The sequence below is a fragment of the Aquimarina rhabdastrellae genome, from assembly GCA_947387485.1.
GTDB lineage: Bacteria > Bacteroidota > Bacteroidia > Flavobacteriales > Flavobacteriaceae > Aquimarina.
Map to the genome: position 1 here is coordinate 692,059 of CANDNT010000001.1, position 57,671 is coordinate 749,729.

At 32.3% G+C, this 57,671-nt stretch carries 37 protein-coding genes (2 of these 37 only partly in view); 22 read left to right on the forward strand and 15 right to left on the reverse strand.

The window, feature by feature from the left end:
- The 3 genes from ACYEKI_RS03050 to ACYEKI_RS03060 form a co-directional block, all read right to left on the reverse strand.
- A protein-coding gene (locus ACYEKI_RS03050; RefSeq protein ID WP_459209685.1) for an amino acid adenylation domain-containing protein crosses the window boundary here: on the reverse strand, window positions 1–2,691 show its beginning. 8,385 nt of this gene lie to the left of the window's left edge; 2,691 of the gene's 11,076 nt are visible here — the first part of the coding sequence; the start codon lies at window positions 2,689–2,691; its stop codon lies off the left edge, out of view.
- 55 nt (window positions 2,692–2,746) lie between these two features.
- Complete coding sequence (locus ACYEKI_RS03055) at window positions 2,747–24,280, reverse strand: non-ribosomal peptide synthase/polyketide synthase (protein WP_459209686.1); 21,534 nt, start codon at window positions 24,278–24,280, stop codon at window positions 2,747–2,749.
- 673 nt (window positions 24,281–24,953) lie between these two features.
- Window positions 24,954–26,483, reverse strand: a complete 1,530-nt coding sequence (locus tag ACYEKI_RS03060) for a DEAD/DEAH box helicase (RefSeq protein WP_459209687.1) — start codon at window positions 26,481–26,483, stop codon at window positions 24,954–24,956.
- Between the two features lie 134 nt (window positions 26,484–26,617).
- Here ACYEKI_RS03060 and ACYEKI_RS03065 point away from each other — a divergent pair, with 134 nt between their 5' ends.
- The 19 genes from ACYEKI_RS03065 (at window position 26,618) to ACYEKI_RS03155 (ending at window position 40,813) form a co-directional block, all read left to right on the forward strand.
- Window positions 26,618–27,487 (forward strand): alpha/beta hydrolase, encoded by an 870-nt coding sequence (locus tag ACYEKI_RS03065; RefSeq protein WP_459209688.1) that lies wholly within the window; start codon window positions 26,618–26,620, stop codon window positions 27,485–27,487.
- Between the two features lie 95 nt (window positions 27,488–27,582).
- A complete protein-coding gene (gene msrB / locus ACYEKI_RS03070; RefSeq protein ID WP_459209689.1) occupies window positions 27,583–28,062 on the forward strand; it encodes a peptide-methionine (R)-S-oxide reductase MsrB in 480 nt (159 codons plus the stop codon).
- 8 nt (window positions 28,063–28,070) lie between these two features.
- Window positions 28,071–28,463: a peptide-methionine (R)-S-oxide reductase MsrB gene (gene msrB / locus ACYEKI_RS03075; RefSeq protein WP_459209690.1), complete on the forward strand. Its 393-nt coding sequence runs from the start codon at window positions 28,071–28,073 to the stop codon at window positions 28,461–28,463.
- A gap of 26 nt (window positions 28,464–28,489) precedes the next feature.
- The gene (locus ACYEKI_RS03080) at window positions 28,490–29,035 is read left to right on the forward strand and encodes a collagen-like protein (RefSeq protein WP_459209691.1); all 546 of its coding nucleotides are present in this window, start codon (window positions 28,490–28,492) and stop codon (window positions 29,033–29,035) included.
- A 192-nt stretch (window positions 29,036–29,227) separates the two neighbouring features.
- Window positions 29,228–30,619: a dihydrolipoyl dehydrogenase gene (gene lpdA / locus ACYEKI_RS03085; RefSeq protein WP_459209692.1), complete on the forward strand. Its 1,392-nt coding sequence runs from the start codon at window positions 29,228–29,230 to the stop codon at window positions 30,617–30,619.
- 251 nt (window positions 30,620–30,870) lie between these two features.
- The gene (locus tag ACYEKI_RS03090) at window positions 30,871–31,353 is read left to right on the forward strand and encodes a MarR family winged helix-turn-helix transcriptional regulator (RefSeq protein WP_459209693.1); all 483 of its coding nucleotides are present in this window, start codon (window positions 30,871–30,873) and stop codon (window positions 31,351–31,353) included.
- Window positions 31,354–31,408: 55 nt separating this feature from the next.
- Window positions 31,409–31,855 carry a GNAT family N-acetyltransferase gene (locus ACYEKI_RS03095; protein WP_459209694.1) on the forward strand — a complete coding sequence of 149 codons (447 nt, stop codon included), beginning with the start codon at window positions 31,409–31,411 and terminating at the stop codon, window positions 31,853–31,855.
- Window positions 31,852–32,229 carry a cupin domain-containing protein gene (locus ACYEKI_RS03100; RefSeq protein ID WP_459209695.1) on the forward strand — a complete coding sequence of 126 codons (378 nt, stop codon included), beginning with the start codon at window positions 31,852–31,854 and terminating at the stop codon, window positions 32,227–32,229. The genes ACYEKI_RS03095 and ACYEKI_RS03100 overlap by 4 nt, the downstream gene beginning before the upstream one ends.
- Window positions 32,230–32,666: 437 nt before the next feature.
- Complete coding sequence (locus ACYEKI_RS03105; protein WP_459209696.1) at window positions 32,667–34,250, forward strand: leucine-rich repeat domain-containing protein; 1,584 nt, start codon at window positions 32,667–32,669, stop codon at window positions 34,248–34,250.
- 20 nt (window positions 34,251–34,270) lie between these two features.
- Window positions 34,271–34,735 (forward strand): hypothetical protein, encoded by a 465-nt coding sequence (locus ACYEKI_RS03110; RefSeq protein WP_459209697.1) that lies wholly within the window; start codon window positions 34,271–34,273, stop codon window positions 34,733–34,735.
- Window positions 34,736–34,821: 86 nt separating this feature from the next.
- Window positions 34,822–35,637, forward strand: a complete 816-nt coding sequence (locus ACYEKI_RS03115) for an alpha/beta hydrolase (protein ID WP_459209698.1) — start codon at window positions 34,822–34,824, stop codon at window positions 35,635–35,637.
- 73 nt (window positions 35,638–35,710) lie between these two features.
- Window positions 35,711–36,169 (forward strand): hypothetical protein, encoded by a 459-nt coding sequence (locus ACYEKI_RS03120; protein ID WP_459209699.1) that lies wholly within the window; start codon window positions 35,711–35,713, stop codon window positions 36,167–36,169.
- A 71-nt stretch (window positions 36,170–36,240) separates the two neighbouring features.
- A complete protein-coding gene (locus ACYEKI_RS03125) occupies window positions 36,241–36,792 on the forward strand; it encodes a DUF1572 family protein (RefSeq protein WP_459209700.1) in 552 nt (183 codons plus the stop codon).
- 82 nt (window positions 36,793–36,874) lie between these two features.
- On the forward strand, window positions 36,875–37,447 hold the full coding sequence (locus ACYEKI_RS03130; protein ID WP_459209701.1) for an RDD family protein: 573 nt from the start codon (window positions 36,875–36,877) through the stop codon (window positions 37,445–37,447).
- A gap of 298 nt (window positions 37,448–37,745) precedes the next feature.
- The gene (locus ACYEKI_RS03135) at window positions 37,746–38,480 is read left to right on the forward strand and encodes a YqjF family protein (protein ID WP_459209702.1); all 735 of its coding nucleotides are present in this window, start codon (window positions 37,746–37,748) and stop codon (window positions 38,478–38,480) included.
- A gap of 72 nt (window positions 38,481–38,552) precedes the next feature.
- The gene (locus ACYEKI_RS03140; protein WP_459209703.1) at window positions 38,553–39,101 is read left to right on the forward strand and encodes a hypothetical protein; all 549 of its coding nucleotides are present in this window, start codon (window positions 38,553–38,555) and stop codon (window positions 39,099–39,101) included.
- 29 nt (window positions 39,102–39,130) lie between these two features.
- Complete coding sequence (locus tag ACYEKI_RS03145; protein ID WP_459209704.1) at window positions 39,131–39,712, forward strand: hypothetical protein; 582 nt, start codon at window positions 39,131–39,133, stop codon at window positions 39,710–39,712.
- A gap of 120 nt (window positions 39,713–39,832) precedes the next feature.
- Window positions 39,833–40,444, forward strand: coding sequence for a hypothetical protein (locus ACYEKI_RS03150; protein WP_459209705.1), 612 nt, complete (start codon window positions 39,833–39,835; stop codon window positions 40,442–40,444).
- 60 nt (window positions 40,445–40,504) lie between these two features.
- Window positions 40,505–40,813: a hypothetical protein gene (locus tag ACYEKI_RS03155; protein WP_459209706.1), complete on the forward strand. Its 309-nt coding sequence runs from the start codon at window positions 40,505–40,507 to the stop codon at window positions 40,811–40,813.
- A gap of 57 nt (window positions 40,814–40,870) precedes the next feature.
- On the opposite strand, the gene ACYEKI_RS03160 is transcribed toward ACYEKI_RS03155, so the two are convergent.
- The 3 genes from ACYEKI_RS03160 to aroQ are packed head-to-tail and all read right to left on the reverse strand — an operon-like array spanning window position 40,871 to window position 43,543.
- Window positions 40,871–42,658 carry a hypothetical protein gene (locus ACYEKI_RS03160; RefSeq protein ID WP_459209707.1) on the reverse strand — a complete coding sequence of 596 codons (1,788 nt, stop codon included), beginning with the start codon at window positions 42,656–42,658 and terminating at the stop codon, window positions 40,871–40,873.
- Window positions 42,659–42,669: 11 nt separating this feature from the next.
- Complete coding sequence (locus tag ACYEKI_RS03165) at window positions 42,670–43,089, reverse strand: hypothetical protein (RefSeq protein WP_459209708.1); 420 nt, start codon at window positions 43,087–43,089, stop codon at window positions 42,670–42,672.
- 40 nt (window positions 43,090–43,129) lie between these two features.
- Window positions 43,130–43,543, reverse strand: coding sequence for a type II 3-dehydroquinate dehydratase (aroQ, locus tag ACYEKI_RS03170; protein ID WP_459209709.1), 414 nt, complete (start codon window positions 43,541–43,543; stop codon window positions 43,130–43,132).
- 177 nt (window positions 43,544–43,720) lie between these two features.
- On the opposite strand from aroQ, the gene xerD reads away from it, so the two are divergent.
- From xerD to ACYEKI_RS03185, 3 genes are read left to right on the forward strand one after another with little or no spacing between them, the layout of a single operon-like run.
- Window positions 43,721–44,620, forward strand: a complete 900-nt coding sequence (gene xerD / locus ACYEKI_RS03175; RefSeq protein WP_459209710.1) for a site-specific tyrosine recombinase XerD — start codon at window positions 43,721–43,723, stop codon at window positions 44,618–44,620.
- A gap of 6 nt (window positions 44,621–44,626) precedes the next feature.
- Complete coding sequence (locus ACYEKI_RS03180) at window positions 44,627–45,577, forward strand: hypothetical protein (protein WP_459209711.1); 951 nt, start codon at window positions 44,627–44,629, stop codon at window positions 45,575–45,577.
- Window positions 45,570–46,511, forward strand: coding sequence for a leucine-rich repeat domain-containing protein (locus tag ACYEKI_RS03185; RefSeq protein WP_459209712.1), 942 nt, complete (start codon window positions 45,570–45,572; stop codon window positions 46,509–46,511). The genes ACYEKI_RS03180 and ACYEKI_RS03185 overlap by 8 nt, the downstream gene beginning before the upstream one ends.
- Window positions 46,512–46,803: 292 nt before the next feature.
- Here ACYEKI_RS03185 and ACYEKI_RS03190 read toward each other — a convergent pair whose 3' ends face one another.
- From ACYEKI_RS03190 to ACYEKI_RS03230, 9 genes are all read right to left on the reverse strand, one after another.
- Window positions 46,804–47,532, reverse strand: a complete 729-nt coding sequence (locus tag ACYEKI_RS03190; protein WP_459209713.1) for an ion transporter — start codon at window positions 47,530–47,532, stop codon at window positions 46,804–46,806.
- A gap of 153 nt (window positions 47,533–47,685) precedes the next feature.
- Window positions 47,686–49,494 carry a GmrSD restriction endonuclease domain-containing protein gene (locus ACYEKI_RS03195; protein WP_459209714.1) on the reverse strand — a complete coding sequence of 603 codons (1,809 nt, stop codon included), beginning with the start codon at window positions 49,492–49,494 and terminating at the stop codon, window positions 47,686–47,688.
- Window positions 49,495–49,680: 186 nt separating this feature from the next.
- On the reverse strand, window positions 49,681–50,421 hold the full coding sequence (locus ACYEKI_RS03200; protein ID WP_459209715.1) for an acyl-[acyl-carrier-protein] thioesterase: 741 nt from the start codon (window positions 50,419–50,421) through the stop codon (window positions 49,681–49,683).
- 275 nt (window positions 50,422–50,696) lie between these two features.
- Window positions 50,697–51,239 carry an AAA family ATPase gene (locus ACYEKI_RS03205; RefSeq protein WP_459209716.1) on the reverse strand — a complete coding sequence of 181 codons (543 nt, stop codon included), beginning with the start codon at window positions 51,237–51,239 and terminating at the stop codon, window positions 50,697–50,699.
- Window positions 51,240–51,283: 44 nt separating this feature from the next.
- Window positions 51,284–51,838 carry a hypothetical protein gene (locus ACYEKI_RS03210; protein ID WP_459209717.1) on the reverse strand — a complete coding sequence of 185 codons (555 nt, stop codon included), beginning with the start codon at window positions 51,836–51,838 and terminating at the stop codon, window positions 51,284–51,286.
- A 17-nt stretch (window positions 51,839–51,855) separates the two neighbouring features.
- On the reverse strand, window positions 51,856–52,239 hold the full coding sequence (locus tag ACYEKI_RS03215) for a DUF4345 domain-containing protein (protein WP_459209718.1): 384 nt from the start codon (window positions 52,237–52,239) through the stop codon (window positions 51,856–51,858).
- A 146-nt stretch (window positions 52,240–52,385) separates the two neighbouring features.
- Entirely contained in the window at window positions 52,386–54,917 is a 2,532-nt protein-coding gene (locus ACYEKI_RS03220; RefSeq protein ID WP_459209719.1) for a T9SS type A sorting domain-containing protein, read from the reverse strand.
- Window positions 54,918–55,052: 135 nt separating this feature from the next.
- Complete coding sequence (locus ACYEKI_RS03225) at window positions 55,053–55,952, reverse strand: aldo/keto reductase (RefSeq protein WP_459209720.1); 900 nt, start codon at window positions 55,950–55,952, stop codon at window positions 55,053–55,055.
- Window positions 55,952–57,671 carry the 3' portion of a glycoside hydrolase family 3 N-terminal domain-containing protein gene (locus ACYEKI_RS03230; RefSeq protein ID WP_459209721.1) on the reverse strand. It continues 1,163 nt past the right edge of the window, so the window shows 1,720 of its 2,883 coding nt (coding positions 1,164–2,883); its start codon lies beyond the right edge, outside the window; its stop codon occupies window positions 55,952–55,954. Before ACYEKI_RS03230 ends, ACYEKI_RS03225 begins: the two co-directional genes overlap by 1 nt.

Here is a 57,671-nt window from a genome sequence, read left to right on the forward strand (position 1 = left end):
AAAAGGATCTTCAAGAAATTTCTCTTTTGTTAAATCCTCTCTATTTAGATACCCTCGCGCTACTTGGATTCCACCTATGCATAATTCTCCTGCTACGCCTATGGGTTGTGGTTCTAATGCATCATTCAAAATATGGATCTGTGTATTGGCTACTGGATACCCTATACTTACTTGATTTTCTATCTCGGCCGTTGTTAAATCTATAGCAGTAACATCGATCGCTGCTTCGGTTGGCCCATATAAATTGTGTATTTGAATCGTTGGTAATTGTGTTTTAAAGCTCTTTACCATACTACTGGTTAATGCTTCTCCACTACACACTACATGTCGTAAACTTGTACATAATTTTGAATCTACATCTTCTAAGAATATTGATAACATGGATGGTACAAAGTGCATGATCGTTCCTTGCTCTTTTGCTATCAATTCTTGTAAATACAATGGATCTTTATGTCCTTCTGGTTTTGCAAATACTAACTTACATCCGGTTACCAATGGCATCGTTAGTTCCCATACCGAAACATCAAACGTATAGGTCGTTTTTTGTATGATGATATCCTCTGTTGTAATTGATAAATCATCTTGCATCCACTTGAGTCGGTTACGCAATCCTTGGTGTTCACATAAAACTCCTTTGGGTCTTCCTGTAGTTCCTGATGTATATATTACATACGCCAACTGCTCTGGAGCAATGGTTGCTGCTTCAAATTCTTTGGATTCTTCCTCTAGAGTTAACGTATCCAAAGCTATTGCTTGTATTTCTTTATCTTCAAATTGAGTAACAAATCGCTCTTGTGTCAATACTATTTTTGCGGCGGTATCTTCCAAAATATACCCAATACGATCTGCCGGAAACATAGGATCTATCGGTACATACGCACCTCCTGCTTTTAGGATTCCTAGTATTCCGATAAGCATCTCAAACGAACGCTCTACATTGATCGGTACTAAGGTTTCTTTGGTTACTCCTTGCTTTCTTAAATAATTCGCAAGTTGATTCGTCTTTTGATCTAAGGCTTCAAAACTTAAACTTTCCCCTTCAAATACCACTGCTGTAGCTTCTGGTCTTGATGCTACTTGTTTTGCAAATTCTTCTAATAGATTTCCTACTTCAGGATATGCTATAGGTGTAGCATTAAATCCTGCTATTTGTGCCTTTTCTGCTTCACTTAAAATCTTTAATTGATCTATTTTTTCTTTTGGGTTGTTCAGTATCGCTGCTACTAAATATTGGAAATGCGCTCCCAATCGCTCTATACTCTCTGGCTTGAAAAGATCTGTATTGTATTCTACCGATATAAAGATTTCTCCTTTTGCCTCAGTAATATTTAAACTGATATCGAATTTGGCCGAACTAGATGGAATATCAATCATCTCGATAGTACTCTCGCCTAAAGTCACCTGATTGACCTGCTCGTTGTTTTGATACGTCAACATCGTCTGAAAAACAGGTGTTCTGCTTTGATCTCTCGTTTGCACTACGCGATCTACTACTTTTTCGAACGGTACATCTTGATATTTATAGGCTTCTAGAGTAGTTTCTTTCACTTGTTTTAATAAGGATTCGAAACTTTGAGTACCCTCTACTTGACTGCGAATTGCAATCATATTGACAAAAAAGCCTATTAATGGTGCGATTTCTAACTGTTCTCTATTGGCTACAGGGCTTCCTACACAGATATCTTGGTTACCAGAATAGCGGTACAACAAGACTTTATACATACTCAACAAACACATAAACAAGGTTGTTTCGTACTGTTGTGTCAACTGTTTTAGACCTTCGGTTTGTTGTTTATCTAAACTAAAAAGATAACTCGTTCCGTTTGAGGTTTGAACTGCTGATCGCTGATAATCTGTAGGCAATTCTAAAGGTTCAACACCTTGTAATTGTTGTTGCCAAAACTTGAGTTTTTCTTCTAAAACGTCTCCTTGTAATGTTTCTTTTTGCCAGATACTATAATCGATATATTGCACTGGTAAATCGGGTAATGCTAATTCTTTTTGCTGAATTTTAGCATTGTATAGCTGTTCTAATTCTTTGACCAAAATTGGCAATGACCATCCATCTGAAGCAATGTGATGTGCTACCAAAATAAATACATGCGCATTGGGTGCTACTGTAATCAAATCGGCACGTAACATATAATCTGAAGCTAAATCAAATGGTGCGGTCATCAAATCTTTCAGTAACGTATTCATTACCGTATCATACGCAGCTTCTTGATAGCTGATCTGAAACGATTGACTTGGAATCACTTTCTGATATACCTTACCGTCGATTTCTTCAAAAACGGTACGCAACGCTTCGTGTCGTTCGATGATATATTGCAAGCTTTCACTTAAAGCCTGTGTATCGATTGCTCCCGTTATTTTTAAAACTCCTGGAATATGATATTGCAAACTGCCTTGTAATCTATCGATGAACCAAAGTCTCTCTTGTGCAAATGATGGAGTGATCTGTTCGGGTCTATGGATGCTCTTCGTTATAGGCGAAATGGTTGGTTTTGCCTTGATTTGATTTTCGAAAAAATGTATTAATTCTTGCTCATTCTCCTTGATTTGTTTCAAAAGTGCAGCAGGAATTGTATCTGTTTTTTTCTTCTTCATTCCCAATCTTCCACCTTTGGCAAATAGCTGTATTTTATGTTGCTGTGCCTCTTGAACTATGTTCAGAATAAGTTGAGTTTTCATTGTGTTAGTAAGCCTAAGTTTATTTGTGTTTTGATTTTTTTGTTATCGATTTGTTTTAAAAGAAGAATACTTCTTCTTCCTCTTCATCATCTATTTCTTCTATATTTTGCTGTTGCACATTCATTACTTCTATGAATTGTGCAAGTGTTTGTATGGTTGTATAGTTGAATAATTGTTTGATGTCTAAATCCAATTCAAATTCTTCTCTAATCGCAGCTATCAATCTTACTGCTAATAAGGAATGTCCTCCTAATTCGAAAAAATTATCATTGATTCCTATAGGGGTTATCTTCAATAATTCTTCCCACAACGCGACCAAACGTTTTTCAGTTTCGGTTTCTGCAGCTTTATATTCGCTAGTTTTTAGTGTATTAATTTCTGGTTCAGGTAACTGTTTACGGTCGATTTTTCCGTTATGTGTTAGTTTGAACGTTTCCATTGCTACATAGATTCTAGGAATCATATATACTGGCAATTCTTCTTGTAGTGCAGTTTCTATTTGCGCTTGATCTATTTCTTGAGTTCCTATGACATACGCAACCAAACGCTTTTCTCCTGTTGCATCTATTTTCACATCTACTACAGCTTGCTGAATCGTTGGTAATTGCTCTATGGCATTTTCGATTTCGCCTAATTCAATACGATATCCACGAAGTTTAATTTGGTTGTCTTTTCGCCCTAAATATTCAAAAGTTCCGTTGTCTAACCATCGTACCAAATCACCTGTTCTGTATAATCGTTCTTCTGGCTTGTATGGATTTTGAACAAACTTTTCGGCAGTTAATTCAGGTCTGTTGAGATACCCTCTAGCTACTTGTACTCCTCCTACGCATAATTCACCTACTACTCCTTTGGCTACTAATTGTAAGTTATCATCCATTACATATGCATTGACATTGTGCAATGGACTACCAATCGTTGCTGTAGTTTCGCTATAAATAGGTTCTGTTGCCATTGTACAACAGATCGTACTTTCTGTAGGTCCGTAGGCATTTACGACTCTGAGTCCACTTGCTTGTAATTCTTTGGTTAATCCTATTTGTAAAGCTTCTCCTCCCGAAATCACCGTTTCTAGTACTTTCATTTCTTCTTTGAGTAACACTTGGTATGATGGCGGAATCAATGCATGTGTTACTTTCTCTTCTTTGAGAACTTGACTGATTTTATCAATGGCTTTGATTTTCTCTTCGGTCGTGATTACTAACTTTCCTCCTGAGCTTAATGCTGGATATAATTCTAATCCGAAAGCATCAAACGCTACTGTAGCAAATTGTAATGTAGCACTTTCGGCTGTCAAGCCTACTTTTTCGATATGGTTGTATACATAATTTACCATTCCTCCATGTTCACAGAGTACTCCTTTTGGTTTTCCTGTAGTTCCAGAAGTATAAATCACATATATCAACTGTTTTGCTTCGATTTGAGAGCATGTTACCTCACTATCAAATTGCGCTAAAACATCTGATACTTCATCTATAACAATCTGTTGTGCGTTTGTTGCCTCAAAATGATTTGTTAAACTAGTTTGTGTCAACACATATCTTGCTGATGTATCTTGCAGGATAAATTCGATACGATCTTTAGGATAACTAGGATCTAATGGAACGTACGCACCTCCTGCCTTGATAATTCCTAATACTGCAATCACCATTTCTAAAGAGCGTTCTACACATACTGGAATCAACTCTTCTTTGGTAACTCCTTGTTGGATTAGGTATTGCGCTAATTGATTCGAACGTTGGTCTAATTCTTTATAGGTTAATTGCTTTCCTTCAAAAGTCAATGCTATTGCATCTGGTTGGCGTTCGACTTGCTTTTGGAATAATTCTATTACGGAAGCTTCTTTATAGTCTAAAGCTGTTGTTGTAACCAGTTCTTCTAATATATATTCTTGTTCTGTGGCAGACATATATTTTAAAGCACCTACATTTTTAACCTGCGTTAATGTTTCTAAAGTTGTTAAGAAATGTTCTTTAATCATAGCTACTGTTTCTGGTGCTATGACCTCATCATTGTATAAAAATTTGATTTTTAATTGTCCTTCGGTTAAGAAGAATGCTGCTGTAAGTACATAGTTGGTTTGCTCATCATTGGTGATATTTTCTATTTCAATAATGGCTTGTTCATTCAATGTTTCCTCGTCTACAGGATAGTTTTCGAATACCAATAAGGTATCAAATAACGAATCGCTGAATCCGGCATTGCGTTGAATTTTACCTAACGGGATATGACTGTATTCTTCTCTTCCTGTGGTATGTCCTTCTTGTAGTTCTTGTAACCAATTTTCGATAGTGGCTTCTGCTCTTATTTCGGTGCAAACCGGAATTGTATTGATATATAAACCTACACGTTCTTCGATACCTTGAATAGCATTATCTCGACCGGATATTGTAGCTCCAAAACTCACTGCATCTTGCTGTGTATATTGTGCCATGATATAACTCCACGCTGCTTGTAACATTGTATTGACTGTTACTTTGTATTCTTGTGCTTTGGCTATCACAGCTTCAGATATATTTGAAGCAATGTATTCATCTTCAATTGTATTACCAATTACTTTATTTCTTAATGCGGTATCTTTTATAAATGGTATATACGTTGGTTCTTCTATTTTCTCTGTATAGGTTTTCCAGAAAGCTTCTCCTTTGTGATTTCCTTTTTTAAGAATCTGACGTACATGATCGCCATATTGATCTACCACGATTTCTGGCCAAGCATTTCCTTCTATTTTTGACGTATACAATTGCATGAACGAGCTAAGAATACTTGAGAACGACCATCCGTCTAATATGATATGATGATTGGTAATCACCATTCGAGTTCGATGCTCTCCTAAATTAAGCAACGTAATGCGTATCAACGGAGCTTGATCTATTGCGATTCCTCTTGTATGGTCAGCTTCGATAAACTCATTTACTTTCTCTGTTAAAGTATCTCCTGTAAAAGCACTAAAATCTTTTTCTTCGATAGGAATTTCGATCTGATCGTATACACATTGTACAGGTTGTCCTAAAGCATTTGGATATAATTTTGTTCTAAGAATGCTATGCTTTTTTACTAAATATGCCCATGAATCTACAAATAATTGTCTATCAATTGTACCTATCAAATCACATGCAAATTGCACTAAATAAGCGCTAGATGTTGTATCATACATACTGTGGAACAAGATTCCTTCTTGCAACGGACTCAATGGATATATATCTTGAAGTGTTGCTTGGTGATTTTCTTGTTGTTTAAAAGCTTCTAATTTGCCTTGAGACACAGCTTTTAATCCATAGTCACTAGCCGTAGCTATTGTCGTTTCTATAGCCGTACAATGTATGATAAGCTGTTCTAATGCTTCTTCGAATTTTGCAGCTAATTGTGTGATTGTACTTTCTTCAAATCGCAACGCATCGTAATTCCAATGTATTTGTAGTTCTCCTTTAACCACCATACTGTTGATCGTTAAACGATGTGGATTCTGATTGTCTCTAGCTATTTCGTGTCCTACATTTTCCGTTGCTGCTCCCAATTTACTTTCGGCAGCTAAGGTTGTATCAAAACTCCCTAAATAATTGAAGACAATACGTTCAAAATCTGCATTTAACGTTGCTTTTAAAACCTCATCATTTGTCAAATACCTCAATACTCCATAACCAATTCCTTTATTCGGAATCGCACGTAACATCTCTTTTGTATTGGCGATTATATGTTTTAATTCATCTTCTCCTTCATGCTTTTTCAATTGCACTGGATATAAATTAGTAAACCATCCTAGTGTTCTACTAATATCTACATCATCAAAAAGATCTTCTCTACCATGTCCTTCTAATGCAATGACTACTTCGTTTTGTTGCATCCACTCTGTAAGTGTCATTGTCAATGCACTCAATAAAATATCATTGATTTCTGTACTATATGCCTGATGAACCTCTTGTAATAAACGTTGTGTTAATGCAGTATTTAGTGTTGTTGAAACTCCAAGCGTATCTCGGTATGTAGTGACTCCATGGTATGCGATATCTTGTGGTAAAGTAACTGTATTGGCTACAATTCCTTTCCAATATTCTACTTCAGCTAATACATTTGCTTCTGTAGCATACATTGTTAGCTTTTGTTGCCACTGACGATATGAGGTTTGTTTATTTGGTAACGCTAATTCTTGTTGGTTTTCAAATTGCGTTATTAAAGTTTGAATGTCTTCTATAAGAATTCTCCATGAAACTCCATCAATTGCCAAGTGATGTATAACAATAAACAATCTATTGGCATCCGAAGTATCTGGGGTTTGCATCCATACAAACTTGGCTAGACTTCCTGTCTCATAAGAGAGTTTTTCTTGATACGATTCGCAAATTGTAGCGATCTCATGCTCCTCTTGTACTGTTAATACTTCTAATTCTAACTCGGTATTTCCATATGTTTGCGTAACCTTTTGATCAAGATGCTCGTATTGCAATCGCAATGCATCATGATACGTATTTAGGTATGCTACAACAGCTTTTAACTGTGCTGCTGTAATCGTCTTATCTACCGTTAGTAATGTAGATTGATTGTATTGATTTGCTTGCTTGTATTCTCGCTCAAAGAACCATTGTTGAATCGGCATTAAACCTACTTCTCCTTCTAGTACTCCTGCTTCATTTAGGACACTTGCACTTGTGCGTAAGTGTTTTACTAATTCTTGAATGGTTTGGTACTGGAAAATATCTTTTACTTTAAAAATAATTCCTTCATTTTTAGCTCTACTTACCAATTGAATAGCTTTGATAGAGTCTCCTCCAAGTTCAAAGAAATTGTGTGTGATTCCTATAGGTTTCACACCTAAAAGTTCTTCCCAAATCTTACTCAAAATCACTTCTTTGTCATTTGAAGGAGCTATATATGTTTCTGTCTTCAGGTCGCTTTCTTGCGGTTCTGGAAGGTGTTTACGATCTATTTTTCCGTTTGACGTTAATGGGAATAGCTCCAATACCACATACGTTTTAGGCACCATATAGCTTGGTAATTCTTGTGCCAAAATTGTTTCTATTTCTGTATGTGTTATTTCGGATTTCTTAGTAATATAAGCTACTAATCGTTTGTTTTGATGTTGGTCTTCTTTAACCAAAACTACTGCTTGTTCTATCGCAGCTATACGTTCTATAGCTGTTTCTATCTCTCCTAATTCTATACGATATCCTCTTAATTTTACCTGATGATCGATACGTCCGATATAAGCAATACTTCCGTCTGGATACCATTTGGCCAAATCTCCTGTGCGATATAAACGTTCTCCTGAAATAAAAGGGTTATTGATAAACTTCTCTTCAGACAACTCGGGTCTGTTGAGATATCCTCTTGTCGTTTGGATTCCTCCTAAACACAATTCACCAACAACGCCAACAGGTACTGGTTGTCTATTTGCGTCCAAAATATATGTTGGTACATTGTCCAAAGGTTTCCCTATTGTAATAGCACCGTCTGCTGCAATTGGATCGTCTGACATAGAACTACAGATCGTACTTTCTGTAGGTCCGTAGGCATTGATCATTCTAATCCCTTGTTGTTGTAAATATCGAGCTGTATCTACCTGTAAAGCTTCTCCACCTGATACAATCGTTTCTAAGGTACTTAAGTGGTCTTTTAAGGCTGTTTGATATGATGGTGGTAAGAAGGTATTAGTTACCTTGTGTTCTTTTAGTAAGGTAGATAAACCTTCGATTGACTTGATCGTTTCTTCGGTTGTTACTACTAATTTCCCTCCTGAAGCTATTACTGGATATATTTCGAATCCAAAAGCATCAAATGCTACCGATGCAAATTGCAAAGTTGTACTGGTCTCGTTTATGTTTACAGCTTCTATATGGTTGAGTGCTAAATTTACCATACTTTGATGCTCGCATAACACTCCTTTTGGTTTTCCTGTTGTACCTGATGTGTAAATTACATATAGTAACTGTGTTCCTTCTATTTGCGGTAATGCTGTTGCTGACTGAGTCTCTGGAATTGATTCTACTGTAATTGTTGTTACACTATTATTTTCGAAACGTTGCTGCAATTCATTTTGTGTAATCACAAAGTTTGCTGATGTATCTTCCAAAATAAAATTTATACGATCTTGTGGATATGTTACATCAATAGGCACATATGCTCCTCCTGCTTTGATGATCGCTAGTACCGCTATACACATTTCTAAAGAACGTTCGATAAAGACCGGTACTAACTCTTCTTTTTGTAATCCTTGTTCGAGTAGATATGAAGCCCATATTGCGGTCTTTTCGTCTAGCTCTTTATACGTTAACTGCTGATTCTCGAATACCAACGCAATTGCATCAGGACGTGCTATTACTTGTTCTTTAAATAGTTCTAAAACTGATTGCTGCGTTGCTATTGGTTTACTGAATGTATTGAATCCATATAGAATTTCTTGTTGTTCAGCTTTGCTTAAATAGTTTATAGTTTCAAATGTTGAATTCTCCCTAATAAAACTTTGTAACGTATTGATCAAATGGTTACCAATCGTTGCAACTGTCTCTTTATCCAATACTTTATCATTGTATAGCATCTTAATTTGTAATCCTGTAGTTGCTATGCTAAAGGCTATGGATAACGTATAATTAGTTTGTTCGTGGTATTGTAGATTTTCTACGGCTAAAGCATTTCCTGTGTTGAATGATTTTTCATCAATTGGATAATTCTCAAATACCATCAGCGTGTCAAACAATGCTTCCTGAATTGCTGTTGTTTGTTGTATTGTTTGTAATGGAAGGTGACTGTATTCTTCTCTTCCTATGGTATGTTCTTTTTGTAAGGTCTGTAACCAATCTGCTATAGTTGCTTTGTTATCTACTGTAATACAAACTGGAATCGTATTGATGTATAAACCAACTTTTTCGTCTATGCCCTCTATCGCAGCATCTCTACCCGAAATCGTTGCTCCAAAACTAATTGTTTCTTGTCTTGTATATTGCGACAATAGATATCCCCAAGCTCCTTGAATCAAGGTATTAACGGTAAGATGATTTTGCTGTGCAAAGTCTTCTAATTGGGTGCTTAATTCTATTCCTAAATCCCAATGTTCTTCTTGATTTCCTATTTCGTGATTACGCAAAGTTGTATCCTTGATAAATGGTACATACGTAGGTTCTTCTAGGTCTTGTAAATAGTTTTTCCAGAATGTTTTTCCTTCGTAAATATCTTTATCTAAAGTGTAACGTACTTGTTGTCCATAATGATCTACTTCGAATGCAGGAATCGATTTTCCTAATTGCAACGTTTCATAGGTATTGATAAAACCACTCATGATACGCGAGAATGACCATCCATCCCATAAAATATGGTGATTGGTTACGATCATAGTTGTTTTTTGAGCTGGCTGACGAACTAAAGTGATACGAATTAGAGGTACTGCTGTGATGTCAAATCCTTTTTTACGGTCAGTTTCAATAAAGGCTTGTGTTTGTATTTTTGAAGTTGCTATAGACATCTCAGTTTGGTCTACAATCTCTATTGGTATGGCTACTTCTTTGTATACACATTGTATAGCGCTTTGGAAGGTATCTGGGAAAATTTGTGTACGTAATACACTGTGTTTTTCAAAAATATGCTTCCAGCTTTCTCTAAAATTCGCCTCATCTATAATTCCATCAAAATCACAACTAAATTGTGTTACATATGCTTTAGTATTGTTTTCGTATAAACTATGGAATAGTAATCCTTCTTGTAATGGATTTAGCGGATATATATCTTCTATCTGATGGGCTGAAATGCTTTGTTTGAACTGTTGTAATACATCATGCGAAATCACTGGTAATCCATAATCAGCACTAGTTTCAACAGTATTTTCTATGGCTGTACAATGTGCTATGATAGTTTTTAAATTCCCTACATAATTTGCTACTAATTCCTGAACGGTAGCTTCATCGTATCGTAAACTATCGTAATTCCAGCTAAGGTGTAATTGCTCTTCTGAGATGATACTGTTAATGACAAAAGCACTTGCATATTGATTCTTAAGGCTAATATCATTTCCTTTATTCATTTTTGAGATTGCAAATACATCTTCATTTACCAAACCATCAAAATCTCCTAAGTAATTGAATACAATTTCTTCAATGTTCTTATTCCATAAGGAATTTTCTTTAGTTCCTTCATTTAGGTATTTTAAGATTCCATATCCGATACCTTTATTTGGGATTGCTCTTAAGGCATCTTTGGTATTGGCAATAATCGCTTCAACAGTTGCTTCCTTCGTACTTAACGCTACTGGATATAAACTTGTAAACCATCCAACGGTTCTACTGATATCTACAGTTTCTGATAATTCTTCACGACCATGTCCTTCCATCGCTACAACCCATTCATTTCGATGTTGCCATTGTGATAAAGTCATCGCCAAAGCACTTAACAATATATCATTGATATCTGTAGTATAGGCTTTATGAATTTCTTGCTGCAAACTTCTCGTTAGAATTGTATCCAACGTAAGCTCAACAGTTTTTACTTCTTGATATGTTGCCTGCTGCTTGTGTTCAACCTCAGCAGCTATATTTATCTCTTTTTCTAGAACTGTTTCCCAATATCTTTGCTCAGCTACTAATCTTTCGCTAGAAGCGAATACTTGCAACTGTTCTTGCCACTGTCGATACGAAGTTTGTTTAGGGTCTAACGTTTTACCATTTAAGCTATTTTGTAAATCTTCTAAAAGAATTCTCCATGAAACCCCATCCACCGCTAAGTGATGAATCACAAGATACAGCAACTGCTTTTCTGGTGCCTGAATATGTACAGATCTAAAGAGTTCGCCTTTAGAAATATCTAAGCTTTCTTGATAACGTTCACAAAGTTTCTCAACTTCGTCTAGAGAAGTAATAGTTTCTGTTACTATGGTTACTTCTTTCTCTTTTTGATATGTCTGAATGATTGTCTCGTCTGATATTTCATATCGGAAACGCAACGCATCATGTTGTGCTATTAATTGTTGTAAAGCAGTATCAATTTCTCGTATTGTTACCTCTTTTTTAAGCTCAAGAAGTACCGATTGATTAAAGTGATTTTGCTTTGCGTATTGTTTTTCAAAAAACCACGATTGAATTGGTAACAATCCTGAAACTCCTTCTACAATGCCTTCTTCTGTTAGAATACTTGCCGAAGTTCTTAGATTTTGTGCTAATTCAGCTATTGTTTGATGCGTAAATACATCTTTAACCTTGAAGAGTATATCTTGCTTTTTGGCTTTACTCACTAATTGAATTGCTTTGATCGAATCTCCACCTAACTCAAAGAAATTTGCAGTAATTCCTATCTTATCAATTCGAAGTAATTCTTGCCAAATCGCAACTAATTGCTTTTCTACTGCTGTATTTGGTGCTATGTATGTTTGCTGTATCGTTCCAAAATCTGGTTCTGGCAATTGTTTTCTATCAACTTTTCCGTTGACACTCAATGGCATTTTGTCCAAAGTCACATAATGCTTCGGTACCATATATTCTGGTAACGTAGCTGCTAATATCGTTTGTGCTTCTTTTTCGTCAAACTGAGCTTCGCTTACTACATATCCAATAAGTTGTTTATTTCCATTAGGATCTGCTTTTGCAATGACTACTGATTGCGATACGGTATCCAATTGATCTAATAGTGTTTCAATTTCTCCTAATTCAATACGATACCCTCTTATTTTAACCTGATTATCTTTTCTTCCTATATAGGTGATGCTTCCATCTCTTTCCCAACTTGCTAAATCTCCCGTTTTGTATAATCGTTCTCCTTTTACAAATGGATTTTCGATAAACTTATCCGCAGTTAAGTCCTCTCTATTTAAGTAACCTCTTGCTACCTGAATTCCGCCTATACACAGCTCTCCTGCAACTCCTATAGGTTGTGATTGTAGTGTTTCGTTAAGAATATATATTTGCGTATTGGCTACTGGATATCCAATGCTTACATGTTTTTCTACGTCTATAGTAGTAACATCTATGGCTGTAACATCAATGGCAGCTTCGGTTGGACCGTATAAGTTATGTAGCTTCACCCAAGGTAAATGCTCTCTAAAACTACGTACCATACTCGATGTCAACGCTTCTCCACTACAGATTACATGTTGTAACGTTTTACATTTTTCGGCATCAATATCTTCTAAAAACACCGACAACATTGAAGGTACAAAGTGCATAATTGATCCTTGTTCTTGCTGAATCAACTCTTGTAAATATTCTGGATCTTTATGACCTTCTGGCAACGCGAAAACCATTTTACATCCTACAATCAATGGCATTGTCAATTCCCAAACGGATACATCAAACGTATAGGTTGTTTTTTGAAGAATGATAGATTCTTGATTGATGTCTAAATCATCTCTCATCCACAACAGTCTATTATACAATCCTTGATGTTCGCATAATACCCCTTTTGGTTTTCCTGTCGTACCTGAAGTATATATCACATACGCCAATTGTTCTGGTGCTATGGTTGCTATCTCAAAAGTCTCTGGATAAGTTGCTAATTGTAATGCATCCAATGCCAAAATTTCTACCGCTATAGTGTCAAAAATCTTAGCAAATCGCTCTTGTGTCAATACTAAAGTGGCAGCTGTATCTTCTAACATATATGAGATACGATCCATCGGGAATGTAGGATCAATAGGAACGTATGCCCCTCCCGCTTTGAGAATGGCTACAATTCCTATAATCATTTCGAACGAACGCTCTACACAAATAGGAACTAGTGTTTCTTGTTTAACTCCTAACTCTTTTAGCTTGTGTGCTAACTGATTTGTTTTACGATCTAGCTCAGAAAAACTCAATGTTTGTCCGTCAAAAACAATAGCGGTTGCCTTAGGTTGCACTGCTACTTGCTTTTTGAACATATCCAAAATAGAAATGCCTTCTGGATATGGAATTGCTGTAGCGTTAAAGCTAGCTATTGTCTTTTCTTCTGCACTGGTTAATAACGGAATTTTTGCAATTGCTTTTGTTGGTTCTGCTAAGATTGCTGAAACAATTGTCTCAAAATGTTCAGCAAATTGTACCATAGTTGCTTCTTTGAACAATGCTGTATTGTATTCTAGATAGAATTCTAAAGCCTTGTCTTGTTCAATTGCACTCAAACTCAATTCGAACTTAGCAGTTTGAGATTTTGGTGCATTAATCGTTACTTCAGTAGCTCCTAAATTTGTAATTGTTGCCTGCTCATTGTTTTGCAACGTAAACATTGTTTGGAAAATCGGACTTCTACTTTGATCTCTTTGTATAGCAACCTTATCTACAATTTTCTCAAACGGAATTTCTTGATGTGCGTAAGCATCTAATGTTGTTGCTTTGGTCGCTTCCAGAATTTGGATAAACGTATGATTGCTTTCTATTTGCGTACGTAATGCAATAGTATTGACAAAGAATCCTATTAGATTTTCGACTTCTGCTTGTTCTCTATTGGCAATTGGACTTCCTACAGTAATATCTCCTTCATTGGTATATCTGTACAATAAAGTTTTATACGCTGTCAATAACGTCATAAACAATGTTGTCCCTTGTTTTTGACTGAATTCTTGTAATTTCTTTGTGATTTCAGAAGAAATCGTAAACTTGATTTCGTTTCCTTCGTTCCCCAAAATAGCAGGTCTGCTATAGTCTGTTGCTAAAGCTAATGGCGTTGTATTAAGCAATTGCGTTTCCCAATAAGCTAATTTTTCTGTAAAATCTATTTCCTTGCTATTATTTCGTTGCCAAACGCTATAATCTGCATATTGAATTGGCAAGTCATTTATCACAGGTTCTTGGTTATTGATTGCCGCTTCGTAGAACACTTGCAATTCTTTTACAAAAATTGGCAAAGACCATCCATCTGCGGCTATATGATGCAATACAAGAACTAGTTGATGAACAGTTTCATTTTCTTTCAATAAAACTGCGCGTAGCATATAATCCTTGCTAAGATCAAAAGGTTTGGATACGATTTCTTGTATTACCGCTTCTGATGGTTCTTGATTATCTTGTATTACTTCAAAATTTGAAGCTTCTTGCAGTTGTTGGTATCCTATTCCGTTTTCTTCTTTATAAACTGTTCTTAGACTTTCATGTCTTGTTATTAATGCTTGTATTGCATTGATTAAAGCATTCGTATCTAAGTTTCCTTTAAGTTGTAATATTGCTGGAATATGATATGCTTGACTTCCTTGTAAATTATCTATAAACCATAATCGTTCTTGTGTAAAGGATAATGGTATTTTTTGAGTACGGTCTGCTTTGGTAATGACCGTTGTAGTTTCGCTAGACCTTCCTTCTAAAAATGTTGCCTGAGTAGCAATAGTTGCATATTGAAAGATATCTTTGACATTGATGTTCTTTTCGAATTGCTTTCTTATCCTAGAAACTAGTTTTACCGCTAATAGTGAATGTCCACCTATTTCAAAGAAGTTAGCATTGCTACTTACTTTTGTGGTTCCTAAAACCTCATTCCATAATTCGGCTAACTTTTCTTCTATCGCTCCTTTTGGTGCTATATATTCTTGTAGTTCTATAGTATCTACAGCCGGATTAGGAAGTTTTTTTCGATCCACTTTACCATTGACACTTAGCGGCATTTCGTCTAAAGCTACATAGTATTTAGGCACCATGTATTCTGGTAATTGATTGGCTAATATCGTTATAGTAGCTTCTTTATTAAACGTTCCTTCAGTTACGACATACGCTACTAGTTGCTTGTTATTCTCTGTAACTTCTTTAGCCACAACTACTGCTTGCTGAATGGCTTCTTGTTCTTCTAATAAAGCTTCAATCTCACCTAATTCGATACGATATCCTCTTAGCTTTATTTGATTATCAATTCGCCCTACATATGCTATACTTCCATCGGCATTCCAACTTGCTAAATCTCCTGTTCTGTACAGTTTTCCTCCATGAACAAATGGATTATTGATAAACTTTTCTTGATTAAGCTCTTCTCTTTTAAGGTATCCTCTAGCCACTTGGATTCCGCCAATACACAATTCCCCTGCAACTCCAACTGGCTGTTCTTGCATCGCTGGATTCACAATATAAATTTGAGTATTTGCTACTGGATATCCAATACTTACCGTATTTGCAATCGCTTGGTGAGTTAGATCAATAGCCGTAACATCAATCGCTGCTTCTGTTGGTCCATATAAGTTGTGTAACTGTACGTTTGGCAATTGTGTTCTAAAACTCTTTACCATACTAGCTGTCAACGCTTCTCCACTACATACAACATGTCTAAGTGAGGTACATAAGTCAGTATTGACTTCTTCTAAAAAGATCGATAACATTGAAGGAACAAAATGCATGATTGTTCCTTGTGAAGTAGCTATCAACTCTTGTAAATATAATGGATCTTTGTGTCCTTCTGGTTTTGCAAGTACCATCTGACATCCTACAATCAAAGGCATTGTTAATTCCCATACCGATACATCAAATGTATAAGTAGTTTTTTGTAAGATGATATCGTTTTGCGTGATTTCTAAATCATCTCGCATCCACAATAATCTATTATACAAACCTTTGTGTTCGCATAAGACTCCTTTTGGTTTTCCTGTCGTACCTGAAGTATATATCACATACGCCAATTGTTCTGGCTGAATGCTTTCAACTTCGAACGTTGTATCATATATTTCGTATTCAAAATGATCTAAAACGATACTGTTTATCTCTTGTTCGAATATAGTTTCAAAACGTTTTTGTGTCAAAACAAACGTAGCTTCTATATCTCCTAGAATATATTCGATACGATCTGCTGGAAAAGTAGGATCGATAGGTACATAGGCTCCACCTGCTTTTAGAATCGCTAAGATTCCGACTATCATATCAAACGAACGTTCGACACAAATTGGTACCAATGTCTCTTTGGTAACTCCTTGATCATTTAGATAATTTGCTAGTTGATTTGTTTTTTGATCTAGTGCTTCAAAACTCAAAGTTGTTCCTTCAAAAACAATTGCTGTAGCTTTTGGTTGTGCTATTACTTGTTTTTGGAACATATCCAAAATAGAAATCCCTTCTGGATACTCTATTTTTGTTGTATTGAAGTTCTGTAATTGTAATTTTTCAGCCTCCGAAAGTAGCTCCAAGGTATTAATTGTAGCATTTGGAGTCGTTACAATCGCATCGATTGTATTTTTAAAGTGAGTTGCTAGCCTAGCTATTGTAGCTTCATTGTATAAAGCTGTACTATATTCGATAGCTACGGCCAATCCTCTTTCGTTTTCTGTAATGTCTAAACTTAGATCGTATTTTGATGTTTTTGTATCAAAAGTCATCAATTCAGCCTGACTTTCTCCTAGCTTGATATTAGAAACTGATTCATTGTTCTGTAAACTTAGGATCGTTTGGAAAATCGGTGTTTTACTTTGATCTCTTGTAGTAATCACTCGATCTACGATTTTTTCAAAAGGAACTTCCTGATGCTCGTATGCTTCTAGCGTGGTTTGCTTTACTTTGGCTAAAATACTTTCGAAAGTATCGTCTCCTTCTATTTGATCGCGAATGGCAACCATATTTACAAAGAATCCTACCAATCCTGCTATTTCAGCTTGCATTCTATTGGCAATCGGACTTCCTACTGTAATATCTCCTTCGTTGGCATAGCGATACAATACAATCTTATAGATACTCATCAAGGTCATAAACAACGTTGCTTGTTGTTCTTGACTGATTTGATGTAAAGCTTTGGTGGTTGCTGTATCTATTTCAAAATGGAATTGTGCTCCTTTTGTATTTTGTATCGCAGGTCTTATGTGGTCTGTTGGAATAGCCAAAGGTGTTGTCCCTTGAAGCTGTTGTTCCCAATAAATTAGTTTTTCTTCTAAAAAGGCTTCTGTTAAATTTTCTCTTTGCCAAAGACTGTAATCAATATATTGTACCGCTAATTTTGGTAAATCTATAGGTGTATAATGAATAGCCGCATCGTAATTAGCTTCTAATTCTTTGACAATAATAGGAATCGACCATCCATCTGAAGCAATGTGATGTGCTACGATAATTAAGGTATATTCATGAGGAGCTGTCTCAAATAAAGTTGCTCTCAACATATCATCACTACTCAAATCAAACGGTTTAGCGATATAGGCTTCAATTGCCGATGCTAATTTTTCTTCTTGAATTGAAATATGTGCTAACTCAAATGAACTCGCTTCTTTTACTTTTTGGTACGGTTGTCCTTCTATTTCTTCAAATACAGTTCGTAAACTTTCATGCCTTTGAACTACTTCTTTAAACGCTTTTTCTAGCGCTTTGCTATTGAGATCTCCTGTAAGCTTTAATCCACCTTGTACATGATATTCTGTACTTCCTTTTAAGTGATCCAAAAACCATAAACGTTCTTGTGTAAAAGATAAAGGGATCAACTCTGGACGTTCTGCTATCGAAATATCGGTAACTTTTGTTCCAGTTTCTTGTTGCGCTACATAAGCTGCTAATTGAGTAATTGTTGTATACTGAAAAAGATCTTTTACAGAAAGTGTTACCTGAAATACATCTTGTATCGCTGTTAACATTCGCACTGCTAATAGAGAATGTCCTCCTATCTCAAAGAAATTAGCTTGTGTACTTATGGCTTCTTTTTGCAATAGCGTTTGCCATATACGTACTAACTCCTCTTCTGTTTTATTTGTAGGTGTAACTATTTCGTCACTAGCTGCAAGATCCTGTGGTTCTGGTAGACGTTTACGGTCTATTTTTCCGCTAGGATTCAACGGAAATGCTTCCATTGTTATAAAATGATTCGGAATCATATATGCAGGAAGACTTTCTCTAAGCTTAGCTTCTACAAAGGCAGTATCATATTCTGCTTCAGGTGTGATATACGCTACCAAAAGTGCATCTTGCTTGACCATGACCACCGATTGTTTTATGACTTCCAATCGATCTAACGTAGCTTCTATTTCGCCAAGCTCAATTCGGTATCCTCTTAATTTAACCTGATTGTCTTTTCGACCTAAATATTCTATAATTCCGTTAGGCAACCATCTTACAACATCTCCTGTTTTGTATAAACGATCTCCTGCTTTAAACGGATTTTCGATAAACTTATCTGCTGTTAGATCTGGACGATTCCAATATCCTTTAGCTACCTGAGTACCACCAATACACAATTCTCCTTTAACGCCTATTGGCTGCGCTTCATTTTTATCATTAAGCACATATAGCGAAGTCGTTGCAAAAGGTTTTCCGATAGGAATGTTCACAGCTGTTTCTACTACCGAGGATGTATCGAAATAACTACTGTAAATCGTTGCTTCTGTAGGTCCGTATATATTTTCTAAAGAAGCTTTGAGTCCTAGTTTTCTATAGGCAATAATGAGTTCTAAAGGAAGGCGCTCTCCTGCCAACATCACATATTTGAGATGCTCTAAATCAATTTTTTCTTGTTGTTGCAATGCTTCAATAAATACCGCAAATAAAGAAGGTACTAAATTGAAATGTGTAATTTTTTGCGAAGCTAGCGTCTGAATTAAAACAGGAAGTTCTGTTTCTCCGCCCTTAGTTAAAATACCTAAGCTTGCTCCTTGATAGATCCATCCAAAAAGCTCGTATACCGACACATCAAATGTAAAGGTTGTTTTTAATAACAAACGATCTTCTTTGGTTACTGGATATGCTTTATCCATTCCGTATAGCAATGCCATTAGAGAGCGATGTTGGATCATTACTCCTTTTGGTGTTCCGGTTGTTCCCGAGGTATATATGATATATGCTAATTGCTCTGGAGTTACTATTCTTTGAGGTTTTGTTAAGGACTGTTGCTTTACTTTTTCCTCTATAGTATCCAAAGTTACTGTGGTAACCGTTTGTTGGTTTTTGAATAAAGCTTGATATTCGGCTGTAGTTATCACTGTAGTTGCCGCTGTATCTTTAAGAATAAAATCTATTCTATTTTGTGGATATTTAGGATCAATTGGTATATACGCTGCTCCTGTTTTTAACACAGCAAAGATGGTAACAACCATTTCTAGCGAACGATCCATACATATAGGAACTAATGCTCCGTTTTCTACTCCAACTTCGATAAGATAATTAGCTAACTGATTACTTTTGGTTGCCAATTCTTGATAAGAATATGTCGTATCTTCGTGTAACAACGCTGTAGCTTCAGGTTGAGAAGTTACTTGCTTTTCAAATAGATCTAATACTGTATCGTGAGTTATTTCAATTTCTTCATGCGTATTGAATACGTTTAATAAAGTATCCTTTTCTAGTGATGGTAATAATTCTAGTGTATTGATGTTTTGATCTGCGCTTACTAAAACTGCCGCAGCCAAATTCATAAAATGCGTCGCAAAACGTGCTATGGTTTCTGGCTTGAACAAAGCTGTACTATATTCTAATACTATTTCTAGTTGCTCGTTTGCTTCGGTGATTTCCATACTTAAATCAAATTTTGAAGTCTGAGTATGGTATTTTTTGAGTAAGGTATTTTTAGTTTCCGAAAATTGTGCTGGTGCTAAAGCTTCCGTATTTTGAAGCATTAACATAGTTTGGAAAATCGGAGTTCTACTTTGATCACGTTCAGAAGCTACGCGCTCTACTATCTTTTCGAAAGGAACTTCTTGATATTGATACGCTTCTAAAGTCGTTGTTTTCGTTTGCGTTAAAACTTGAGTAAATGTTAAATCAGATTCAAGTTGAGAACGAATGGCAATGGTATTTACAAAAAATCCTATCAAGTCTGATAGTTCTGCATACGGGCGATTTGCTACTGGAGTTCCTACAGTAATATCGCTTTCTCCTGTATATCTATGCAATACAACTTTATATAGACTCATCATTGTCATGAATAAGGTCGCTTCGTTTTCCTTACTCAGTGATTTTAAGCCTTTGGTTATTTCTTTGTTTAAACTAAATCGATATTGAGCACCTGCCAAATCCTGTACTACGGGACGTTGATAATCTGTAGGTAATTGCAGTGGCGTATTATGTGTCAATTGTTGTTCCCAATACTTCAGTTGTTCGTCTAGTTCTTGTGTTGTAACTGTTTCTCTTTGCCAAATACTATAATCTGCATATTGTATCGGTAAGGTATTCGTATCTTCATTCTGAGCATATGTTTGCTGAATTTCATTAATCACTATCGGTAGTGACCATCCATCAGAAGCTATATGATGCATCACGATAACTAAATAAAACACATCTTTTTGGACCTGAAGAATTTCTGCACGAAGCATATAATCATTGGCTAAATCAAAAGGTTCTTTTATCGACTTTTGTATATAACTATCTACTTTGTTTTCTTCAATTTCGATATGATCGACTACAAAATCTAAAGGTGAGATTTTAGTTTGATATGGTAGACCTTTTTCGCTTTTATAAACGGTATGCAGTACTTCATGTTTTTGAACTACAGAGGCAATTGCTTTTTGTAACTTTTCTACATCAAGTGCTCCTTCTATATATTGAACCCCTGGAATATGATAAGCTACACTACCTTGTAATTGATCTATAAACCATAAACGTTCTTGAGTAAACGACAACGGAAGTTTTGTTGGCTTATCAGCTATCGCTTTGATTTCTTGCGTTTCTACACGTTCTGCATTTTCTATACGAGTTGCTAATTTGGCCACCGTTCGCGTCTCAAATATATCTTGAACTTTGATCTGAACTCGCATCTTTTTACGAACCATATTAACCAATCGCACTGCTATGATCGAATGACCGCCTAACTCAAAAAAGTTATCATTCATTCCTATTTGATCTACCTGCAATACTTGCTCCCAAATAGCAACCAATTGTTGTTCTATATCTGTGATAGGTTGTTTATAATCTATATTGTGTGAGTGATGAAAATCAGGCTCTGGAAGTGCTTTACGGTTAACTTTCCCACTAGGCATCAGTGGAAAATTCCCCATTTTTAAATAAATTTTTGGTACCATATATTCTGGCAAGTGTAACTCTAACTCCTGTTGAATATTAATTACCTCATCTTCAGTAATAACATAAGCGACTAATCGTTTACTTCCTTGATGATCGTCTTTTGCTAAAACTACTGCTTGTTGTACAGTTTCTATATGTTCTAGAGTAGCTTCTATTTCGCCCAATTCAATTCGGTAACCTCTTAATTTAATCTGGTTATCTTTTCGCCCTATAAATTCAATCTCTCCATTAGGCACCCATTTAGCTAAGTCTCCTGTACGATAAATACGTTCATTAAGTTTAAATGGGTTAGGAATAAACTTCTCTCCTGTTAATTCACTACGATTTAAATATCCTTCGGCTACTTGTATTCCTCCTATACACAATTCTCCTGCTACTCCTATAGGTTGTGGTTCGAGTTGTTTGTTAAGAATATAAGTTTGTGTATTTGCTATAGGTTTACCTATGTTTACTTTATTATCTTTTTGTAACTCTTGTATAGTTGCCCAAACTGTAGCTTCTGTAGGTCCATATACATTATACACTTTTCCTTGTGTAGCTGATATTAACTGTCCTTTTAGTGCTTCTGTAGTTGCTTCTCCTCCGGTCAATAAGGTAATATTCTCTTCACTTTTCCATCCGCTTTCTAATAACATTTTCCATCTTGATGGAGTTGCTTGTATATGAGTAGGATGTATTTTGTTTATGTATTGTGCTAATGCCATAGGATCCATTCCCATTTCATCATCAACTACCACTAAAGTTCCGCCATTACACAATGGTAGAAAAAATTCAAGTAAAGAAATATCAAAAGTATAGTTGGTAAAACTCAATACTTTTATTAATTCATTAACTCTTAATCCTAATTTCATTGCTTCTATAAAATTATATATAGAGCGATGTGCTATCATTACTCCTTTTGGTGTACCTGTAGTTCCTGAGGTATAAATAATATAGGCTAATTGTTCTGGAGTTATTTTGACACTTGGCCTCTCGGTAGGCTGTTTTTCTATTTCTATTGCTTTTTTATCAAGAATAACAACCCTTCTATTTTGTTGTTCAAGGAATGCTTTTTGTGATTCTTTTTCAGTGATTATATAGGTTGCATTAGTATCATCTACTATAAAATCTATACGATCTTGAGGATAATTAGGATCGATGGGTACATAAGCTCCTCCTACTTTTAATATAGCCAGTATACTCACTAGCATTTTGGGACCTCTTGAAAGACATATTGGGATAAGCTCTTTATGTTGTACTCCTAAGTTTATTAAATAATTAGCAAGCTGATTTGATTGCTGCTCTATTGCTGCATAGGTAAACGTTTCTTCTTGAAATACAATAGCTGTACCATCTGGCGAAGTTACCACGCTCTTATTAAAAGCTGTAAGTAGGGTATTATTTTTGTAATCAATCGCCCTATACGTTTGATTAAATTCTTTTACTACACTGTTCTTTTCTTCTTGTGTTATAACTTCTATCTCTTTGAGTCTCACGTCTTGTGTAGCTGTAATCTCATTGAGAATATGTAAAACACTTTTATAGATTGTTTTTACTTCGTTTTCGGTAAAATATTTTCCATCATAATCAACTTTTAATTCCAATTGTTGATTTTCACCATAATCACACCATCTCAGTGATAGCGGAGCATTAAACTCCATTGTACTAGCTAAATGTTTGGTTTCTATTTTAAGTCCTTCTATTGGTTCTGGAAACTTAAAAGGCTCATAATTAACAATGATATCAAAGAGTTGTTCTCGTTGTTGAGATAGTAATCTTAAGTCTCTATTTAAGTGTCCTAAAGGATATTTTCTATACCTGTAATCTTTGCGTTGTTCATGCTTAATATGCTGTATAAATTCCTTAATCAGCATATTCTCATTATAATTTGTTTTAAATGGTATAATACCACTGAAAACACCAAAAGTTTGTCGTTCTTTTCGATTCCCTCTTTTATGAACTGGAATTCCTATACTTATTTCTTCTAATTCATTTTCTGTTTTCCCAAAATAAATAGCTAATGCTGCTATAGTTAATTGTTGTAGATTACTTTGTGTTTGTCCAGCAAATGCTTCTAATTGTAATCTATTTTGGTTAGGTATTGTTACAGAAATTCTCCCTCCACTAGTTCGTTGATTTAACTCTTTTGGTGTAAATACAGATTTTGGAATCGTCTTGTATTTTTCATTCCAATACAGACTATCTTTTTTATAATTATCTGATTCAAAATACCCTAAAGATTCCTTTATAGTAGTAAAATAAGATCCAAAGTTATTTTCTTGAATTTCTTTTTTATGTAGTATAGCTTTATATTGATTGATTACATAATCTGAAATAATCATAAACCCATAACCATCAGTAATCAAATGATGAAAACAAGCAAATACCCAATACTCATCTTCAGTTATTTTTAATATCTCATATCTATATAATCTATCATTATATAAATCAAAGGATATATTAAATTCATTTTGAACCCATTGCTCTATTTCAGATTTATCTTTTTGAGAAAAATCTCTCTCTATAACTTCTACTTTTTGGGGACTGTCTAAAAAACATACAGGTTCATCATTTGTAAAATCATATTTGATCGTTAATGAATCAAATATATATGGCAGATTTTCAATTACTTCTTTAAATACTTCTTTCTGAAAATCTCCTCGAAATACCATATATCCACCTACATTATACAATGAGCTTTCTGGGGAAACTAATTGATGGTAATAGATATCCTGTTGCGCAATGTGCAACTTAGTTATGTCTTTCATGTAATCTTATTATCTATTCTTCTTTCTTAATTTTAGCGTGCCAAAAAATGATCTCTAGGGGATAATTTTTCCGTCATTTTTATGATCGAAAACATCATTTTTTGACATTCTAGTCGCTTAATATAAGCTTATTAACTATGCTGCATTGTGATGCTAATCACATAGAATTCGAGATCACATTAATTTAAAGTAAAAAACATAAGTTACTGCAAAACAGTAAAAAACACCTCATACCTTTAATAATCAACCGTTAAGATTTTACATTTTTAAGAGTAGATTTTACACATAACAATTAACCAATAATACTAGTACTGTTTAACCATAAAAAACAAAAAAATATTTAACTAAAATTTAACAATATAGTTTTATAGTTAATGTACTAGCATTATCAAAGTTTACATTTAAATAGCACCGTAGATTTTTTATTTTAATAGATTTTTATAATGTGATTTATGAAGTATAATGGTTAAATCTATTACTTATGAAGAAATTTATAGTCTATTACGCTTTTTGCTTAGAAAAGAAAGACATATACAAAAAGGCACTTATCCCAAGAGTATCAAGATAAGCGCCCTTTTTATTGTAAAGTTATAACTACAATTTTATTAAAAACTCAAGCTCTAAATTGTTGTTTATACCTATTAGACGGTTCACTTGGTTTTTTGTTACAATTCTAGTTTGCTTGTTCGCTAAATTTTTGATTAATAGCCTGTCGTAACTGCCTTTTATAATCTTCTTCTAGCCAATCTCTATAGTTTTTTGTGTTTTTACTAATGCAATAAGAATAACGTTTTACTCTAGAAGCAATATCAGCACTTAATAGCTTAATCAACAATCTACCATCAAAAACATCTTCACTATTCTCAAAACACATTTGTGCATGCTGTTCAATCGATTTTTCCAAAACAATCTTAGATCGAGTACAATTTATTCTTGTTTTAGAATATTCTTCTTCTACATCAAATTCTACAATTGCTGAGTTGGCAAATTCTTGACGAATTTCTGGTGGCATTACATATTTAAAGTTACGCTCGATTTCTTCATCACTAATCAAGTTTTCATAATAAAAATCTGGTGATCTAAAAATCGTTTGCCAATCCACATCTTCATTCCATAACCCAAAACGAGCTGCGTTATTACCCAAATCTATAATATTAAAAAGAGATTTATGTGGTAAAATACGAGATCCACGACCTATCATCTGGAAGTATAATGTAATCGATTTTGTTGCTCTGTTAAGTATTACTGTTTCTACAGATGGTTCATCAAATCCAGTAGTCAAGATTCCTACAGAACTTAAAATAGCATCTGGAGTATGCTTAAACCAATGTAAAATTTCTTGACGATCTTTTTTATTATTGGTATTATCTAAATGACGTATATCATAACCAGCTCTCTTAAAAGTTTCATAAACCTCAAGAGAAGTATTAATACCATTATTAAAGATCAGTGTCTTTTTTCCTTTAGATCGTTCTTCATATGCATATAAAAGCTTATCCTGCATCAAAGTATTGCTATAGAGTTCTTCTGAAGATTTAACGGTATAATCTCCATTCATCCCTATTTTTAAAGCTCCTAACCCTACATCATAACTATATGTAGTTCCGTTTGCCAAGAAACCTCTGCCAATTAAAGAAGAAATCGTATCTCCTACGATCAATTCTCTATAATTATCTTTCATAGGAAGTTTCATGTTCGAACTCAATGGAGTTGCAGTCACTCCTAGGATAAAACATTTCTCAAAAAACTTGAATAGTTTTCTAAATGAGTTATAATGCGCCTCATCAATAATAACCATTCCTATGTCATCAAGTTCTAACTTCTCATCGTTCAAACGGTTATTTAAGGTTTCTACCATGGCCACAAAGCACATATAATTGTATTGGTCATGTAGTTCTTTTACGTTACTATTAATAACCATATTCGTCACACCAAAATCGTCTAGCATGCGAGATGTTTGACCGCATAATTCTATACGGTGAGTTAAAATAACAACTTTCTTTTGCTTTGTTTCGATATAACGACGAACTATCTCAGAAAATATAACTGTCTTACCCCCTCCTGTAGGAAGCTGGTATAATAAATTATAATTTCCTGGGTGCTCCTCTAATCTTGCAAAAATCTTGTTAATATCTTCTTGCTGATAATCGTAGAGTTTTCTATCTACTTTTTTCTCTTTTAATCCAAAGGGCTTTTGCCTCATAACTCATTATTAATATAGCTTGCAAAAATAAGCACTTTTAAAGGTTAAATGAAATGTTTATTTCTATATATTTTTCTTATTTTAAACGCCTTTTTGGAGTATTTTTACTTCAACCAATTTTGACGACCAAATAAATGACTGACATAGAAAAAGATAAAATACCGGTTCAGCAATTACTGTTACCTAAACCCATTTTATATACTGGAAAAACACTCAACTTTTTTTCTCCTTTTTTGGCATCTCGCTTTGCTGCTCGATTGTTTTTAACCCCTTTTAGGTATAAAACTCCAGAAAGAGAACGCGAAATGGAGGCTAAAAGTCAAAAAGAAACTGTTAAAGTTTCAAAAATTAACCGTGACGTTGTTGTCTATACTTATGGTACTTCTTCAAAAAAGATATTATTAGTTCATGGTTGGTCTGGAAGCGGTACTCAATTATCTAAGATAGCCGACAAATTACTTGAACTCGGCTATAGTACTGTTAGCTTTGATGCTCCAGCTCATGGAAAATCACCAGGAAAAATAAGTATGATGCCGTTTTTTATAGAAACTGTACACCATTTAGAACAAACACATGGGCCTTTTGAAGCCGCCATTGGCCATTCTTTGGGCGGTATGTCTTTATTAAGAGCTACCAAAAATAATCTAGCCATTAAAAAACTTATCATTATAGGTACAGCCAACAGTGTTAGTGATATCACCAAAAATTTTATTAAAAACCTACAGCTTTCTTCAAAAGTAGCTACCTTAATGAAACGCTATTTTGATACAAAGTTTGGTGAAGATATCGATAATTACTCTGGAGCTATCTCTGCTAAGCAAGTTCATATTCCTACATTAGTTATCCACGATCACGATGATGTAGATGTGAGTGTAGAAGATGCTTATGCCATTGATGAACAGCTTTCTCAAAGTGAATTATTCTTAACAAATAACTTAGGACATCGTAAAATATTAGGAGATTCAAAAGTGATTCAAAAAATTGCCGATTACATTTTGGAATAATTCTTGTTATACCTTAGACAGTCATACGACTATTAAAATGTGGATTAAAAATTCATTCATTTTATATTAACAAAAAAGCAAAAAAGATCGCTATTATGAAAAATCTTATTCTACTTTTTTTAGCTGTATTGACATTAAGCTGTACTACTAAAGCGCAAGAAAAAACTGAAACAAAAAAAGAATACAAAGTCACAAAAACTGATGCCCAATGGAAAGAGGTTTTAACAAGTGAACAGTATTATATTTTGAGAAAAGCAGGAACAGAACGCCCATTTAGTAGTCCGCTAAACAAAAATTATAAAGAAGGAGTTTATCATTGTGCAGGTTGCAATACACCATTGTATAAAAGTGAACACAAATTTGATAGTGGTACAGGATGGCCTAGCTTTGATCGCGCTGTAGAAGGTAGCATTGATAAAGATGTTGATTATAAGATAGGATATGCTAGATCAGAATTGTTATGTGGTACTTGTGGAGGACATTTAGGTCATGTTTTTAGTGATGGACCTAGAAATACTACAGGAAAAAGACATTGTATAAATGGTGATGCACTAATATTTGTGCCAAAAAAATAATCTAAATTATGAGTAAATATCCTTATCAAAAATCTGAATCTGATTGGAAAGAACAACTTTCTGAAGAAGAATATAGAGTTTTACGTCAAAAAGGTACCGAACGTCCTTTTACAGGAAAATATAATATTCATTTCCAAAAAGGAACCTATACCTGTAAAGGATGTAATACTCCATTATTTGAAAGCTCAAGTAAATTCGATTCTGGTTGTGGATGGCCAAGTTTTGATGAAGCTATCGAAGGTACTGTAGAATATATAAGAGATACTTCACACGGAATGATTCGCACAGAGATTCTTTGTAATCATTGTGGTGGACATCTTGGTCATGTATTTAATGACGGCCCTACAGCAACTGGACAACGCTATTGCGTAAACTCCTTGAGTATAGATTTTGAATCTTAAAGTTTAATATAATAAATACAACATCTATGAAAAAATTAATCACTTTATTGAGCTTAGTTCTTATTGCATTTACTGCTTGTGAAGGCCCAGAAGGACCTCCTGGTCGAGATGGACTTGACGGACAAGATGGAGAAACAATACTTGCAAAAGCTTTTGAAATTACTGCCGACTTTAATGCTGCCAATAATTATGCAATTAATGTAGTAGTTCCTAATACTATTGAGGTTTTTGATTCAGATGTTGCCTTAGTTTATTTAAGAGATCCTGCGGCATCTTCTACAAATGGTGCAGATGTGTGGGAGCCTTTACCTAGAACGTTTTTCTTTAACGGAGGAGGATATGCTCAATTTCAGTTTAATTTCCTTTTCGACGAAAGTCGTAGCATCTTTGATTTAGATATTTTTATCGAAAGTGATGATCCAGGTGCTCTTGATGCTTCTTTTACACAAAATCAAGATTTCAGAATCGTTATTGTTCCGGCTGATTTTGCTCAAAATAATGATGTGAGTAATCTTAATGAAGTATTAGCTACGCTAAATATTGATTCGACTCAAATTCCGTTATTAGATTAAGGATATATTCAGTATAAACACATATAAACCATTAGGTTTTTAAAAAATTAACGTAATCTCTAGAGATTACGTTTTTTGTTTTTATAACATCTAGAACTCCTTAAACGTTATAGTTTTAACAGAATATGCAAAAGCTTTTTTCATTAGATTAATTATCCGTAAATTCGTTGCGTTAAAAAAATGACATATCATATGAACGCATACGACATTATAGTATTAGGAAGTGGTCCTGGTGGTTATGTAACTGCTATTCGCGCTTCTCAATTAGGCTTCAAAACTGCTATTATTGAAAAGGAAAATTTAGGTGGTGTATGTTTGAATTGGGGATGTATCCCTACTAAAGCGTTATTAAAAAGTGCTCAAGTATTTGATTACTTAAAACACGCTTCAGATTACGGATTGACTGTAGATAATTTTGATAAAGACTTCGGTGCTGTTATAAAACGTAGCCGTGGTGTTGCTGAAGGAATGAGTAAAGGTATTCAATTCCTGATGAAGAAAAATAAAATAGACGTTATTGAAGGGTTTGGAAAACTTAAACCTGGTAGTAAAGTTGCTGTAACTGCTGCAGATGGTACAGTTACAGATTATGAAGGAAAGCATATCATCGTTGCTACAGGTGCTAGATCTCGCGAATTACCTAACTTACCTCAAGATGGTAAAAAAGTAATTGGATATCGTCAAGCAATGACACTTGAATCTCAACCTAAGAAAATGATTGTTGTAGGTTCTGGTGCTATTGGAGTTGAGTTTGCTCACTTCTATAATGCAATGGGTACAGAGGTAACTATCGTAGAATACTTACCAAACTTAGTACCTCTAGAAGACGAAGAAGTATCTAAGCAATTTGCACGTAACTTTAAGAAAGCTGGAATCAAAGTAATGACAAATTCTTCTGTAGAAAGTGTTGATACAAGTGGTGAAGGTGTTAAAGCGGTTGTTAAGACTAAAAAAGGAGAAGAAATTCTTGAAGCAGATATCGTTCTTTCTGCTGTAGGTATCAAAACAAATATTGAGAACATCGGTCTAGAAGATTTAGGTGTTGCTACAGATAGAGATAAAATCTTAGTTAACGATTGGTATCAAACTAACATTCCTGGTATTTATGCTATTGGTGATGTTGTACCTGGTCCTGCTCTTGCTCACGTAGCTTCTGCAGAAGGTATTACATGCGTAGAGAAAATTGCTGGAATGCATGTTGAGGCTATCGACTACGGTAATATTCCTGGGTGTACTTATGCTTATCCAGAAATTGCTAGTGTAGGTATGACAGAAAAACAAGCTAAAGAAGCTGGTTATGAGTTAAAAGTGGGTAAATTCCCATTCTCTGCTTCTGGTAAAGCTAGTGCTGCTGGAACTAAAGACGGTTTTGTTAAAGTAATCTTCGATGCTAAGTATGGAGAGTGGTTAGGATGCCATATGATCGGTGCTGGTGTTACAGATATGATTGCTGAAGCTGTTTTAGGACGTAAACTAGAAACTACTGGTCATGAAGTATTAAAAGCTATCCACCCTCACCCTACTATGAGTGAAGCGGTAATGGAAGCCGTTGCAGATGCTTATGACGAAGTAATTCACATCTAAGAAATTTATTTTTCTATATAAAAACAAAGGGCAATCAACTAGTTGATTGCCCTTTGTTTTTATAATTATTTTGTAATTCATTACTTTTAACAACATTAAAAAAACGAAACTAGTTTCATATTTTTTTTATATATTTGCGAAACCAGTTTCACAAAAACGAAATTTATATTAAGCGCTACATGTTTGATTTAATAGTTTTTACCTAAAAAAGATTAATATCAGGTGTGTTCAAAAGAAAATCTCAATCATATATGGAAAAAGATTTTATAAAAGGTTTAGAACTTATAGGTTATACAGCAAGAGTTAGAAGGCTTAGTGATAGCCTTAACAAAATGGGGAAAGTGGTTTATAAAAATTTGAATCTAGAAATTGAACCCAATTGGCATCTTATTTTACTAATCTTAGAAAAGGAGAAAGAATTAACTGCAACAGAAATTGCAGAACAATTATCATTCTCACATACAGCAATCATCAAGATTACAAAAAAAATGGTATCATCAAATTTTTTAATTGCTCATAAGTCAACTATCGATAATAGAAAGCAATTATACTCGCTATCTGAAAAAGCCATTAGAGAACTACCTAAACTAAAAAAAATATGGAATGATATTGCAGATGTTCATAACCAATATGTCAGTAAAACGTTTTTAAAAGAACTTAGCAAAATAGAAAATGCTCTTGCCGAAAAATCAACAATAATTAGGGTTAAAGAATTGTATGATAAACGTAAATAATGATATCGCCTTAAAATTAATCCATATAAATGATCATGATAAACTATATTCATTAATGAATGAAATTTATCCTCTAGTATATAATTATCTATGGAGTGACAATGGAACGTCTTATTTATCAAAAATCTATTCATTAGAAAACCTCACATATGAATTAAATGAATCAGATTCATTGTATTACTTCATTCATTATCAATCGGTAATTATTGGAATTTTGAAGATTAAAAAAAATATAAAAACACAAATAATTCACTTACAAAGGATTTATTTACACTCAAAATATCAAGGTAAGGGCATTGGTAAAATACTTTTTAATTGGATTGAAAATACATTTAAATCAAACTTCAAAAAATTAAGTTTAGAAGTTATGGCATCTGAAACCAAGGCCATACACTTTTATGAAAAAATGGGAATGAAAAACGTTGGCAATTCTTCATTAAACTTTAAACATATAAAACCTGAATTAAAACAAATATTAATTTATCAAAAAAAAATAAAATGAGTAATAAATATGATTACAATCAACAGATGAATGTTTTATACAATCATCATGAATTAATTGATGTACCAAAAATTGTTGAAGAATGTACAGACAAATGGTTCAATCAAACACTTACAAAAGTTAATGATAGTGTTGTACGAATTGGAATAGTTGAGGGAGAATATCATTGGCATAAACACGATAATGATGATGAATTCTTTTTTGTTTTAAGTGGTAAATTATTCATTGAACTAAAAGATAAAACAATTGAGCTTAATCCAAACGAAGGTACAACAATTGGAAAAGGAGTTATGCATAAACCTATCGCACCTGTAAAAACAGTAATGTTAATGGTAGAAACTGCTGAAATTGATCCAATAGGAGATGAAAAATAACAATTTACAATCAAACAATTCAATGCTTTTAAAATTGTATTGAAGTTATTATACCACTTGCCATAAGTATGCTATTGCAGGTGGTTCTCCATATTAAAATTTACCTTTATCTAATTATACTATAATAGAAATACTCTTCTTCTTAACATTTTATTATATAGGTAATTTCTATTAAGCCTTTTTAATATCTAATTCCTATTTTTGAACCTAAATTATATAATCTAGTTTAATTTAACATATTGCTTTCTTAGAAGCATATTACTACTTATTTATCATCATATTTTCGAGGCTTAGATTCTTTGTAACCTTCATTAAATTGAGCTATATTTATCATTCATGATACACATTATATTTAAAATCAAAAGTATTAGATTTTTATGGATTGTTAGCCTTACTCCTATCTTTATGTATTAAACACTCAGCGCAATCAAATTAACATGAAAAACGACAAAATGCCACCTAAATTAGAACTTACTGAATCTGACGAACTAGGATATTATACAACTTTTAAAAAGTTATTTCCTCGTTTTGAGTCTTATTCTCAATATACCAGTTCAAAAGACTTAATTCAAGTTAATTTTTCATATACAGATGAGGATACAGCACCCAATAAAGCTCAACTTGCGGCTCATGACTTCTTTATAACACATTCAAATAAAATATTAGAAAACTTAATTACATACCTAAAACAATATGAAGAGTATTTTTTAGAGCTTTATGGGCCTTACAGAGAGACAAGCTATGAAAATGTGGATTTAAATGGAGAGACACGTATATATACAGATAAGGATGGTTTTCCTATTGTAGATAATCTGTATGATATTATCAATTATTTTGGAATTAATACCATTAACATTGTAGATGCAGAAGAAGATGGTATTTCTTATATTGGTTTTACTGGTGGATGCACTTGGGATACGGAACATGGTTTTGGTTTTATCTTTCATAAATTGGAACTTTTAAATGTTGGTGATTGGGATACTGGTCAATATTTTAATAAAGACTGGAGAACTGATAATCAATACTTGCTTACCAATGCTTTTTTAAAGCTTCATTGTATGGAATCTTTGGAAAAACGAAAGGAGCGTTTAGTTAATTTGGGTAAATCTATTCAAGTAAAAAATGCTACCGCGTACGAAGAAGTTTTCAATTGGTTAGTCAAGCACAAAATGATTTATGGGTATAGAAACTCTCCTGTAGACATTACTATAAAAGAAAAAATAATCCTCATAAATGAAATCGAAGAACTTTTATTCTGGGGTAATGAAATTAAATTTGTTCCCGATGCTATTTACCTACTAGAAAATCTTAAATCCTTAACATTTTCTCATACTACTCTAGAAGCTATCCCCTTACAATTAATGAAACTAACAGGTTTAAAACACTTGTCTGTTTCTAGTAATAAAATAAATAGTATTCCAAAAGAGATCATGTTCTTAAAGAGTTTAGAATCTCTAAGTTTAAATGATAATAAACTACAATCTATTCCAGAAGAGATCGTACAATTAACTAACCTACAATGCTTAGATTTAAGCTCTAATAAGCTATCCGATTTACCTGAATCATTTTCAGAATTAAATAATCTTGAAATACTCACTTTAAACTATAATTCATTTACAAGTTTTCCTGATGTCATCTTAAATATCAGTAGTTTGAAAAATTTAAATCTTTCAAACAATCAATTAACTAATATTCCTCAAGCTATAACTCAACTTAAATCGCTTGAAGAACTCGATTTAAGATTTAATCAACTCACTACATTACCTAAATCACTATTTGACCAAATGTCAAACTTACAACAGCTTCAAATAGCTGTTAATCCTATTGATTTAGAAGATTTAAATCATATACAACAGTTCATACCTCAAAAAATTGAAACCGATCTTGAAAGTGCTATTGCTTGTGTAATAGATGATTTAGAAAGACAACAGGAAGATACACAAATAGACACCTCTTCTTCTAACCTCAAAGCTTCAGATACAAGTGATAAAAAATGGTGGGAATTTTGGCGTAAAAAATAACTATATATAAAGCATATTGAATGAATAACAACTTATTTTACTTACTAACTTTATGTAGTTTCTTTTCTTTTTCTCAGGAAGTTAAACACACTAATATTATTGGAACTTGGGAGTTAATTGAAACTATTAATACTCATAAAATTAATATCGGAGAACTTATAATTCACGGAAACGAACAAGAAAAAAAAGAGTTTGATAGTATTCAAAATATTTTAGAAAAAAAGGAAAAAGAAGATCCCAGAATAACTAAGTGGCATTTCATCATAGAAGAAAAATTTCTTTATGAATACCGTTTTGAATATGGAACTAAATTCAAATCAAAAATCATTAATAATACAATTTATAAGTTTAACAAACCATTTTACAAAGTAGTATCATTAAAAAATGATACTTTAAAGCTTAAAGAATATAAAAAGAATACTATTTCGGTATTCAAAAAAGTTAAAACTGATTTAAGCGATTTTAAAATCCTATCCGAATATTAAAAAAGCTAATATCACTTTGCTGAAAAATATCACTTCAATTTTATTAGCTATATCATATTTTAAACACTCAATACAATCAAATTAACATGAAAAACACACTATTAATCCTATTTCTTGTTCTGCTAAATATCAATGTTGTAGCACAAGACACTATATGTATTAATAAAACCTTCAAACATACCATTCATTCTACAGCTTTAGATGAGGATAGAGAATATTGGGTTAGTTTACCGCTTAAATACAATGATTCATTAAACTATCCTGTTATCTATGTTTTTGATGCCGAATGGCGATTTGATTTAATTAAAAACATAGCCTTTGATTTAGGTGCAAACAAAAAAATACAGAATTCTATTATCGTCGGAATTCCGCATATTGATTGGGAACATAAAAGAGGGCAAGATCTTACGTTTAGTCAATCTAGAATTGAGTATGATGGCGATCCCGTTGACGCTACTTGGTATAATGAATCCAATTCGGGAAAAGGATTAAACTTTTATAATTATTTAACTAAAGAACTAATTCCAAATGTCAATAAAAATTATGCTACAAACGATCACGAAACTTTGATTGGACACTCATATGGAGGATATTTTGGTGGTTATATTTTATCCTTAGATCATCCTTTTGAAGTTATTCATATATACGATCCTTCTATATGGTTTAGTAATGGAGAAGTTATAGAAAGATTCAAAAAAGCCCATTATAAAAAGAAAACAAAAATACATCTAACCTATCAACCTAAACCAGCATTTCATAAAAATAAAATAGAGGAATTTATTAAAGAATTAGAGCAGAATAATGCTATCCTATTAACAAAAGAATTATATCCAAACGATACTCATAATTCTTTGTTTTTAGACAGTTTTTATAAAGGTATCCTTAAAACAAATTCTAAGTAGAGAATACTATTAAATAAATATATCGAAACAGTTACTTGATTATTCTAATGTCATTTACTAAACATTATATAAAATGAACGATCACTTAATAAAAAATCTTTGGATATCATTATTAAAAAAAGTGCTTTTAACCCTGATTTTATTAGTTGTAATCTTTTATTTCTTGAATAACAACACAACTATTTTAAGTTCCTATAATAAGATTGACTGGATAGTTTACATATTGCTTTTTGGGTATTGGGGAATTATAGAACATCAGATTCTTCTTGAAATAAATAGATCAGGACAAGACTTAATAATTATTAGTTATTCTATTTTTAAAGGAAAAAAAGAGTTAGTTTTAAACTCAAAGGATATCATAAAAGTTAGTAGTTATAACGACTTAAGAATTCATTATAAAAATACTATTGAAAAAAAATCTCTAATATTAAAGATAACTGCAGAACCTTGGAATAATTTATTTGAGCAGATTAAACACTTAAAATTAATTGAACAAGAAAATAGACAAAATACTATTAGTTATAACTCATAGCTTTTAATTTTTTAATCAAAATTCATTAACTTAAACTTACTTGATTCCAATTAAAACCTTAGCTATCAATCATGAGTAACTTTCTTTCTAGTGCTATTAAACAGTTTCGATATTATAAAGATCTTGGTGAAAAAACATTTGAGCAAATTCCTGAGGAAAAGCTATTTTGGAAATGCACTGAAGAAAGCAATTCTATTGCTACAATCGTAAAGCACTTACATGGTAATATGATGTCTAGATGGTCTGATTTCTTGACTACAGACGGGGAAAAAGAATGGAGAAAAAGAGATGCCGAATTTGATAATGACATCGCCTCCAGAAAAGAATTATTATTCAAATGGAATGAAGGTTGGGACTGTTTATTTAATGCCATTACGCCCTTAACTGATACTGATTTAACAAAGGAAATTTATATTAGAAACATGGGGCATACTGTACTTGAAGCCATCAATAGACAATTAACACATTACCCCTATCATATCGGACAAATCGTTTTTATAGGTAAAATGGTTGCTAATAACAATTGGAATTCTTTATCTATAGCCAAAGGTGCTTCTAAAACCTACAACAAGGAAAAGTTTGCTAAACCAAAACGCAAAGAACACTTTACAGACGATCTTTAAAAAATTTTATAAATTTGATTTTTTCATAATTATTCATCAAACGACTATTTCTCATCATCTAAATCATTAACGAACAATTACAATGGAAGAAACCCAACACAAAGGAATTCTATATAACGAAGTTATTAAACTCACAAGAACACATCCTAGAATTCATAGAGTTTTAAGTATGTTGCTGGATCATATAATACTAACAATGATTACAGTATTACCTTCGATTATATTAATGATTTTCATACCAAAAAGTAGCATTATAATTAATGATCATACTTATAACATCATATTTTTCTTAATTCTTTTTATCTATTTAAATAAAGATTTCTACAAAGCCAAAAGCCCTGCAAAAAGGCTTTTAGGATATCAAGTAATACATTTAAAAAGCAAAAAACCTGCAACTGAAGTACAATGTTTTATCCGCAATTTGACAATTTGTATTGCTTGGCCTATTGAAGTTGTTATGGGATTAATAAATCCTGAAAGACGTATTGGTGATTATATAGCGAATACTAAAGTTGTGATTGCTGAAAAAGAAACAATAACTACAATTTGGACTGATCTAAAGCATACAAAACTGAAGTTAAATTTTGCTTGGATTATCATTATAGGTATGATTTATTTTTATCTATTATATCTTTTAATGCCTACTATGATTTAAATATCATTTGCTATTACTATAAAAATCATCGAAAATTCGACTATCATAAAATTCATTCGGAATTGTTATAGCATTAGTTTTTATAAAATAAAAACACCTAGTGTTAGAACAAATTTTATCCCAAAGATCTAAATGTTTACTATGCTCCACAATTCATATTACATGATCATTATAAATTGATATATTAGTAACAATCAATATAAGTAGAGTTCGTACTTAACTATTAATTCTTTAAACTTCTACATTTACAATACAACATATTAAACGTCATCGTAAAATTATAAAAACTGAATAACAAATGAGTTTCCTAAAAGCTGAATGGAGAAAACTTGCAATAGCCAACTATTTGATTGACAAGAATATTTTAACCGAATTTGTTCCCCCAGGAACAGAAATAGATTTATGGAATGGTACATGTTTTGTCAGTTTAGTTGGCTTTATGTTCAAAAACACTAAACTTTTGGGTATTAAAATACCTTACCATATTGATTTTGAAGAAGTAAATTTGCGATTTTATGTAAAAAGATTCGAAAATAATGAATGGAAACGTGGAGTTGTTTTCATCAAAGAAATTGTTCCAAAACGGGCATTGACTTTTGTAGCAAATACAGTTTACAATGAAAATTATGAAACTATGCCAATGTCTCATAATTGGAGTGAAAGCGAAAAGAATAGAGAAGTCAAATATTCTTGGGGAAAATCACAAATAGAACATTCTTTCAAGATCTTAGCGAGTAGAGAAAGCTATGAAATGCCTCTTAATAGCGAAACAGAATTCATAACAGAACATTATTGGGGTTATGCAAAAGTGAATTCTATAAAATCTAATGAATACGAAGTTACACACCCAAGATGGAATATTTATAACGTAAGAAACTATGAGATCAACGTAGATTTTGGTAAACTTTATGGTGCAAAATTCGATTTTTTAACCAAATTAGAACCACATTCAGTAATGCTTGCCGAAGGTTCAGAAATTACAGTCGAGAATAAAAAAACCATAAGAACGAATCTCAACAATACTAATACGTAATGTGAGACTTGTGCTAATTTCTAATCGTTTTCTATTTAAAACCGTTAACATTAATTAAAATTAGTAAGTTTAATGAAACAAATCATTTTTATAATTTCTTTTATAGTATTCTTTAGTTGTACTGAGAAAGAAAATAAAAAAAGTATAAATCCTTCTGATGTTATTATCCAAGCTAAATTATTAAGTTTTTCTGAACTTACTGATTCAGAAAAAGAGAATACTAATTTCTTAAAATCTTGTTGTTATCCAGAAAATTGGAATCAAGGTGTTGATTGTATCGAAAAAGAATATGCTTTTTATGTTAAAACCAAAATTAACATAAATCTTCTTGGTGCTATTTCTGAATCAGATACTTTTACAATTGATAAATTGATTACTTCTAACCCAAACTCTTTATATGGCAAGTATGTTAATCAATGGGAATTTGAAGATCAAAATGGCATTAAAATTTGTGAAACAGCTAAATTTATTGGGCATAATGATTTTAATCTCAAAAGAAATGACTCCATAGATCAGTTAATAATAGGACCATTACCTAAAAAACCAAAAAAAATGATCATAAAAATAAAGGATTCAAAATACTATAAAGGAATATCTCCAGAGAAACAAATAATCAATTAATTCCAATAATAAATAAACTATATTAAACCTTGAAAAAATCTATAAAACTTATATTAATAATTTTCTCGATACTTCTTTTTTCATGTCACCCAATTAAAAAAGATGATTTAGATAAAGAGTTTGAACTATGTTCAAATTCAAGATATAAAAGAAAAATAGATTTTCATTATAAAGATATTGGAGCAACAAAAGAGGCTATGATAAATATTCATACTCTATTAGAGCAATTTTTGATTAAAGAAAATTTATTGAAAGAAATAAATAAAGAAGGATATAAACAATTACTGTTACGAGCAAGTAACAAAGAGATAAAGATTGAGTTTTTAAAAAAGTTTGAACAGGAATTAGGATTTAATCCACATATGCTATTTCCTATCAATATGCATTTACAATGTTATGATAATCTTTTTAACAAATCAAAAACTATAGATAACGATACCAAAGAAATTTGGCAATATAAATTTGGTCTTGTCTACAATAAATATCAAGCATATGGAGGCATGGAACTAGATAATGAATATTTGATTAACGCTTTAGATGAAATACCTGATCATAAATTTCAGATGATTTTATATAGAAAATTATTTCTTGATTTATTATATTCACACTAGCCATAATTTTTTCTATTAATATTCCTAAATAAATCAATTAATTCCAAGGGTATCAGTATTTACAATATCTTGTAAAAAAGCAAAATCATATCTTACTCTTTCATAATACAATATCAAAACATGGGAACATATTGGAATGGAATTAAAACTAAGTTTTCTGAGATTGATTGTTTAAAAACTAAAATCAACGAATTAGATTTTGATTATTTAGAATTAAGTGAACATCCTGCTTCTCAAGAATTAAATTTTAGTATAAAAACCACACAATTAATAAAACTAAGTACTCCTGTAGATTACGCAACTAAACACCTCTCTCCTGATAAAAGGAAACTTTATAACACTTTCTTTTATCATACCATCTGGACAACTTATGATGATCAAGACGAACTGTTTATTGATAAGACTAAGTATACTAAGAATCTCTCAAATGATGATTTAGGTTGGTTAACATTAGATACTGATTTATATTGGAAAGCTTTTAATACTGCTTCCTTAGAATTGATCGTTAAAGACTATGACTATATAGCATTTGATGTATTAAAAGAGTTATATGAGTTAGAACGATCTGCTTTTAAAAAACAATTGGAAAGTTATCCAGATTTTAATCCTCATGAATACAATCTTGAGACAAAAGAGATTTTTTCCAATTTTGTAACTCTCACAAAAGATATCATAGCCATTTATAAAAACTGTGTAGCAGAAAAAAAAGATTTAATAATTGAATTTATATAAAGTATCTACGTTTTATAGAATTTAATCTATCATTCTAAAAACATAATAAGCTATCATCAAATGAAAATAAAATGCAACTGCGGAAATATAATTGTTGATCAAACAGATTATTTAAGAAATAAAGGATATATCATTTCGGATACACAATGGTTTAATTTTTGGAATTCAATAGATGATGCCATTGAACAGTCTGGACCTTCTGCAAAGGAAAAAGAAGAAGCCTGTATGCAATTAAGAATACTCAATCTCTTTAAAATGGCTTGGGAATGTCAAAATTGTGGAAAGTTATTTATTAACGATCCACATGGCGATTTGTTAACCTACTCGCCAGATAATAAAAATTACAATAAAGTATTAGATAAAAAATAACGTCTAATAGCGTCTCCTCTAATATTACTTTTAGATGATATGATACACAATTCGCTTTTATCTACCTAAGTTTCCTATATTAAAACTAGGTACTGGTATTCTAATCCCAAAAAACCAATACGGATCACCTGTAAATACATTGATAGCCATTCCTGATTGTACATAATCATGTAACATAGAAATCACCATTCCTGTACCTAATTCGGGAATATCATCACCATCAAAATCTGGTGCAGAGACGTGCAATCCTATCCCAAAATCAAACAATTGATTATACAACACCGATTTTCTTCTTAGCTTTTGATCAAAACCTCCTTTTAAAATCAAATTATAATATGGTGCCATTTGAAACTGTGTTTTGATAGCTGTATGCGCCAATGGATCTGCAAACACCACTCCTACTGTCCCTTCTATATGAGGTAAAATACGATACATCATTACTTTTCTATATTCATGATAGATCATATCTTTTGTTGTTTTGACTTCAAACTTAAATGCAATTTGATCTCCGTCTTTTCTTCTACCTGTTGTTACTAAATCTAGTCTTGTTCTCTTAGGTAATTCTTGTAAAGAAAACGATAACACTTCTTCACTAAAATCCAGTGTTTTAAAATCAACTGTTGTTCCGCCCAAAAGTGTCGAAATGGTATTAGGATTTACCAAGTTTTTTAAAGTGTTATACCATTGACTATAATGTGCTATTGCACTATTTACACTCGCTACTAATTGTTTTCCTTCTGTAGATTGTAAACTAGTAGTTAAACTCGTTATGTCTGCTTTTACTGTTTCAAAATCATCTTTGATTTGTTTTCCTAAGCCATCTTTTAAAAATGTAATATCAGCGTTTACATTGCTTATAATACCTAATGGGTTAGCAATATCTTGTTCCTGTAAACCTTTGTAATAACTAATTCTAGAGTTTATCTGATTTTTAAGTTGATCGCAATAGGTTTCTATAGTTTTAAGCTTAGTTACTAACGGTTGTACTTCGGCTGTATCAAAAGCTGCTAGTGCATTTTTAATGGTAGCCAATTGCATATTAAAATCCGCTGTAAATACTCCTTTTAATCTATCTACTTCTGCATCTAGTGTTTTCTTGAGAATCGCTATTCCTGTATCTGTATTTTCTTTTGCAAACTGTTGCAATTGATTTAGCTGGTTTAATTGGTCTATTGTCGGTAACAATTGCCAGCGTTGTACCTCGTATGATGTTTGTGGTTTGATCTCATCAAACTCTGGTAAATGCAGTGCTATTTGTTGATTTTTGGTAACTAACCACGCTCCCATTTGTATAGCTACACCTTCTTGTTGCGCATGTTTTGCTACATTTTCTTTCATACGATCCAGGACCACTGCTGTTCTTTCATATATATCTTTGGGTCTAAAACCTCCTGGACCAGACTCTATATAAGGATCAATAGTCGTTAAGTCTATTACATTATAGGCTAATGTCTGCATTTGACTAGCCCAAGCTCTATTCTTTTCTGGATCTGCTTTAAAACTTTCGTAATCGTATTGATGTAATAAATTCTTAAATTGCTCTAGATGCTTGTTACGAGTTTTCATAGCATCTATAAGTAAATTCAGTTTAGTTGTATAGGCTTCTGGTAATCCTATGTTTGATGTTTTCCCGATATGAAGCAATAAGGTTTCATAATCGATTTCTAAAGCCAACGTACTATTGATATCAACAATTTTACTATTGATATAAGAAGCCTCAATAGCTCCTGTAGCTGTTTGATATTGTTGATCTTGGTCTTCTTCTGTAATTTTAAGTATATTCTGTGCTGTTCCTATATAAGAAATCATCATACAACACAAAATTCTAAAAAAGAAATGCTTCATGCTTTCTTTGTTTATGTTAATAGTTTATCAAAACCTAATGCTTTCATGATTAATCGCTCTGTATAGTATACTGGTCGATTGGGGAATTTATTTAGTTGTAAATAATCTCCGATATTGTGATGCACATTAGTGATTGATAGCAATAATTGATTCTCTGAAGTATCCCAAGTAATCGCTCCTAATCTAGGATTAATGGCTAATGTTTGTAGTGAAGTTTTAACAAAAGAAACTTTAGGCACTTGCAATACTCGTGTCCCATGATAAAAAACATCTCCAGAGTTGATTAATGTTGAAATCTTTGAAACTACTTGATCTGCCTGTTCATTATTACCTATAACAACAATTAAGGTCACAGGTTCTTCTAGCCATTCTTTAAAGGTAGTTAAAGCCGCATTTGCATCTGTAGCAGATAAGATAATTGGTGTGATCATTGATTGATTTTTTACAATATACTTTTGTAATCGTACTCGTCTATAAAAAACTTTGAATAGCAAGTGTATAACTCTGCATTCCAAAACCTAAAATCACACCTTTTGCATTAGGCGAAATATAAGATTGATGTCTATAGGCTTCTCTTGCAAATGTATTAGAGATATGTACCTCAACTACAGGTACACCTATCGCTTTAATAGCATCTGCAATAGCAATGGACGTGTGTGTATAGGCTCCTGCATTAAGAATGATACCATCATACACACCATCGGCATTTTGTATTTCGGTAATCATTTCACCTTCAATATTAGATTGAAAATAACTGAGTGATACTGACGAAAACTTTTCTTTTAAAGTTTCAAAAAAGGCTTCAAAAGTCTGACTACCATATATTCCCGGTTCTCTTTTCCCTAATAAATTAAGATTAGGTCCATTTACTATTAATAATTTCACGTATACCTATTTTAATTATTGAACTTTTCGTTCCGTAGCACTGCTATGTAACTCTAATTTTTGTTCAAATTCTAAAAGTTTAAATAACTCCATTCTGATAGCTATCACTACCACAAGTAAAAATATAATTTTATTCTAATAACCTCTTAAAAAACATTTTCTTTTTATATTGGTTTTATGAACTGGTCACAAGCACTTACAGATTATCTATACTTTTTAAAGATCGAACGTGGACTTTCTGATAATTCTATTGCTAATTATAGCCTTGATATCAAAAAGTTAATTCGATTTCTCGAAAGTCACGAAAGTACTGCCACTCCGTTAAGCATACAAAAAGAGGATATTCAACAATTTCTTTTTGAAATTGCCAAAGAAGTAAATGCTCGATCCCAATCTCGTATCATTTCTGGATTAAAGAGTTTTTTTAATTACCTCATCTTTGAAGATTACAGAGATGATAGTCCTATGGAGCTTATTGAAGCTCCCAAAATAGGTCGTAAATTACCTGATACCCTAGCGGTAGCAGAAATTGATGCTATTATTGAAGCCATAGATTTAAGCACTCCAGAAGGGGAACGAAATCGTGCTATTATCGAAACTTTATATGGTTGTGGATTACGTGTAAGTGAATTAGTCGAACTCAAAATTTCGCATCTCTTTTTTGATGAAGGCTATATTAGTGTAATTGGTAAAGGTGATAAACAGCGTTTTGTACCTATTGCAACGCATACTCAAAAATATATCAATCTCTATAAAAACGAAATCAGATCACACCTCAATATCGTAAAAGGTCATGAAGATACGCTGTTTTTAAATCGTAGAGGAAAACAACTCACTCGTGCTATGATTTTTACTATCATCAAACGATTGGCTGAAAAAGCACAGATTAATAAAAAAATAAGTCCGCATACTTTTAGACACTCCTTTGCTACTCATTTATTAGAAAACGGTGCCGACCTAAGGGCTATTCAGCTTATGCTAGGTCATGAGAGTATCACGACTACCGAGATTTATATGCATCTTGATCGCAGTCATCTTACTCAAGTTATCAATACGTATCATCCTAGACGATCATAATGAGTTATGAATAGTGTACGTTTTTTTATCATCTTATGTTGTTTTCTATACAGTACTACTAGTCTTGCGCAAACGTTCAACGTTAGTGGCGGTCTATTGTTTAAAGCAACGCTTACTTTAGGTAATCAAAATGCTTATTTAAAACTAGGAACTTCAGCTTTTGGTACGCTTAGTTATAATGATATTGCTATAGAAAGTGGACTTTCATTTTCGGTATATGAATTTACAAAACGGCATACAATTAAGACCACTGGTCTTGCATATACCTATGATTTTTTTGCTTTGGCAGGTATTGGTCAAAACAGTAACCTATTAGGAAGTACTTTATCTCTTGCTAATACTAGTTATCTTTATAATCCAAGCGGCAAAGGTGGTTTTAATGGTATCGGTTTTGGTTTTACACGTGATGTTCTTCCTAAAACTTTACGTTCGTATGGATTGCGTAGAGGTGCTTTACTTATGCGTTTTAGTAATCAACAACATCAATTTCAGCTTACTTTTCTCAATGATTTAAAATTCGGGTGGTTTTATGGCTCGGGTACAGATTATGGTATTACAGGAAGTTTACGCATAGGCTATACTAGAATTCATTATGAAAATCTACAATATCTTGGTTTTGGTATTGATCTATTTACACCACAACCTGACTATAGTCGTTCGCCTAGAAATCCTATAAATTCTCATGACGGACGTAAAAATGTATGGTTTACATTACCTCCTTATAAAGATCTCTTTTATGGTAACTTTTATGTTTATGGTGGATATCAAGAAAATCACTTAGCTTTTACAAGCAAAATAGGTATCAATAGTATACAATCTGGTGCTCATGTGCAAAATATCTTACATGATGGTTTTGGTCTTAATCCTAGGTTTCCTTGGCCTGTCGAGCAAAAAAACAAATTCTATATAGAATCCTCTGGTCATCTTTTTTATCAAAATATAGGTACTAATGAATAAACACTTTTTATTACTTATCATTCCTCTGGCTTTGTTATTGGTCAACTGTAGTACCTACTCTACTTATTATGGTCCTACCTATACCACTGCTAAACAACAACCTTTAAAAAAGATTCACCGTATTGATTTGAGTCACAAAAATCTCACTACGCTTCCTAAATGGATCGACAGTATTCCTCATTTAAAAAGAATAGATTTAAGCAATAATCCCAATCTAGATTTAGAAAATACTATTACTCGTTTAAGCTCTCATACACAACTAGAAGTATTGTTATTAGATAGTTTACAGCTTAAGGAAATCCCTAAAAATATCAGTTCCTTAAAAAACTTAAAACATCTTTCTCTTGCTTATAATCCATCTTTAAATATGGATGTTACGCTACAAAATATTGCTTCTTTACCTTTAGTTTTTCTAAATTTAAAAGGAAATCAACTCACTGATCTACCTAAAAGTATTACTCAATTAAAAACACTTAAAGATTTAAATCTTTCTTATAACCATATGATTACAGATCAAAGCTATCGCTATCTAGGTGAATTACCTCATTTGTATTCTTTATGGTTAGATCATAACAAATTAGATACGCTCCCTACCGCCATTCAGCATTTACAGCAGATACGGTATCTATATCTAGATCATAATTCGTTAACTTATCTACCTGATTCAATGTACAAGCTCGATAATTTATGGGTTTTACATGCTGGTCATAATATGTTTAACACTTTACCCGAAGTACTTATAAAAATGCCTTCTTTGATATTAGCGCATTTTAACAATGCTCAAATCTCTAAAATGCCTAAGGCTTTTGAAACCGAAAAATATGCTTTGCAGGGTATTATTCTAGATCATAATCCGTTATCTAAATCTGAAAAAGCATTTATCAAAAACGTGTTTAAAGATTTCTTTTTACTATCCTTTAAACAGCAATACTAATCCTTATTGTCGTTAAGTTATTTGGTGTATTATGGAACTAGGTTTACTTTCATGAGTTTTACTATGGATCAATCACAAAAGTTGTGGGCGAATTATATTTATGAATAGCAAATATAGATTGTTGATTTAATACTTATCACAGGGCTTGTTTGGTCACTAGCACAGTCGAAATGACAGTACTCAAAAACTACCTAACTAACCAACTCCACAACAAAAAGACTTTTAAATTTTAGATTCAATCCCACTCATCTCTCATCACTAATCACTTATACAAAAACACAACAATTACTCTTTACTCTCCCTTAGCTTTTTTTTCTTTTTTCTCAATATTTCGAGCTTCAGTAAGTGCAGATGAAATCATCCCCGAAGGAATGGCCACTATCCCTAAACCTATCATCAAGATGATAAATGTAAAAATACGTCCACCAACTGTTATGGGGATTACGTCTCCATATCCTACTGTCGTAAGTGTTACTACCGACCACCACAAGCTTGAAAATATAGATGAAAACGCCTCTGGTTGTACTTCGTTCTCAAAATAATAAATCCCTACTGCTGATAAGTACATTAAGATCACAGATACTACACTAAACATAATAAGTTCTTCTCTTATCAAGTTTAATGCTAAATTAAAACGTCTTAAAGCTCTATTGTATCGTATTAACTTTACTAATCTAAAAACTCTAAGAAATCTTAAAATCCTCGCTGATCTTAGATCAATACCAAAGGATAAATAAAATGGTAATATGGCTATTAAATCTATAAGTCCATAAAAGCTAAAGATAAATTTAAACTTGTTTTTGGCGATATAAATTCTAATCAAATACTCAATAGAAAAAAGGATAATACATACGGTTTCTATATGGTTAAGCAACGTTCTTGTTTCTGCTTTTAGATCCGGTATGGTTTCTATGGTAAAGGTAACAATCGAAAGTAAAATTAATACCTGAATGATATAGTCAAAATACAAACCTGCTTTGGTTTCTCTAGATTCTACTATACGGTCAATTTTAGCTTTCATGTGATTTCTAATCCTTTTAATTATAAGTGTAGTCTAACTCAAAACTACTTTTATTTTTTGATTAAATGTACATATTTTTTAAAAGCTGTAGGTTATAGTGTTTTCTTTATGGGGTTTATTATATATTTAAGTTTTTTATTTAACATAGCATTTTCAATCAATTTTCGATTTATTGTAAAACTTATCATAGACAACGTGATGTTGATTAATTTGTATTTCAACATTATGAGAATGCTCTCTTCTATATATTTTACCATCAAACCAAACTGGTTTATTAGATTGAGCTTTAAAAATCAATACTTCCTTTCCAAAATATATTCTTGATTTAAAATTAGAAAGAAGATCTAATAAAAACTCTTTAGGTTCTACTGGAGCTTGTTTAATTTCTTCTTTTATTTGATGGATATATGTCTCTAAAGAAGAGCAATTTTTTTTAGCTTCTTCACTAATTCCATTTATATAAAAGTTATTTTTTTTAATTGCTCTTCCTCCATATGTTTCACAATATTTATCTGAATCAGCTTTTGTATCTGCAATTCCAACTATTACATAACCAATTTTATCAGGACCTAAATTTGCTATAGCTGATAGAGTTTTTGCTACTTTATATACTAATTTTTTATTAAACTTTTTCTTTTCAAAATCATAAAATCCAATCTTAAATTCAAATAAATTCTGTTCAGTATTAGATTGCATAAGAATTCTAGAGAATTCTTTTGTCCAATCATAATAAGCAGGATCTTCTATATCGGATTCCACAAAATATTTGCTAATTCTTCCTATCAAAGCATTGACTCTATTGGACATTTCTTTATGATGAAATAATTGCTTTAAAGAATCTACTCTAATAAGATCATCTCCAATATTTTTAAGCTCGATAATTAAACCTTTATGATCGTTTATTCTTTTATTTTCAACAATATGCAACTTATAAAAGGCCATAAAAATAACATGAAATGCTCTATAATTCTCATCAGTTTTGGGGTTTCTATAAATTAAATCTCGAAAAATTTTATTATTTGATTCTAAAAGTTCTTCAATAAGATCAAATGTTATATTAAACTGATTAATAATCTGTTTTTTGGAAATCCTTTCTATAGCACTTTCTATTTTAGATTTTTCTATAGGCGTAGGAGCAAGTGGATTAGGCGAAAACCCATAAAAAGCATCTAAATTTGAAGCAGTATAATTAAGGCTATTCTCTAGTATAATGTTAGAAATCAAATGAGCTACAATTTCCTCATCTCTTGATGCTCTCAGAGCTGAATGAGAAATAATTTTATGGTTTATCCAAAACATTTCAAATAAATTCAATCCATAATATTCTAATCTTCTATTTGAAATACTTATTCTCGACATGTCATTCAAAAAAAGACTATCATTAGAAAAATCACCACGTATCTGAGAAGATATAATTCTTACTACTTCTGGAAAAGAGCCGTTTGCCCCTGCTTGTCTGAGTTCTTGTGCTGATAGATGTCTACCGTTCGAATTTATTCTTCTAAATGAATCTTCTATCTCATATTCATTATCAAATGATGTTTTTGAAATAGGCAAAAGATAATTTGCAATATTAATACAAGTTTTTTTATCCAGTATAGGTGATTTTTGCTGCAAAATACCTTTTCTTTTCAATTCTATTGTATCTGCTGTTGTTGATAAATCAAAAAAACCATCTTTTAACTTGAATTTTTGTTCAATGAATGAAAAAATAGCATCTAATCTTTGCATTCCATCAATTACTTCTAAGACTTTATCCCCTTCATAATTTATTTCAGCGAAAAGAAATAATGGTATTGGAAGTCCATTTTGTAAAGTATCTATAAAGTTTCTTTTTTCTTCTATAGTCCATGCTAACTTACGTTGATATTTTCTATTTACTAAAAATCTTCTATTAATAAATTCACTATATATTGTTTGTATATGTTGGCCTTGTATAGATAAGTTTTTATCACTAGTCATATAAATTTAATTAATTATGAAACAAACTTTCATTATAAATTTAGTCCCAAGTTCTCAAATCATTTTACGGGTTTCCGTAATTGAGTATAATTTTCTAAAAAAGTATAGCTCTCTTTAGTTAGAGTTTGTTCTAAAGAGTAATATTAAAAGGTGGGTAATATGATATATAACTAAGCTCTCGTAATCTTATATCTTTATTTTAGCTACAAAGGCCATTTTATTATGGGTAGTGTTTTTTCCCTTAAAGAAGTATTCGTTCGTTGTAGTCTTATCTGTGCTTATATTGTGATAACACTCCATAGTATCGTTAAGAAATGTTTCGGCTACAAAATTAATCTCAAATGTTTTTATGTCAAATTCTTTATGCAATGCAATAGGGATGGTATCCAGTATCCATTGTGAATATTTCACATTATTTACGTGATGATTCATATCTAAATCACTATTACGTACCGTAAGTGTATTGGCTAGCTTAAGATCCTCAGGAAGTTTTATCTTATTTGCAGAAAACGCTAATCGATAATCTGTTCTAGGATGTAATGGTAGTGCTTCTTTACTTACTTCTTTTGGTTTTCTAGTCTTACTGTCTAAAATCATCCAAGTTGTAGCACAAGCTCCTATTTTTTGATCGTTTAAATAGATTTCAAACTCTCGGCTTGCGTAAAAACTTTTGATAGGGAGTGTCCATGTTTTTATGGTAATCTTATCATGCCATTGCGGCCATTGTTCTATGTTGAGTTTTTGTCGTACTAATACCCAAAAGATACCTTTGGCTTTCATGCTCTCATATCCAAAATCAAGTACACGAGAATGCTCTGATGCTATATCTTGTAAAAAACCTAATAAACCATATAAACTCAATTCTTTATTGGTATTGATATGGAGTGATGTGATCTTATAGGTTTGTTCAAAAATTGCTTTGGTCATATGAGTATTGGTTATCTAATATTATACCATTACTCAATTGAAATTACTGTATTAAAATCATTCTCCTTGCATTTTACTTCAAAATAAAATATCATCGTAGCTATGCTCAGTACAAGTGCTATGCTTTTTATTTTCTTTTTTGTAAAACCTCAAAAATCTTCAATTTTTCTATTTCGTATTTTCAAATAAGAAATGGTATTAACTTTTTTTTTAAAAGATACATTTTTTCGCTTTAAGCTTATGTCAAAATAGGTTGCTATAAGTTAAAAAAACTGTTATTTAAGTATTGCTATTTTATCTAATACGATCTTTACGCGTTCGTTATTAGTCAAATCTTTATTAATTTCTACAACTTCACAAGTCATTTCTTTTATCCAATCTCTATGCTGTCGAATACTACGTCCATCAAATGTTTCATCATCGTATTTCTCTGCCCATTCTAAGAATTTCTCTGATTTAATTTGAATCTCTTGATTAGTTTCTAATTCTTCTCCATAAAGCTCTGATTCTCGATTGCGTAATCGTTGCATACGTATTGGTTTAGGTAATCTTAAAAAAATCCCCAAATCAAAAGCTGTATTCCAATACGTACTCCATGTAACCAAAGAACCACTGATCACTACATCATCAAAGGCATTAAAATCTGATTTGAGATTTTCATTTCGTTCTTCTAAAGGCAGTTTTTCTTGAAATGGAGGATCAGTTTTCTTCCAATAATAAGCATCTGCATCCAAGTGTTTCCAATTTAATTTCTGCGAAAGAGTTTGAGCTAATGTAGTTGTTCCTGATCCCGAAGCTCCAAATATTACTATTTTCAAGATTGTTTGTTTTGGTTATTATTAATACTTAGAATAGCTTATTACTAAGAATCATTTCTTAGTTCTCTATTAATCTCCCAGTTCTCTCCTTTTATTTGATATAATGAAATTAAACCTAGTAATCGAGATGGACTATCTGCAGTAAATTCAGATGAATAATTTTCTGCTTTCCAATTATTTTCAATCTTGGAAATTGTAAACCCCATTTCTTTGATCAATTCAAATATTGGAGTTTCGATCTCTTCTACTGCTTCTAGTTTAAATTTTGACTCAGCTTTTAAGTTATAATAATATGGGTAATCTGGATGAGTAATTTTATCTTCTAATCTCTCCATTTCTTTAGGAAAATATTTATCAAGAACTTTACAATATAATTTATCCAAAATAGAAAACGCTCCTACCTCATTATTTCCAATATAAGTATGAATAGAATTTAATGTTCTATAATGATTTCTATTATGAAAAAAACGTCTAAATTCTTCAATTGTTTTATAGATAAACATAAAATCTTTTAAACTAATTTTCAAAGATTTATCTTTTTCAACCTGCTCTAAACCATATTCAATCTGTTTATTTATTTCAATTGATTTCTCTTTCATTTTTTATCATTAATATGTTATTGTGATCTATACCTTTTCAATTGATACACAGCTAAAAAACCAATAACCAACTCTGCTAGTACTCCAAAAATATATCCTCCTGTTGGTATTCCATCTGTGATCATACTTATGATCCTTCCTAAACCTAGTGTTAACATAAATAGGATATTAAGTTGCGTTGCGCTTTTCCAATAGTTTTCTTTCCAAATACCTAAAATCCATATACACGAAATTCCTAGATATAAACACATAATAGCTTTGAGCATATTAGAGAGATCTATTGTATTTACTGCTATATTTAACTGCTGTGGTAATATAGTTGGTGAACCATAAATAATTCCAGTAGGTACTACAATAATTACTGAAACAAGTAAATGTAAACGTTTAAATATCCATTTCATTCTATTGTATGTGTCTTAAAAACTAAAACATATTATTTAAGCTACTTCTTTACCTTCGGCAGCTTCCCATATCATAAACCATTCTTCTCTGGTTAAGTCTATTGTTAATGCTTGATAAGCAGCTTGAATACGGGTTATTATAAAGGTTATTCTTTAATTACCTTTATTGTAACTGGTTCTCCATCATTTTCGTTTGATAACCGTATAAAATAAAGTCCACTATTAAGATTAGTTATATCTATCTTATTTTGATTGTAAAATGTTTTAACTCTCTCCCCTAATATATTGAATACTTCAATTTGCTTTAGTTTTACCTTAGCGTTTACTTTTAAAATATTCTTTGTTGGATTTGGATACAGGATCAAATTTGATTTTACTTCATTTACATCATTAGTATTTAAAACTGGACCTCCTAAATTTTCATACCATAATATTCTCCCTCTTCTATCACTTGCAAAATATCCAAACGTTGCTAGTATATCCATATCATCATCTCCATCTATATCTGCTGTAAAAACGTTTCTCCCTATCGTAGGTTTATCAACTTCAGTGATAACTTGCTGTTCAGAAAAATCACCAACTCCATTAATATTTTCATACCAAGCAAGTTTTCCACTTGTATTATTATGCCCTGAGGCTGTAAGGATATCTAAATCCCCATCATTGTCCATATCGGCTACATTAATAGAATTACCATGTATTCTTACATTTGACACATAATGTTCTACACTAAAACCTCCATTTCCATCCACATTTTCATACCAAGATACACTATCATTATTACTTCCATTAATAGATACCGCTACTATATCAATATCATTATCTCCATCTATATCTGCAGGATAAATAGACCCTGTTTCATTTGCATCAAAATTATGTGAAGAAAAAGTTCCTGTACCATCATTTTCATACCAATTTATCTTATATCGGTCAAAAGAAACAGCTATGATATCATCATCTCCATCTCCATCTATATCCGATATTTCCATAGAAACAAGAGATCCATTTGTTCCTCCAGAAGTAGTAATAACTTTTTGGTCACCAAAAGTCCCATTACCATCGATATTTTCATACCAAACAATTCTATCATCACGATAGTACCCAAAGAGTAAATCCATATCGCCATCTTTATCTATATCTGAAGCTCTTGCAATGCGTGGATGTCCAGATTCGTTACTAAAAATATGTTGAGCACTAAAATCCCCTTTTCCATCAATATTTTCATACCAAGATAATTCATTACCTTTTCCTACAGAAATATCTAAATCCCCATCTCCATCAATATCTGTTGGATATGCTGTTGGTACACTATTACCTGTTCCAACTCTTTCTGTTATGATCCTCTGATTACCAAAAAAACCATAACCATCAATATTTTCATACCAAGCTACTTTAGCATCATGCTGAGATAAAGAAAGAATATCAACATCATTATCTCCATCAAAATCTCCAACATAAACATCATTAGGAAATTTAACTTGTCTTGTTATAACTCTAGCATCTTCAAATTGATTCTGTAAACTTGTATTTTTATACCATGCAATTTTATTATCATCTTTAGAAGCAGAGATAATATCAATATATCCATCATTATTTAGATCCTTAGCAATGACAAATTTAGCTCCAATTGCTTTGGTTGAAATAACTTGCTCTTCTCCAAAATCCCCTCTCGAATCTGTATTTTCATACCAAACTATTTTATTATTAATCGATGCTTGAAATGAAGACGTAGGAGTTGATGCTGCAGATACTAAATCTAAATCTCCATCATTATCTATATCTGATGTAAATATTGATTGAACATTAATTATACTCGATGAAATAATTTGTTGATTAGAAAAATCTCCTTCACCACTTATATTTTTATACCATGCAATTTTATTATCTTTTTTTGATGCTGTAATAACATCTATAGCTTCATCTTCATCAATATCTACGGTAATAATAGACGATACTTCATCAACATCAGTCGTTATAACATTTTCTGAACTAAAGCTTTCATTATCACCTAAATTCTCAAACCATAGAATACTATTAATATCATTATGTAATATAGCTAAAACAATATCTAAATCATTATCCTTATCTATATCTACAGTTTTTAATACTTGTATATTTCTTAAATCATCATAAGTAATTAAGCTTTGTTCATCAACAAAGTTTCCATCTGTATTTTCATAAAATACAATTCTTGTTTTGTAAGGAAAAGATGAAGTTATATATGATGCAAACAAATCTACATCTCCATCTCTATCAAAATCACTAAGAAAAACTGTAGAAAATCTATCTGATTCTAAAGTTTGTTTTAGATCAAAACTTCCTCTTCCATTTGTATTTTCATAGATTCTTATTTGACCATTATTACCTAAAGTGATAATATCGTCATCTCCATCTTCTTCGATATCGTCTACTTGAATTATTTTTGCATTTATGCTTGAAGCTATAGCATTTTTCGCTCCAAAACTACCTAATCCATCTAAATTCTCATACCAATTAAGACCAGAACCTGAAGCAATAATATCAGGATACCCATCTCCATTAATATCTGTTGAAGCTGTAATGGAAGTTCCTCTTGTAACAAAAGAATTATCTACAACAATTTTTTCATTAACATCAATTTGAGCAAATGCTTCTATACAATTGATGATTAATACTACTAGAAGTAATTTAAATTTCATGATTGATTATGATTAGTAATTTTTAATTTATTGAAAAAGTTGATTTTAACTATAAATTTAAAAATAACATATCATATTAACTAGTAACTTTCAATCATTTATAAAATAATAATTACTACTTTTCTTATATCCAGTTTAAGCGACTTCTTTACCTTCGGCAGCTTCCCATATCATAAACCATTCTTCTCTGGTTAAGTCTATAGTTAATGCTTGATAAGCAGCTTGAATACGGGTTATTTTTGAAGAGCCTACTACAGGAAGTATTTTTGAAGGATGTTTTAATAGCCACGCTAGCAGTATTTGGTCTATTCCTGCTTTATACTTTTGACTTAATTCTTTCAGTATTTGTCTTATTCGGTTTAACGTTTCATCTGAATCACTCGAAAATAATTGTCCTCCTGCAAGTGGTGCATATCCCATTGGGTTAATTCCTTGTTTGATACACTGATCAAGAGTACTATCTGTAAAAGCATCTCGATACAGTACGGATGTTTTGATCTGATTTGTAACTAGTGGAACAAATTGATGCAACATTTCGAATTGTGTAGTGGTAAAATTTGATACCCCAAAAGCTCTTACTTTTCCTTCTTTTTTTAATATCGAAAAAGCTTCTGCGATTTCTTCTGGATGCATTAACGGACTAGGACGATGAATCAATAACACATCGATATAATCGGTATGTAAATTTTGTAATGACTGCTCTACTGAAGCTAAAATATGTGCCTTACTCGTATCATATGATTTAATACGATGCTCAGGACGGTTAGGGGTAACTAACTTGATTCCACATTTTGTAATCAATTGCATCTTTGTACGTATAGATGAAGCTTTAATAGCTTCTCCAAATAAAGCTTCGGTCGTATAATGTCCATAGATGTCTGCATGATCAAATGTAGTTATTCCTATATCTACACATGCTGCTACAAGAGATTGTACTTCGTTTACACTAAGGTTTGCTCCCCAAACACCCCAATTCATCACTCCAGCGATGATACGAGATAACGAGATGTCTTCATTAAGTTGTATTCTAGACATTATTCTTCTATTGCTTGGTAAATCACACGTTGTATTTCTGATCTGATGTCATTTGATATCAACTCTCTATTTGTGGCATCTGGAAAAGTACGATTACTTAAAAAGACATATACCAATTCTTGTTCTGGATCAGCCCAAGCAAATGTTCCTGTAAATCCACTATGTCCAAAACTTGATTTTGATACACATCCACAAGTTGGTCCTATCTCACCTAATTGAGGTTTATCAAACCCTACTCCTCTTCGTACATCATCTTTACAATAATGGCATTTGTTATAGGTTTCTAAGGTTTCCTTTTTTATGTATTGCACTCCTCCATAAGAACCTCCGTTAAGGTAGGTTTGCATAAGCTTGGTCACATCATTTGCATTTGAAAATAAACCTGCATGTCCTCCTATACCACCTAGCATTGCTGCTCCTTGATCGTGCACATATCCCTTGATAGTTTGTTGTCTAAAAATCATATCCTTTTCTGTAGGTACAATTCTATCTTTATAAAACCTCTTTATAGGTAAATAACCTGTTTGATACGCACCTATAGATTGATAAAAATGCTGTTGCGTCAATGCATTAAGATCATTTTTATAATGATTCTCTAAGTATTGTCTAAGGATATAATAAGGCAAATCGCTATACTTATATTTTAACTTATCCAGTAATTTACTGTCTTTAATCTGTAACATAATAGAATCTTTCATATCATCTCTTATGTATAGATTGGATGCAACTTGTGTATTAAATCTTTTTACTTTCTTGGTTCTATAATATTTCTTAGACGGTTTTGAAGTCACCGAATCTAATGTTTGTATATAAAATGGTATCCAGGATTTAAAGCGTGCATAATGCGACAACATGGATTGTATGGTAATATTCTCTTTATTAGACCCTTTAAATGATGGCAATAATTCTCCTACAGTAGTATCCATAGAGATGATTCCTTTATCATCTAATTCCATAACTAACGGTAGTGTCGCCAAAATCTTAGTTAACGATGCTAGATCATATATATCTGTAGATTTAACTTTTTGCTTCTTCTTATAGGTATGATAGCCATAATTTTTTAGGAAAATAACTTTACCCTTTCTCGCTATAGCTAATTGTAATCCTGGTGTCATATTTCCGGTTAAGGCTACATTCACTATAGAATCTACTCTTTTTAAAGTTTCGGAATTCATTCCTACACTTTCTGGAACCCCATAACTTAACCGTTCGATAGGTTTAACATCGATTCCTTTTCTTAGTGCAAATTCATCTCCTATACTTACCGGTAGTTTACCCGTCATTTCAATTGCTCCAAAAATACCTTGAGCTGCTTTTTGTTGCGCAACTTTACTATTTTGATAGGCAACTATGATTCCTTCAAAATTAGTTGTTGTAGTTAAATCCAATAGTGCATAAGGGCTAGTAAATACGTTTAATACTGTCGTATTTAATCTTGCTATTTCGTATAGCCAAACCAGCTCCTTATCTTTGAATTTATAACTTTTCCACGGATTAGCATTTGATTTATGAAAACCTACAATTACATAATTGTACTTTTGTAGTTTCTCGATCATCTCTCCTAACTTATCTGCTTTTACCCAATCTATTTGTGCATATTTACGTAGTTCTTCATAATACGCTTCACCAGAATCTGATCCTAAGGATACATAGGCAATCTTTTTTTGTTCAAGATCTTTTATAGGTAAAACTTCTTTATCGTTTTTAAGTACAGTAAGT

Excerpts from the sequence above, each read along its gene's own strand:
- ACYEKI_RS03055 (WP_459209686.1), bottom strand. The coding sequence starts at position 24,280 with ATGAAAGACATAACTAAGTTGCACATTGCGCAACAGGATATCTATTAC.
- ACYEKI_RS03060 (WP_459209687.1), bottom strand. The coding sequence starts at position 26,483 with ATGAGGCAAAAGCCCTTTGGATTAAAAGAGAAAAAAGTAGATAGAAAA.
- ACYEKI_RS03065 (WP_459209688.1), top strand. The coding sequence starts at position 26,618 with ATGACTGACATAGAAAAAGATAAAATACCGGTTCAGCAATTACTGTTA.
- msrB (WP_459209689.1), top strand. The coding sequence starts at position 27,583 with ATGAAAAATCTTATTCTACTTTTTTTAGCTGTATTGACATTAAGCTGT.
- msrB (WP_459209690.1), top strand. The coding sequence starts at position 28,071 with ATGAGTAAATATCCTTATCAAAAATCTGAATCTGATTGGAAAGAACAA.
- ACYEKI_RS03080 (WP_459209691.1), top strand. The coding sequence starts at position 28,490 with ATGAAAAAATTAATCACTTTATTGAGCTTAGTTCTTATTGCATTTACT.
- lpdA (WP_459209692.1), top strand. The coding sequence starts at position 29,228 with ATGAACGCATACGACATTATAGTATTAGGAAGTGGTCCTGGTGGTTAT.
- ACYEKI_RS03090 (WP_459209693.1), top strand. The coding sequence starts at position 30,871 with ATGGAAAAAGATTTTATAAAAGGTTTAGAACTTATAGGTTATACAGCA.
- ACYEKI_RS03095 (WP_459209694.1), top strand. The coding sequence starts at position 31,409 with ATGAATGAAATTTATCCTCTAGTATATAATTATCTATGGAGTGACAAT.
- ACYEKI_RS03100 (WP_459209695.1), top strand. The coding sequence starts at position 31,852 with ATGAGTAATAAATATGATTACAATCAACAGATGAATGTTTTATACAAT.
- ACYEKI_RS03105 (WP_459209696.1), top strand. The coding sequence starts at position 32,667 with ATGAAAAACGACAAAATGCCACCTAAATTAGAACTTACTGAATCTGAC.
- ACYEKI_RS03110 (WP_459209697.1), top strand. The coding sequence starts at position 34,271 with ATGAATAACAACTTATTTTACTTACTAACTTTATGTAGTTTCTTTTCT.
- ACYEKI_RS03115 (WP_459209698.1), top strand. The coding sequence starts at position 34,822 with ATGAAAAACACACTATTAATCCTATTTCTTGTTCTGCTAAATATCAAT.
- ACYEKI_RS03120 (WP_459209699.1), top strand. The coding sequence starts at position 35,711 with ATGAACGATCACTTAATAAAAAATCTTTGGATATCATTATTAAAAAAA.
- ACYEKI_RS03125 (WP_459209700.1), top strand. The coding sequence starts at position 36,241 with ATGAGTAACTTTCTTTCTAGTGCTATTAAACAGTTTCGATATTATAAA.
- ACYEKI_RS03130 (WP_459209701.1), top strand. The coding sequence starts at position 36,875 with ATGGAAGAAACCCAACACAAAGGAATTCTATATAACGAAGTTATTAAA.
- ACYEKI_RS03135 (WP_459209702.1), top strand. The coding sequence starts at position 37,746 with ATGAGTTTCCTAAAAGCTGAATGGAGAAAACTTGCAATAGCCAACTAT.
- ACYEKI_RS03140 (WP_459209703.1), top strand. The coding sequence starts at position 38,553 with ATGAAACAAATCATTTTTATAATTTCTTTTATAGTATTCTTTAGTTGT.
- ACYEKI_RS03150 (WP_459209705.1), top strand. The coding sequence starts at position 39,833 with ATGGGAACATATTGGAATGGAATTAAAACTAAGTTTTCTGAGATTGAT.
- ACYEKI_RS03155 (WP_459209706.1), top strand. The coding sequence starts at position 40,505 with ATGAAAATAAAATGCAACTGCGGAAATATAATTGTTGATCAAACAGAT.
- ACYEKI_RS03160 (WP_459209707.1), bottom strand. The coding sequence starts at position 42,658 with ATGAAGCATTTCTTTTTTAGAATTTTGTGTTGTATGATGATTTCTTAT.
- ACYEKI_RS03165 (WP_459209708.1), bottom strand. The coding sequence starts at position 43,089 with ATGATCACACCAATTATCTTATCTGCTACAGATGCAAATGCGGCTTTA.
- xerD (WP_459209710.1), top strand. The coding sequence starts at position 43,721 with ATGAACTGGTCACAAGCACTTACAGATTATCTATACTTTTTAAAGATC.
- ACYEKI_RS03180 (WP_459209711.1), top strand. The coding sequence starts at position 44,627 with ATGAATAGTGTACGTTTTTTTATCATCTTATGTTGTTTTCTATACAGT.
- ACYEKI_RS03185 (WP_459209712.1), top strand. The coding sequence starts at position 45,570 with ATGAATAAACACTTTTTATTACTTATCATTCCTCTGGCTTTGTTATTG.
- ACYEKI_RS03190 (WP_459209713.1), bottom strand. The coding sequence starts at position 47,532 with ATGAAAGCTAAAATTGACCGTATAGTAGAATCTAGAGAAACCAAAGCA.
- ACYEKI_RS03195 (WP_459209714.1), bottom strand. The coding sequence starts at position 49,494 with ATGACTAGTGATAAAAACTTATCTATACAAGGCCAACATATACAAACA.
- ACYEKI_RS03200 (WP_459209715.1), bottom strand. The coding sequence starts at position 50,421 with ATGACCAAAGCAATTTTTGAACAAACCTATAAGATCACATCACTCCAT.
- ACYEKI_RS03210 (WP_459209717.1), bottom strand. The coding sequence starts at position 51,838 with ATGAAAGAGAAATCAATTGAAATAAATAAACAGATTGAATATGGTTTA.
- ACYEKI_RS03215 (WP_459209718.1), bottom strand. The coding sequence starts at position 52,239 with ATGAAATGGATATTTAAACGTTTACATTTACTTGTTTCAGTAATTATT.
- ACYEKI_RS03220 (WP_459209719.1), bottom strand. The coding sequence starts at position 54,917 with ATGAAATTTAAATTACTTCTAGTAGTATTAATCATCAATTGTATAGAA.
- ACYEKI_RS03225 (WP_459209720.1), bottom strand. The coding sequence starts at position 55,952 with ATGTCTAGAATACAACTTAATGAAGACATCTCGTTATCTCGTATCATC.